Raw genomic sequence first — 46492 nt, 5'->3', positions numbered from 1 at the left:
CGATGCGCGGCGTCATCGAATTCATGAGCGACCTGCTGGGCGTGTCCATCAGCCTGGGCACCGTGCACAATGTTCACCAGCGTGCCGCGCAGCGGGCGATGGCCATCAACAACAGCATCGACCTGTCGGCCATCCGGGTGGGACTGCACGACGAGATCTTTCAGGGGACCCGGCCGGTTCTTACCGGCATCGATGCGGCTTCCACCTACTGCTATCTGCTGGCTGACGAAGACCACCGTGATGGCGATATCTGGGCCATCCATCTGCTGGACCTGCAGAGGCAGGGACTGCATCCCGACTTTACGATTGCCGACGCCGGCACGGGTCTGCGCGCAGGCCAGAAGCTCGCATGGCCCGATACCCCCTGTCACGGCGATGTTTTCCATATCTGCCAGCAGTTCGAAACCCTGGCCAACATCTGGACACGTCTGGCCAGCGGCGTACGCACTGAACGCAAAGCCCTCGAAGCGCGACTGGCCAATCCCCGCCGGCGCTGCCAGGACAGCCTCCTGATTGACCGGCTTGACGAACTTCGCCCGCTCGAGGCGCGGGCACATCAGCGCGCGGACGACCTTCGCACACTTACCCTGTGGCTGGAGCGCGATGTCCTGTCGCTGGCCGGGCCCGATCTGCCGACCCGCCAGGAGCTGTTCGACTTTATCGTCGAGCAACTTCGTCAGCGTGAACCTGAAGATCCCTCACGCATCGGCACGATGCGCGTGGCCCTGCAAAACCAGCGCAACGATCTGCTCGCCTTCGCCGGCGTGCTGGACCAGAAGCTCGACGCCATCGCAAGCGATACTGCCGTCGCCGGGCATCTCGTACGGGCAACGTGCCTGTTGCACCGCAAGCCGGAAACCTCCGTCGCATTCTGGCAGGCATGGAACCGGCTGCATGCGGCCATCGGCCGCCGGTTCCACGAAGTCTGGACTGCGGTTTCGCAGGCGCTGCACGACACTCCGCGTAGCAGTTCCCTGGTGGAGAGCCTGAACTCGCGCCTGCGCAACTGCCTGACGCTGCGGCACCATCTGGACGGCGGTCGCGCCTGGCTGGAGCTGCTGAAATTCTTCGTCAATCATCGCCGCTTCACACGCAGCCGTTGCAGCGGGCGGGTCGGCAAAAGTCCGCGCGAAGCGATGACCGGGGAAGCACATTCGCACTGGCTGACGCTGCTCGGACTCGGCCCGCTTCAACCCCGGGAGATCTGATGCCGGGAGGTCGTTGCAGGCCTCCTGTTTGCATCGCATTCCTTACCAATTCTGCATTTTTATGCAGGACGGTTCAGCTCGTCCGTGTAACGCAAAAAAGCGGGCTTTTGAACCACGCCCGCTCCAGGTGCCTCCCCATGTGTAACGCGCCTTTGAACCTCGCCTCAGAACCTTACTGCGCGGGCCAACTTGGCAATGCCGCGTTGACCTTTGCGAAGTTCAGGCTGCCAAAGCCCGTAACGTTGTCCCAGCCAGCCTTCGCAGTGTAGCCGTGGCCACCGTAGCCGTTGTTGCCCGATGTCACGTCGTGGTGCAGCGCCGGATTGCCCGGGAGATTCTGATAGAACTTTGGCGTTGGCAGGCCGAGGCTGTTGTTGTTGGCCGATTCGAGCCGCGCCCAGCCGCCCACGAAGATCGGTGACGAGAGGCTCGTGCCGCCGCTGAGTTCCCGCTGCCCGTTCACGATGATGTACGCGCCCGTGTATTGCCCAGCATCGAACGCCACGTCGGGCAGCGCACGCTTCGTCACCGGGCTGCCGAGCGCCGCCGCGGTCTGCCAGCTGGGCGCGGCTTCGTACTTGCTCACGCCCCCGCCCGTCGCCCAGATCCGTACTGCGTTGCCGACCTGCTCGCCGTTTCTGTCGAACATGGGTTTGACGCCCTCATTCCACGCGGTTTCGCCCGCCCACATCGTGGCGCCGGTCGTCGAGAGGGTCGTACCGCCCACTGCGACGACATACGGCGAGCTCGCGGGATGCCCCACGCTGTATTTAGACAGATCAATCGTCGGGGTGACCGAGTTGCCCTCTAACGTGCCGATGTACCCCTGTCCTCCTCGGTCAGCCCCCGATTCAATATAGGCGCCCGCATCGCCTGAGCTGACGGAGAAGATCTGCCCTTGCGCGTAAGCCTGCTTGAACAGGGCGTCGTCAGCGGCGAGCGAGCCATCCTTATTGGCCGAATCTTCGTCGATCCCTAGCGACACATTGATGATGGTCGCCTTATTGTCGGTCACCGCCTTGTTGTAAGCGGCGGTCAGCGTTGCATCGCTCAGACCGCTGTCGTGGGGGTCGCCGTTCGCGGCCGAATAGAAGATCAGCTGCCTGACGCCGCCGGATGTGCCGATGATGCACTGGCTGTCGAGACGCCACTCCGTATTGCCGTCGTCGGCCAGGGTGCCCAATCCACCCGGTACGACCGCCGTGTTCACCGTCGGCAGGTCTGCGTTCCGCGTGAAAACGTTCAGGTCGGCGATGGTCTTGGTCATGTCGCCCCAGGCGATGATGCCCACCGTCGTGTTGGTCCCGGCGGGCAGGCTGCTCGCGTCATAGATCTTCGCGAAATCGGTCGGCTGGTGGCCGACCTGCTGCGACGCGTCTGTCGTATTCTCCGGAATGGGGTTCGGTTCGATGACCGCTTCCGGCGCGAAGCGGTGTAGCGGGTGCGGCACGGCCGCATTCTGCAGGCCGAGTACCGAATCGACGGTCGAGCCGAGCGATGGCGGGACCTGGGCTGGCAAATCGTTTGCGTAGACCGGCTTGCCGTGGTAGTTAAAGCGCTTCATGCTCGTGCTGAAGGCACTTTCCGCGTTACCTGCGTTGCCGTCGGCGAAGATCAGCATGTTGTTCTCCGATACCGAGACGTTGCGGAAGCCGTTCGCCTTCAGGTGAGCGACCACGGTCGCGACCTGCGCGTCGGAAGGCGAAAAGCGCGCCTTGAACTGCGCCGGCGTGAGGTACTTGTGATAACTTGCACTGCCCGGCTGGTTGAGGTCGCGAAGGAACCTGTCGAGCTCGTCCAAGTTGCGGTTCTTCAGGGCCACGGCGATGTGCAGCGGCTGACTCAGTTCGAGCGGCGTAAAATTCGTATCGGTCAGCGGCGGATTGCTGAGGCTGTTCAGCGAGTAGCGGCGCTCCGCATCAGGTTTGGCCGATGCCGGCGCATTTGGCACGAGGAAGGCTTCGGTGCGGGTCGGGACCCAGTTGGTCGCCGCATGGGCGAGCAGCGGGATCATCGAGGCCGCTAAGCAAAGCGAACGGACCGTTAGTTCAAAGGCTCGTCGGAATTTGCGATTGCCGAAATGAATTGACTGCATTGGAAGCTCCGAAATTTCAACGAAGGTTGGAGTCCAGCGACACACTCGCCAGACTGCCGGAGAAGCATCTGTACTGCCTCGACATGATCCGTGTCGGTTCCATACTTTCAGCTTCAAGCATTGGCGGCCCGTTTATATAGTGATATTGGGCATCGAGACAGGCAGACCTTTTCCCGTACATGTGGCCCCTCGTCAGACAGTGCGCCTTACAGCCGGTCGAAGGGCTTGACTGTCTGATGATGTAAACGCTATGACCCTAGCTGCGGCTTGGACAGAAGGCGGCTGGGGGACGATGTTGCCGTCATCGCTTAAGGCAATGCTGATCAAGCCTTGTAAACGCGACTGATTGCGATTGAGCATGCGTAAACTTTCCGAATATCCAATGAAGACGGTCATTCCACTTCCTTTCATCGTGCAGCAGGCGTTCTGCACGGGCTTTTCGCCCGTGTTTCGCCCATTACGGGCGCACCTGTGGCGTTAATCGGCCTCGCGACAGGTAAAGGTTCGCCAGCGCGAGCGAAACGAAGGCGCGATTGACGTTCTTCGCCAGGCCGCGATAGCGCACCTTCGTGAAATCCCACAACCGTTTGACCACGGCGAACACATGCTCGACGCGGGCGCGAATCTTCGACTTGTTGCGGTTCTTGCGACGCGCCACTAAGAACCGGACGTGCGAGTCGCCCCGCATCCGGCTCAAGCCATTCACCAGCACCAGCGTTGGTACCGGGCAATCAATCATCAGTCGCGGCTCGACGACGGGCGAAGTAGGACGACCACGCGGAGTCAAACGGATTGGCCTGGCCACGTACCTTCACGTGACGAACAATCGGAACCGTCGCAGCCCGAAACAGCCGGGTTACTCCGAAGGCTGGGGACCGGGCAGTAAACGCCCAGGTACGGTTCCCCTCTACGTGGAAGTATTTGTTTTTCACCCAGCCCGCGCCTTTCGTGGGGTGCCGACGCATCGCCCATTTCCACAAGAGGCGCCAGATGTGAGCATCTACCGACGTAAAATGAGATTTTGAGACCACATGACGGTGATACATGGCCCAACCCCGAATCACCGGGTTGAGCTGTACGATCAGATTCCGCTGTGTGGCGCTCTTGTGCTGCCTCACGATTTCCCTGACCTTTTCCAGAAGTGCCTTCACACTCTTGTCGGCCGGTTTGATGAGCAGCTTACCCGCGTACTTGCGGACGCGATCTCCCGCTGGCAGCCCATCGCGTCGATCGTCACGATCGCACCCTTGAGCAGCAAGGCATCCAGCAATGCCGGGATCGCGGTGATTTCGTTGCTTTTGTCGGCAGTCCTGACCTGGCCCAAAGTCGCCCCCAACGCGCCGCAATAGGCCGATACCAGATGGATCGCGTTACGCCCCATCCCGTGCGAGCGCCGTACCGTCTTGCCGTCAATTGCCACCACCTGGCCCGCGACTGCCGGACAAATGCCGCTTACCCATCGCACAAAGCATGCCTCGAACTGCCGCGCATCAAGCGCCGCGAATACGCGCCCGAACGTGTCATGCGAGGCAATCCCATTTTGCAGCGGCAAGTACCGGTGCAGCCACTCCAGTTGCCCTTGCCCCCACAAAGCGATCCCCACCCAGCTGTCGGCACCCGACAGGATCGCTGCCAGTGCAACCACCAGCATCTCCGTCAGATCATGCCCTAGAGTGCGTACACGCGGGTCCTTCAGGTCCCCAAACGCGTCTTGCAAACTCAACGGCTCGTATTCGTCGTCCACACCACTCTCGGCTCTTGGCAAAACCAAGAGTAAACGCGCCTTCGTGGCAGTTTACAACCCCTATTCGTAACCCACTGTGTGTAAACAATTTTTCATGCAATTGCCCTGGCATGACACCCATGAGTGGTGGACTTGATCAGCATTGCCTTAACTGGGCCGCGACCTCTTTGAGAGCTGCGGCGACGCCTGTCACGTTGCAAGGAGCGTGAAAGCCCAAATTTGGACGGCATTTTCGGGGCATTGCGTTAATGATCACAAGTTTTGCCATGATTGAATTCGACGCGAATGTCCGCGGCTCAGGATAGATCGCAGATTATTAGTAACGGTAGTACTCCATATAAAATCCGGCACTAAGCTGTTGATCCAGCTCGGTCGCGAGCAATTGACCTAAATACCTGCATCCTACGCTTCCAATGCGGAGAGATCGTTCTAATTATGTCGCGAGCTCCTGTCAAAACGCAAGCAAACTGGAATCAATAAAAATGATGCCGTGGTTTATGATGAGGCATTGTCACGTTGGCAAGGGCGGTCAAGCTAAAACGACCAGATGACAAAGACCAAATCGCTCTATCACGGTCACCGGTTCCCTGCGGCGGTCATTCGCCCGTCCTGAACAATCCATAGAGCCTTGAGTGACAGGGCTTACCAGTGGAAATGGTGTTGTTGGAATTGCGGGGACTTGACATATTGCTGCGTGTAGCCTGCAAATTCTGACGAGGTCTGGATGGGTCCAAAGGCACCTGTAAAGCTACTGGTTGCAGGTTTTTCTCAGGTTAAAAACAGGCGGAGAGTGAGCTGGGTAAAGGGATTCGAGCGGTTGTCGTCGAAGCGGCTAGAATCCATCGCTTTGATGATGGAAAATGGCCCAACGCCAAGCCCGACAAGGGATTCCGGTGGAATTGAGCGAAGCGCAATTCAACGAATTTGTCTTGCCTCATTTACCACGGGGTCGTCGTGGCCCGCTGCCGCGACTGCCACTGTACAGGATCTTCAACTACATCCTGAAGGCGCTGTACCTTGGATGCCAGTGGCACATGCTGCCGATCGACAGGAATCAGCAGGGTCGACGCGAAATTCATCCGACCAGCATTTACCGGATCTTTCGTCGCTGGCACGCGAGCGGATGTTTCGACGCGATATTTCTCGCGTCAGTGCGCCGGCTTCAGCAGGACCAGTTGCTCGATCTGTCGATCATTCACGGCGACGGCACAACGACTGCGGCAAAGAAAGGCGGCGACAATCTCGGTTTTAGCGGTCACAAAAGACTCAAGGGCTGCAAGATCGTGGCTTTCTGTGATCGGCGCTGCAACGTCATCGCACCGTTCCTGGTCGCACCCGCCAATCACCAGGGCTGTTAACTTCTGCTGCGCCGTGTTAACGTCGCCCCTTCGAAACAAGGGGCAAAACGTAGATGATGTTCGGTGGCGTATTTTCGGAATTGCGGGACGTTCGGCGGGCGCAGGGCAAGCGCTATGCGCTGGAACCGTTGCTTTGTGCGATCGTAATGTCGATGCTGGCCGGATCGCAATCGCTTCGGACAATTGAAGCGTTTATCGAGGAGCAACTGGCCAACCTGAACCGGCTGTTCGGGACAGGATGGCGCAAGGCGCCGTGCTGGGTGGCGATCCGGGATTTTCTGCTGGGTCTGGACGAGCAGGAGCTTGAGCGCGCGTTTCGGGAGCACGCACACCGGCAGGTATCGCCGCCACCCGGTCGGCAATTCATTGCCATCGATGGCAAGGCATTGCGGGGAAGTGCAGATCGAGTGAAGGACATCGCAGCGGCTCTGGTGCAAATAGCGCGGGGGCGAATCGGTTAAGGTGTCGGGCTGAACTATTGAGAACCGACGATGAGCAAGCTGAAGAGCCTGGACGAACTGTTTGCAGGCCGTCACTTTGACCGCGATGTGATCATTCTGTGTGTTCGCTGGTAACTGAGGAGCGTTCCCATTGTTTGTCGTGCCCTGCGCCATCGAATTCTGCCTGATGATGCATGTGGTCAAGGTTTGCCAGCGCAAGAAGGTAGCCAATCGGGAAATGCCCAGCGGCTTGAGTAGACCACATTAACAGCGCCCCCGCAGTCCGGCGCCGCAATCGGGAGCAGCCAAGCTCACGGCTCACGCAACGCGCTCGGGCTTCGATGAAACCTGCTGCTCAAGGCGTCCCATAGACTTGTAGATTGAGGTCCAACTGTTCAACGCGACGTCAGAAGCCAACAGGCGACGCTGATCATTAGAAAGGTCCTTGAGCTTCGCATTTTTGAGCGTCTCATCGACCACATCAGTCAGCGCCATCATGCGCTTCTTCTCGCGGTTGCGGAGGAAAATGCCCTGTGCAATCAGCGCCATCAACGCGACAGCGATCGTTGCGATCATGGCCAACCGCGCACCGTACCGCTGGAAAAACGTGCGCTCTGCGAGTTGCATTTCGAACAGGTGCGAGGAATCCCATGCTCGCCATCCAAAATTCGGCGCGCTCGCAGAAACCGCAAGGTTCGGGGCGACCTTTCCGACGAAGTAGAGCTGGAACGAGTGACTTCCGTTGCCGTTGGTTGACCGGAGCACCTGTGGCACCTTGAAAGAAAAGGCCACGGTGCGGCCATGAACAACAGGCTTGATGCTCTCAGCGACCGAGAAGTCCTCGATACCGCCATCCATAGCGCGCGCACCGAGGAACTCCGGGAGCGAGCCATCGGCGTTGTTGGCCGCAATGGTGATCTGGGTCTCGGCGGCGTCCCGATCCGTGTAGTTGTAGAGCACAATTTCAGTGTCGGCTACCTGGTCGATTTTCGCGTTCGTCTGCGTGTTCTGAAGGATGAACCGTGCGTTCGGGACGGGGGATAGCGTGCCCCATGAAAGCTGGGGAACCTTCTGGATATCAATCTGGCGTGGGCGGTTTTGTGCCTCGTCCGCGCCGATAGTGGCATACAGCTGCCCAAGATAGGCTGAGACAGCAAGAAACAACGAACCGGCAAGCCATTTGGCAAAAGATGCAATTTTGGTTTGAGCCATATAGTCAGATCAGTTTGTCCGTTTACTTCGCGAAACGCCTCGAAGGGCAAATCACGGTTGGATACCCACGTTTTGGTGATCGGACAAAATGGCTCTAAATAAAGGGGGGATCGCGAATATTTTTTACGCCCGCGTAGCGACTTGCGTTTGCCTAGCGAGAACCGCCCAACGTACTCGTGGCGCCTCTGCCTCGCGCCGACCCAAGTAACCTTCCCTGTTCGGCAGGGCCGCTTTGCGAGCAGAACCGCGGTCTAGAAGGTAAAAAGGGTGGGCCAGTTTGGCGTCCGGTACCCGAGGCGGCCGCGCGTTTTTGGCGGCCTACGCCTAGCCGACCGACACCCCCTGCGGCGTTGGCGACCGTCAGTTCGTAACTTCCATGGGGCAACACCCTCACCGTTAGGCCGCGCCGGAAGCATCAGCGCTGCAATGTTCGGCGGCAGCCGACGGACGTGTGATCCGACGTGATCGTCTGCGCGATGCTGGCCTGCCACGCCACCTTTGTGGCGCCGGCTTTCCGTGCGGGAAAATGCCGATCGCGTACCTTTCGCTGGCGAGATGCGCATCGAAGAGCGCTGGAGACGTCCCTCCGGCTCTGATACGCCGCTCGACAAGCGCTTTCACCGTTTCCTTGTTCTCGGCCGAACATCTTGCACCAAAAATGATCCCCGTCAGCGCACGCCGCTCAAACGGCAGGAGGGTTTTTGCACCGTGCGTGCGCAGGATCCGGCTTTCCTGCTCGTAGGACCACTCGGTACTCTTTGTCAGAAGAGACCTCAGCGCGTCGGTCCTGTCAGGATTGGTCCACTCCATCGATGGATAGGTGTCACCGTATTCGACCGGCAACGCGTACGTGAAGACATCGGGGTCGGCGGGAACATAGAAGACGAGGCAAACACCACGATGGTTGTGCGCGTAGTGCGCCCACATCAGCAAACTACGGGGCGTTTCCGCCATTGAGTAGATCCCGTAGGCGTTTGCATTCAGGTCATACGCTCTCTGCGCCCGTATCTTCGCACGGCCGTGCGTCAGCATATCGCCATGCAGCGCTTCCCGTTGTTTCATGTTGAGGCCGGCAGGCTGCCCTGCCCGCCTACCCTTCGCGCTCGACTTGAGCTGCTCGAGCCTGGCTCTGCGCGCCTGCAAGTCTGCGCTGACGCGGACAACGCATTGGGCATCGAAGGGATCGTTGAACTGCTCGCGCGACGACAGATAAAACGTGGAGCTGAGCAAAAGCGGCTCGAGATGCTGCGCCGAAACGTGACGGTACTTGTAGAGCAGCCGCGGATACCTGCTTTGCTGGTTCAACACACGCCGAACATCCCAGCACGGATCCGGAAACAGTTCACTTTTCTTCATGTTGATAACAGGTAGACGGCAAGCTAAAGGAGGACCCTAGCGCCTCGCCATTCGTTGCTGGTGATCGCTGCAACGATAACCGCGCGGCTGACTTCTCCGGCGCGTTTTAAGAAACAGCCCGGCACAGCAGCTGTTAAATTGCCATAAGGCCAAGTGCCACGGGGTCGGCCGAAGAACCGCCGCCGCGCGCCGCCAACAAAAACGCCACCCGAAGGTGTAATGCCGTTCAGTTAAGGTCCCGTTTCAGGTACCGAACGGTGTAGCGGAAAGGTCTGGACTTGACGGCCCGTGCGCAAGAGCGCCCGGGCCGTTTTTCGTTGGCAAGCTGCTTGAGCCGCTCGCGCAGGCGCACGAGCAGCGCAGGAAGTTTGCCGTACGAGCGGGTCACGGCTGCCCATGACATCTCATACTGAATCGTGTGAAACGCGCGGATGAAGCTCAGGTCCTCGGGGGCGCGTCCGGCCTCAAGCGCGGCCTTCGCCACCTCCAGCCGGATCAGGTTGTAGGCAATCAGGGCGCCCCAGAACTCCTGGTAGACGCCGTCAACGGTCTGGCTGCGCAGGGTCAACTCCATGCCCAGCATCGACTGCTTCAATTCCCGGTAACTGGTCTCGATCTGCCAGCGACGTGCGTAGCAGGACACGATGTCCGTTGCCTTGAACCGCTCTCGATCACACAGGGAGCTGAGCAATACCCGCTGCCGGCCACGCGCATCGACGGCAAGCACGGCACGGGCTTGCCAGAACTCAGGCAGTTCCGGACAGGCCTTTCGCGCCTGGGGCGATACACGCATGCGCACCATCTGGTCGCCGGGTTCGCCGCTGAGCACCTCCCAGCGCGTATTGGACTTGGCTGGAATGATGAAATGCCGGTTCGCGCCACCCGAGACCAGGTTGCACAACAACTGGGCCGACAGAAACCCTTTGTCAAACACCGTAATGGAGTTCTCCGGCACGCGCGGAACAAGCTGGCGCGCCGAGATCATCTCGTTGACGTCGTAAGGGCCGAATTCGGCGTCGCGCACCAGGTGCGTGGGAATGGCAGTCAGCGTGACTGCGCGCAACTGGGGGTAGCTGCCCACCCGGTCATGTGCGGCCACGGACGCCCCGTAGTGCCTGCGGTTGGCGGGACTGTCGGCCGTGCGCAGCGTGGTGCCGTCCATGGCGAACAGCGAGAATCCCTTGAAGAGGTAGTGTGCCTGATCCTGGGTAGTCCAGTTCCTGGCGCATTCGTGAAAGAGCCACGCCAGCGGCGCGGCGCCAGTGCGCTGTCGTGCCTGGGCGATGGCACTCTTGCTGACAAACGACGCATCGGGTGCGGGAAGAGCAAGCTCCAGGGCGTCAACGACCTCACTGACCGACTGATGCCGGTACAGCGCCAGCGCGATCACCAGCCACACCACCTGCTGCGCTGGCAGGCGGCGCCGCCGGATGCTGGCGCTGCCGCTGGCCTGAACTGCCTGTTCAATCCATTCATATGGCAGATGCTGGCCCAGCCGATCCCATTCGAACGGCGGGTGCGCATCGACAAGAAGAGGAAGGTCGTCAACCAGCATGGCGACGAAAGTTAACACCGTCGCGCCCTGTTTACAACAGGCGCTCGCCACAAACAAAAATGCCGTTCAGTTGCTTAACTGAACGGCATTACACCCGAAGGTGGCGTTGTCGGTGCCCGGGCGGAATCAGTCCTGCCGGGATTCGGCGGTGCGCCGTGCGCGCACGCGCAGCGTCGCGCGATAGATCGGCCGGGCAGGCTGCTTCGGCAGCGTGCCATTCGCCATCGCGGCCTCGGTGTGTTCTAGGACCACGGCAAAGCCGCGCTTCTGCATCGCGACCACTTTCGGGCGCAACCTGCTAGATGCGTTCAAAGCCATAGAATCCTCCTTCGTCAGTGGCGGGCCGCGTCACACACCGGAACGACGCCCCGAATTCGCCCCGGCCAAACCGGCGCGACATCCTATTATAGAGCGAGTCGAGCTTGCCGTTCTGCGGCGCATAGAAATACTGGCGCACGGCCGGAAACGCTAGGGCATGCCCTTCGACGGCCACAGCGAGCACCTCCATGAACTGCCAGATCATGCCGGGGTCCGGCAGCGGCCACGCGCCCGGGTCGAACATGGTGTCCCGGTCGGCGCCGGCACGCAGGAACTTGACGATGCGCGAACCCGTCGCCGGAATGAAACCATTGTTCCATGCAGTGGCTGTGTCGCGAACGAAATCGGGGTCGTTTCCCGCGTACGCCATGACGTCGGCGAAGAAAACGAGAAACCGCGTACCGGCAAAGTCGATGCCGACCGCTTCCACGGTTAGGTCAATGGGCAGGGGCTCGGTCACGACGATGGCGTCGTCGGGCGGGTCCGGAAACAGGCGGGCGATCAGCGGCGGGGTCACATAGTCGATCATTCGTCGGTCGGGCTTTTTCGCTCCATTGTATCCACACACGGGCTCTCAGGCCCCGCCGCGCGATTCGCGCCGCCAGGCCCGTTGCCGGGTAGACAGCTCTAATTTTACAGGTTTGCCAACATCGTCAAGTCTGATAGCGGGATTATCAGACATGCGGTTTCATTCGCCGGGCCGGGGTCAATTGCGCCAATTCGGACGGGCCGTCTTCGAGGTGAATTAACCCGACGGAGTTGCCGTAACTTGAGGCTGGAATTCGCGGTTCGGAACTGGGCAGACTGGCCGGCGCCACGCTCCTCGTACGATTAAGTCCGCCAAACACCGGGCTTGAGACGCTTGCGACTTGCTACAAATTACGTATCGTTCGATACATGCATGCCTCAAAGACGAGGCCTCCGATGATTGGCCGGTCTTCCCAGTGAAATTTGCTGACCCTCGATCTCGGATTCCGTGAAACAAAACCTTGCGGAACGTCCGAAAGTCCCATCATATATGGTTCTCAGGTCGGATAGCCTGCTCATTCGAATGTTTCACGATTTTGCACCGAGCGCTCCGATTCCATTAAAGCCGCCCGGGGCTTTGCGCCCGGGTTAGGTTAGGTAGGAGCGCGCCCGACGGTCCGCGAGACTGCTCATCGTGTCTCGCTCGCGCTTTCAACTGCCGCGAAATGAGTGTCTGGCGGCGACGACATTGCCACTTTTTGCCTTGCCTGCCGTCGCGCGTCCGAGCGGACACTGCTCCGCGCCGCAGGCGTTTTCTTTGCATTCGAGTCGGTGACGGTTAGTTGTGAAACTCCGCGCGTTGCAGAGATCATGTCGGCTGGACGACAGATCCCCAGGGACTGCGCTCGACGTGGTCGCCACGCTGCGCGCATTTCGCGTTGCTCATAGACTGATGCGGCCCTTATCCCCAGCGTGACTTTATCGACACGGCGGTTGCGTTGATATTGCTGGCGATTGAGCGCGGCGATGCCCCACTCCATGGACCGGGTTCGGAGAAACCAATAGGGATTTGCCGTGAGACCTTTGCGCCAGTCGCCAGCAGCCGACTCAGCGCCGAGATTCTTCCCTGGCCGCTATCCGTACGGGGTCCCGAGAGCGGAAAGCGTAGTCGAGCGCGGCAATTGTCACATCATCGGATGCGTACGAGAGACCCGTGAAACCGAAAACACCCTACTCCCCCGTTCGTTTTTGCGCTGAGAATCGCGACCACACTCGGCGCAGTCCCTTATCAAAACAGACCTGCTTACCGCGCTCCCGCCGGTGATTTATCGTCACGCGAGAAGGGGTGACCACCTAAAGCGTCACTCGATCGTTCCCTCGCCCGCTGCTGGCACTCTTTCAGCGTGGCAGCAGCGAATAACCAAGGGGGCTTCGACGTCGTAGAGAAGATTCTCGATCAACATCCGGCGCGGATCGAGTCGAGCAACGTCTAGCGGAGAAGCCTCCGGGGGAGAACGTCGGAGATAAACTCCGGCTCTATCCCGGAGAACGGATCGTGCGCAGAGCCAAACTGCGACCTTATCCAGGAGTCAGTGACGCCTACTGCCCCGGGCCCCGTGGGATACGTCCGCCTCAACAAGGGGGACTCGCCCGTCTTGTGGGTGGAGAAGGCGAGGCTGCCCGTACGTTTCGTCATCGGGAAACGTGGTGCTTTTCCCGCGCGCACACTGTCCCGACCCGTTTACCAATCATTGCCTAGATACTGCGTACCTGACTTGCCGGTTTCTACGTAGAAACTCGTTTGTGCCGGCCTCGCGCTAAGACGATCGCAGATGGAACGGGGCGCTCACAGTCGCCGGTTTCTACGTAGAAACTGGCCGGCCCCCAGTTAGCATCAAGCTCTCAGTCGGTACGTCAAAGGCTCAGTTTCTACGTTGAAACTGCGATCTCCTTCGCCGCAGGGTGTAACGCAACTACGGGACGATGCGCCCCGAGAATTAAATTTAAATGCCACTGATGACCGTTGCCGTACAGAGGGCTAGCGTCAGCCAACCTTCACGGACTCCCGGCTTTTAATAGAAATCTGCGTGGACGCCGGGTCGGAGCGGAAAGGCCATTCGCTTCTACGTCTGGTTGCCATCTCGGTAATGGGAAGTTTCTACGTAGAAACTCGTTTGTGCCGGCCTCGTGCTAAACCGATTGGAACGGGGCGCTCACAGTCGCCAGTTTCTACGTAGAAACTGGCCGGCGCCCGGCCAGCATCGAACGCTCGGTCGATACGTCGAAGCCTCAGTTTCTACGTGGAAACTGTGCTTTCCTCCCCTGCGGTGGTGCAACGGAACTAATGGGACGATGCGCTCGGTAATCGACTTTTTAAATGTCACCGTTGATCGTTGCCGTACAGAGGAGCTAGCTTCAGCCACCCGTCACGGACTCGCCGGCTTTTACGGAAAGCTACGTGAACGCCGGGTCGGAGCGAAAAGGCCGTTCGTTTCTATGTCCGGTTGCCATCTCGGTAATTGGAAGTTTCTACGTAGAAACTCTTTCGTTGCGGGCTGTACCACGTCACGCTATTCGCTAAAGCGCGGGGTGTGCCTGTCGCTCCCGAAGATCTACACATTTTGCGGCGTGTGGCTCCGGGGAGAACTCCAACTCAAATCTAATCTCCAAATGACTTCCGTAGCGCTGATCCAAAACCTCCGTTGTTGAACATCTTCTCTCCCGAACTTCCTTCGACACGAGATAACGAAGGCTTCAGGCTCGATTCCCACAAAATTTCATTGAAATCGGCAAATTTCCTTGAAATATTTTGCCGCGCTGCCTAACATTCTGCGAACCTTATATCTGCCGGTTTCTACGTAGAAACCGCAAGTGATGAGTGTCCTGAGCGGAACAACGAATGGAGCCCGCATGGCAGCAAAAATAATTACTGTCTTTAATCAGAAAGGTGGGTCCGGGAAGACGACAACCTCCTGCAACCTCGCCGGCGTTCTCGGCTTAAGGGGACATAAGACGCTGCTCGTAGACTTGGACGAACAAGGCACGGCAACTCTTTCAGTTGGCGCAGCGTCTGATGATCGGCCGTTCCCGGCTGCATTAACGAGCCTGTCTAGAAGTCCACGGCCGGATCGTGAAATCGCAAAATTCGTTGATGACTATGACTTCATAATCATCGACTGCCCGCCGGCGATTCGGTCCAGTGCCCCGTCCGTTGCGCTGCTGATCTCCGATCTTGGTTTAATCCCGGTTGGCGCCTCGGGCGGTAACCTCTGGGCGGTTCAAGAAGCGAAAAAGCTTGGGGTTACCGCTCAGGTGACAAATCCCGACCTAAAGCTTCGCTCGCTCGCCAACATGGATCAAAAGGTGACGATTGTTCAACAAATATTTGAAGCCGCTGAGCAAGATGAAGATATTCCGATGCTAAAGACGCGTCTGGGCTTCCGGACTGCGTACAAGGAGGCGGAGGTCTCCGGGAGCACCGTTTTGCAGATCCGCGGTGCCAAAGCAGCGCACAAGGAGATCAACGCATTCGTCGACGAAGTACTGAAGGTCCTAGGGGAGTAACGATGGCGAAGAAGAACTTCTCAGCGGCACTGAACGCCGGCGTGCAACGCGATAAGGAACTGCGGGACACGAGCATCGCTTCTCGCTTTGAGCGCGTTGAAGCCGCCCTCGACGGTCGCGCGACGCTTCTGGAAACCGCCCCGGACGAGTCCCCGATCCGGGCGGTGGCTCCCAATACCTACGTAGAGACGCTGGAGCGCGACGGCAAGATTACAGCGATCTACGCTATGTGGCCTATCGACAAGATTGACGATAATCCGCTGAACAGCCGGACCATCTATCAAGAGGAAAAGATTTCGGCCCGTGCCGCTTCAATGGCAAAGGACGGGCAGCTTGTGCCCGCGCTTGCAGCGAGACACCCTAGCGATAATACGCGAACGATACTGATCGACGGACACTATCGAAAGCAAGGGGCACTGCGGAATCGCGGCACCACGTTAGACCTCAAGATCCTGGATGGCCTCGCGCCGATCGATTTCTACAGACTCGCGCGGGCCGCGAACAATGAGCGCGAACAAGAGACGGTCCTTGACGTGGCACTCGGATACAAAAAACTGCTCGACGAGGGCTATGCGAAAACGAACGACGAACTCGCACTCTTGGTTGAGGAGGGAAAGTCCAAGGTCAGTAAGACCCTGGCTGTGCTGGAGCTGCCGACGTCGGTGCAAGAGTTCATCGCTCTGTATCCAGAGCAATTCGGTCTCAACATTTCGTACGAACTCTCGCAATTTTTGAAGGCAACTGACGAACCGAAGACGCGCGAGCTTGCTCAGAAAATCGTCGATGAAGGCTTGTCATTCCTGAAGGTGAAGGCGATACGCGAGGGGCTTTCGCAGGGCCGCGCTCCACGAAAGACGTTCACAAGGCAATACAAAATCTCGAGCTCTGAAGGCGCTTCGATTGGAGCAATCAAGGAGTGGGGTAACGGCAATATTCAGGTTAGTTTGGCCTTGGAAAATCCAGAACGCGCCGCGGTCTATATCGAAGCACTCAAAAAGCTTCTCGACGAAGACGGCCACAAGGCACATTGAACTTCGTTGACGATGTACCCGTGGTGGGCGCCGCTATCCCGCGCGCGCTCCCGCATCCGCCTTCGGGAAAGCTGATGGCCCCCCGCCCGCGGACGGCGGGACTCGAAAGGTGACGTTTTCCGGGCCACGGATGCGATGTATCGCATTGGCAGAGTCGACATCACAGCGTTAGCCCGGGAAACGTCACCTTTCTGTTCAGCTATTCATCCCGTTCCTGTTGAAAGACCGCCCGACACAGAGGGGTTTCGCGCCGCGGGTCGGAAAGCGTCACCTTTCGCGCTTTTGACCTCAAGGACGAGTGCAAGCGCTCACTTCAAGGCACACGTCGGTGATTCTGGGTCGGAAAGCGTCACCTTTCAACCTGCCCATCGGCAAAAGCGGGTCGCCAAACGTCACTTTTCGCTGGGGCGGGGTCGTGCGGGTCGGAATACGTCACCGAGAACTGGACTAAGTTTGGGGGCGCGGGTCGGGAAACGTCACTTTTCGGATTTTGCGCAACTGCACTGGCTCGTCACTTTGCTCGTGACTCAGGTTTCCGGGTCGGGAAACGTCATCTTTTAGCCGCGAAAGCAGCCCGGAATGAGTCACCTTTCGGAGACGGTATCGTCAAAAGCAGGCCGGAATAGGTCACCTTTCCGTCTAGGGCCTCGATTGGGTCGGATAATGTCACCTATGTTCGGAAGGCTGACGGAAAAGTTGTTTGGAATCTGCGAGTTAGTGCCGCCAACACTCAGCGATTGCGCCCAGGTCTTGCCAGCTAACAGAGTGCTTGTGGAGCACTCGTCTCATGGGTGACATTTTCCGACCTGGATTGGCGCTCCTAAGATCGTTTGTCGCGGCGCATCAAAAGTGACGTATTCCGACCTTTGATAGGCTCCGAAGCCCGTTCGAAACCTCTTACGCTCCGCGCTTTGGGCCTTTTGTTGTTTCGCAGCGACTTTATCTAGGCTTCTTTTGTAAGATAGTTAGTAAACTCGTTTGTAAAACCTTTTGTAAACGGTCGGCGAATCTTCGCAACTATTTGTTTATTCGAGATTTTTGGCGTCTACTTTTACTTTTGAGGTGACGCATTCCGACCTCGACGTGACGCAATCCGACCCCAAGTTGACTTATTCCGGTCTGGAGTGGACGCATTCCGACCGTTATCCACAATGGTGACTTGATTAGTGCCGATGTCACCTTATAATTGTGACGTCCATGGTGAGGAGTCACTTTTGTGCCGCGAAAGAAAAAACAACCCGAAGAGCAACCGCAGGTAGAGATTGTAGAAGTTGAACCGATCACAATCGAGAGTTCGGACGAGCCCGCAACGGACGGCGACGGTCGGATCAGGGGCACTGTCGCCATGAGTCGGGCGCTGGTGAATGCTCAGCAAGGACTCTCGCTAAACGAGAAGCGCGTGATGATGGCGGCGCTCCGTTGCGTCGACAGCAAAAAATCTCCTTTCTTGCACGGGCGCTCGAACGGCTATGTCTCGGTTCGTGTGAGAGCGGACGAATTCGCTGCGTTGGCAGCGCTGGCTCCTAGAACTGGCGAGAAGCAGGCAACGGCAGCGTACGAGGGTTTGCGGGATGGTTGCGCGAGCCTCCAAAAGAGAACGCTGACCTACATGGATGGTCCACGGAAGGTATCTCTCAATTGGGTCTGGAAAGCCGTGTACCACGAAGGCGAGGGCTGGGCAGAGATTTCATTCTCGCCGGACCTGACGCCACACATCTTCTTGCTGCAGCGACGGTTTGTGTCGTATCAGATCGAGTTTGCGCGAGGCCTTCAATCACTCTATTCGTGGCGCCTCCTCGAGTTGTTAATGCGCGAGCGAGATCGAGGTCGTTTGCTGATCACCTTGGAGGATTTTCGCAACGTGCTTGAGATACCGGACACATATCGATTCGCGGACATCAAGCGCAGAGTGATTGAGATGGCTGTGAATGAACTGAACTCGAAGGCCGATCTCGTGATCAGTTGGAAGCCCGTAAAGCTCGGGCGCGCCGTAAATTCTCTGGACTTTCAGTTCATCCAGCATCCACAGAGTCGTCTTGACCTAGGCGACGCGGCTTGACGTTTCACCGGGTCCTGGTTTTTGGGCCCGGCGATTTCGTTCTCAGCCGGCGTTGAGCTTTCTCGGCATTGGCGGCGATGTCCGCGTCGAGCGCCGCTTTAAACATTACGAACGCCGTTGAAATAAACGTCTCCACTCGTGGAAGATGCGGTAGCAGCTCATCGAGATCAGGAATATCTACGCGTAGTGACTTTTTGTCGCGCGCCAAGTGAACTTGAATCTTGTTCGGCGCGCGCTGCGGGATTCTATCGAACACGGCGAACTCCAAGATGTCATCCACCGCGGCGTAACCTACACGTACAGCCTCGCGCGCTCTTCGGATGAAAACGGCCTCGCCAATCTTGTCGATCGCGTCCAACAAGAGTGGACCAATGCGAAAGCTGATGTGCTCCGCGCCACCGATAGCGTCGACGACTCCTGATGGAATGCGCGCTAACGCGATCGCTTTCGATACGTTCGGTCTGGAAACGCCAAATGATTCCGCTAGATCACGGTGTGAAGACCATAGGCGCCTCTTAAGCATAGCTTGATAAAACAGGCCAAGTTCGTAATGCGAGGCGGAGTTAGCGCGCATGCGCGCATGGACAGCTATGGCCGTCACTCTGTTGGGAATAGGTTTCGGGCTGGTTTTCGGTTCCATGATCGTCAACGTTGTCGGATCTCCAAAGCTTAATTGCCCTGAGTTAGTGTCAAGTGTGGGAGCCCGGAAGTCGTGTTTTTGGGTTGATTGCTTGTATTGGTTGCAATAATTGAATTTTAGAATCTAAAAATGTCATATATTGACATGAAATTTGCAATAATCCCGTTTAGGCGCCTAAACGGAAAAGCCTCGCTTCTCGTCGTAACTTAATGTTTTTAAAGGATTTTGGCTGAGAGCGAAAGTGTGAACCGTTTGAACCGAAGGCTACTACCTCTGCGCAATCGGATTCCGGTCAAAAGCTACCGAAAAACTGCACCATTCCGGGTTTAAGCGTTTAGGCGCCTAAACGAAACGGCTTCCAAAATGCTGCTGCCGCAATCGTATGCAAAATAGCTTGTCTTTTGCTCCGGGGACCGACGCCCTGGACTGATTCAATTGACGCGAGCCCACAGTCTGCGCGCGTCATGCCCCTCTTTCGTAGTCGTTCCCGTAAAGAAATTGCCCTTTCCACCGCACCGGGAGGGTATTCCGAAGAAGATCCGGAAGGGATCATCTTCGATCGTGGCACGCGCCTGCGCGTCAGTCTCAACCACTCGAAGATCCTGAACTTCGTTCTGGCCTTCGTCGCGGCCGGCGCCGTGTGGACGCGCCAGCCGCCTCCGTCCGTCGTGAAGTCTTACGGCATTTCCGCCGACGCCGGCGGCCGCCCGCTCGTCCGGCAACTCGCAGCCTACAAGCCAGACGATCAGGCGCTGCGTTCGTCCGTCACCGAGTCGGTGCAGCGCTGGTTCACGATTGAGCCGGTGCTGTCTCCGACCATCGAAACCTCGCGCCTTGCCCGCAATATCAATTCGGTGAAGTCGCAGATGGTCGACAACGGCAAGAACCAGTTCGCGGCCTGGCTCAAGGACGATGCGCCGTTCCAGGAGATCACGCGTAATCCGAAGCTCGTTCGCGAGGTCAAGGTCAGCAGCGTCTCGGTGCTGGACGATTCGACCGTCGTGGTCGAGTTCACGACCTCTACGACCCAGTTTCCCGCCGACAAACCGGTCGACAAACGCTACGCACTCACGCTGCGCTACCAGATCCTCCCGGCCAGTTCGGACGATGCGGTCGGCACAAACCCCTTCGGGATCTACTTCCCGTTCTTCACGCTCCAGAAAACCGCATGACGATCCCGGCATCCCGCTCACTGCTGCCGCTCGCCGCGCTCGCCTGCGCGCTGGCGATTTCCCATCCCGCGATTGCCGCGCGCAAAGTTACGTCGGCTGCCGGTTCGCTCGACGTCGGCGCTATCCTGGGCGACCCGATGAGTCCGGTGAATCCGTACAACTCCGGCACGGATCCGGTCACGATGCCCAACGACGCGCGCATCGTAGTTTTCAACTACAGCCGCGACCAGATCTTCCGCATCATGGCTGCGCCGCTGAAGCTCACGACCATCGAACTTGCGACCGGCGAGAAGCTGATCACCGACCCAGCGATGGGTGACTCCGTCCAGTGGATCATCGACACGGATGGCGCGAACCACGTCTATATCAAGCCGGTAAAGCCGGGGCTTGTGAATACGCTCCACCTCACGACCAACATGCGCGAGTACGACATGACGCTCGTCTCGTCGCCGGTGGGCGGGCTCTTCTACCAGAGCGTGCGCTTTCACTATGCCGAGTCGCTTATGGCCAAGGTCCGCGCTCGCGACAACGCTGATGGGAGTGCCATGGCAACTGGTGCGGGTGGACCGAACGACACTGGCCCGCTCGGTGTCTCGCCCGACAAGCTCAACTTTGACTACAAGATAGACGGGTCTGCGCCCTTCAAGCCGGAGACGGTGTTCGACGACGGTAAGGCCGTATGGCTGCGCCTGCCCGCGGACGCGCCGTTCGCCGTGCCGATCGTCAAGGATCACGGCGATGACGTGAGCCCGAACTTCATCCGTCGCGGGCAGTACATCGTGGTCCAGCAGATGGCCGACAAGATTGTGCTGCGCGCCGCCAACGACGAGGTGACGATCACGCGCCGTCGCCCGGGCCTCTTCGGGTTCTGAACGCATGTCGACGCAGAACTCCTCCCCGACCTCCGACCAGGACCGCGTCGTCAAGGGCAAGTCGCCCCGCAACGCGCTCGTGGCTGTTGGCGCGATCTTCGCCGTGCTCATCGGCGCAATGGGCTACTACTACCAGTCGAAGGCAAGCGACAAGGCCGAACAGCAGGCGAAAGATGACAAGGCAGCAAAGGCCGCCGCCTCCGTCGATCACGGGCCCAGCGGGAACGACATCGACCGGATCATCAGCGATCAGCAGGCCGCAGCGCGTCGCGACGAAGAGCGCGCGCGCAAGGCCGCGGCTGCCGGGGCGTCTGCGCCTCAGACCGCCAGTTCGAAGCCGGCGTTGTCACTCGACCAGTTTGAAGCTGGCTCGCGTACCGCAGACCTGTCGGCTGGCGCAAAGGAAGACAACGTCTACGCCTCGCCGATCTTCATCCCCGGTGTAAAGGTGAAGGCGCCGGCCGACGCGCAGAACGCGGGCGGCGTGAACGGCATCCTGACGCCCCAACAGATGGCGTTGCAGCAAATCGCCGCGCAGCAAGCCGCGGCTGGCAGTGCAGACGCGCAGGCAAAGGTGCTTGCGGCTGCAATGGGTCAGGGCAACACCAAAACCTCGTCGGCAGACCGCGATCTCGATTTCCTCAAAGACGCAAAGGCGCAGTCCGCGTCGGGTGAGGGTTTCCTGAGTGCCGGCTTCGTGGGCCAGTCGGGTTCGTGCACGCTCTCGCCGCCGCACCACATTCCGGTGCTGGTGATGGAAGGGGAGAACTCGGATCGGCCTGGAACCGCCGCGCTCATGGTCGAACAGGACGTCTACGACAGCGTCACGGGCACCTGCCTGATGATTCCCAAGGGGGCCATGATCACCGCGCCGTACCAGAGCGACATCAAGGTTGGCCAGGAGAGCATTCTCGTCGCTGCTACCGAGATGCGCCTGCCCAACGGCAAGCAGGTTCCGCTCTATGGTTCCGAGGGCGCGGACCAGAACGGCTACGCCGGTTTCTCCGGCGACGTGAACAACCACTTCCTGAAGATCTTCGGTGCGTCGTTTTTGACCGCGATCCTGCTGAACCACTTCACCAGCGACACGAGTTCCACCACGACCGGTCCATTGGGCGTCACGCAAGTGGGTAACACGGCTGGGCAGGTCGCGGCGCAGACGTCGCAGTCCATCCTGAACCGCTACCAGAATATTCCACCGACGATCACGATCAAGCCGGGCCAACGCTTCATGATCAAGGTGAACCGCGATATCCATCTGGAGCCGTATCGTGGTTAAGCGCGCCCTCAGTTCTCTCGCGATATCTGCGCTCCTGTCCGGCACGGCGCACGCGGCCTCGATTGCGCAACTCATCAGCCCGGTTTCGCTCGTGCTGTCCTCGAGCGGCGCTCGCGAAGTTGCGGCACTGGACGGAAAGCCTGTGCTGTATTGCGGCCTGGCCGCGTTCGACTCATGGGCGTCGCCTCTCGTTGGGCAGTCCGTGCGTAGCACGCCGGAGCAGGGAATGACTGTCTCTGTCGACGCGCGCGACGTCTCGCTCGCGGGGCTCATGATTCGCAGCGGCTGGCTGCAGCCGGACGAACTCGACGACGAAGCGCAGGCCGCGATCACGGAAGGCCGCGGAGGATGGGCGTGCGCAAGGGCGGAGACGCCCTTCGTGCTGCTGCATACGAGCGTCGATCCGAAGGTGCTTGCGGGCATCGCCCTGAACGAGTCGGCCTACAACGGCCGCGCATGGCCGTGGACGCTCAACGTTGCAGGCCGGGGCTTCTTCTTTCGCTCGCGCTCCGACGCCTATGGCGCGATCCGCGCGCTCATCGCGGCGGGCCGGTGCGACTTCGATGTCGGAATCATGCAGATCAACTACTGCTACCACCGGTGGCGCTTTGCCTCGCCGTGGGATGCCCTTGCGCCCGCAACGAACATCCATGTTGCGGAAGCGATCCTCAACGAGAACTACAGCCGCACGCATTCCATTGCGAAGGCCATTGCCTACTATCACAGCGCCAACCCGGTGCCGGGCAGTGCTTACCTCGCGCGTTTCGTGCGTCATCTCAACCAGATCAACGCGGGCCTTTGACGTCCTCCCCCGCCTAATGGCAGGGGATTCCCACAACCGGCGATGCACGTCCGCATCGGAGAATGTTTAACGCAGCATTGGTATCACGATCATGCACGACACCACAGCTACTGCAGATCCACTCCCTTATTCGCAGTCCCGCGATACCTTTCGGCCGCGTCGTGCTGCTTTTCGAGCCGCACGCCGAACAGGACTGGGTAGAACCGCTTTCGTTCACTTCCTCGAACGTGGCCCCGTGCGCCATCGCTTTATAACGGAGCTTGTCCCGGAAGGACGACCAGGATGCGTCATAGACACTCTTCGCCATCCTGGTTTTGGCGAGTTTTGCGGCCGACACGTTGCCGACCGCGATGTAATCGAAGCGCCGCACCAGATTGAGCGCGAGCTTGTGCTGGAAATCGGCGCGGGCATTCGCAACCTTGGCATGCAGCTTCGCGATATGCCGCTTATGCTTGCGCGCACGCTGTGCCTTCGCCAGCTTGTCAGACGCGCTTCGACCAAACCGGTCATTGGGCAGTTTTTCGCCGGTAGAAAGCGCAGCAAAGTCCTTCAGACCAAGGTCGATGCCCACACCCGCGCGGATCGGACGCGCGGACACGTCAGCGACCTCAATCACGATGTTCAGGAACCAGTTGCCGCGTGCGTCGCGGGCGAAGTTGGTGCCGTCCTTGATCTTGCCTTCGGGCAGCGGGCGGCTGCTGAACACGCGGAACGTATTGCCGGCGAAGCGGAACGAGTCACCCTCGCGTTTGAGATCGCGGCCCTTCAGAGGCAGCCAGCCAAGAGCGTTCCGTCCGCGGTAGCGCAGGTAAGGACGCCGGTGCTGGCTGCGCGACTTCGCGTACTGCTCGCACGTCGCGTTGACCGTGCCGGAATGGATACCAAGTTCCTTGCTCGAGCCTGTTGTCAGCACATTCAGGTCGAAGCCCGTTGGCCACTTCTTGCTCCACTTGAGCGCGTGCTTCTGCGTGTCGTTGCAGAAGTTCCATACGTAGTTCACCGCCCGGCTCTGCGTGTTGAGCAGGCCGTTGAGCGACTTTACGCGGTAGCGGTAGACAAGGATCATGCCGGTCATTTTAACCATGGGATGCCACTGTCAAGCGGCGGCGCTCCGTTCCTCGCCGCCATGAATGACCGGGTTGATCGGAGCCAAATCAGATGACGCGCAGGCTTCTTACTCTCGCGACCTTGTGCGCCATCGGTGCTGCGCAGATTGCCTCTGCGGCAAATACCGACCCGTTCGATTTCGACTACGAGATCGCGGGCGGCATCGCCGAGCGTCCGGCGCTTGTCTTCAATGATGGAACAAAGACCTATATCCAGCCGCGAGCCGGCCAGACGATCTCGGTGGCGGGCAGCCATCGGGAAGGCCCCTATATGGTGGTGGACGGCACACCGGCCACGATCCAGCTCAGCGTCGCGGGCCACGCTGCCGTCGCGACCTGGAACCGCGCGAACGCGTTCATCGGCGGTCACGGCATGGTGCCGGGCGCAGGCGACGATCAGCCGGCGACGTTCGCAGGTTTCAGCGGGCGCCTCGCGCTCATCGGCGAACGTGGCGCGCTCGAGCCGGTGCGTAGCCTTAACGGGACTATGGCAGTGGCCTCGATCGTGAAGGCGCTGGTGCCACAGGGCTGGAGCGGGTCCGCGCAGAAGGATGTGGACCTGACCGCGGCGAACCGCTTCGAGACGCAGCCTGGCGAGAACTGGATGCACGCGCTTGACCGTTTGATGACGCAGACCGGCCTCTATGCAGACGTGGATTTCGACAGTCGCCATGTGCGTCTGCGCCGCGATGTGGAGAAGTCCGGTGCGCTGGCCTATGCGGGGGCAACGGTGACGCATGCCGACCCGGTTTCGGCAGCGTCGGACGCTGTCGCAGCGGTGCCTGCAGCGGAGTCGCTCCTCGCGAAGTACTTCGGTGCGAACGCGATCCGCGATGGCGACGACACGCACACGCAGATCCGTTTTGCCGCAAAACCGAAGGACCTGAAATTCACGCGCGCGGATGGCAGCTCGCTGCATCCGAAGTGGGATGCGGATACCAGCGTGATGACGATCGACCGTGTGGATCGTTTTGTTGTCGCTGATCCGACGAACCGCGTCGAGGTGGCGCGTAGTGCGGGCACCGTCTATGACTTCCCGGCTGGCAACGGCGCGCACCTCGAAGCCGTCTTCGACGAAGGCGGGCAGACGTACTTCAAGTTTGCGCCGACGGTCATCAACGTCACTGTCGCGGACGTGCATCACCTGGGCTCGGGCGAGCAGAAGGGCCGCTTCTACAGGTTCAACGGCACCTCGGAGCAGTTCATCGTCACGGCCGACGGCAATACGGTGAGCGTGCTTCGTCGCCACGACGTGAAGTACTTCGAGCGTGCGGGGGCGGCTTGATGCGCTACGCCGTCCTGCCTGTTATCGCGCTTCTCGCTCTGCCCGCCGTGACTCGGGCCGACTGCATCGACGACGCTGCGGCGTACCGGCATATCAGCCCGCGCCTCGTGCGTGCTATCGCGCAACAGGAGTCCGGCATGCGCGCGAACGCGATCAACATCAACGCGAACGGCAGCGAGGATATCGGCCTCATGCAGATCAACTCCTCGTGGCTTCCGAAGCTCGCACGCTTCGGCATCCAGCGCGAACACCTTTTTAACGCCTGTGTGAATGCTTACGTGGGCACGTGGATTCTCGCCTCGAACTTTCGACAGTTCGGGCCGACCTGGAAAGCCGTCGGTGCGTACAACGCGACGTCGAGCTCACGCCAGCTTGTCTACGCCAATTCGATCTACCGACGCCTGCAGGGTCACTAAAAAATCATGAGCAAACACTTCCCGAAGGATTCCGGCCTTTGTGCCCGGAAGATCACGCAGGCCCTGCTTGCACTCGCGCTCGCTGGCGCCGTGACGATGGCGGTGGCCGCCATGCAACCCGACCAGTCGAAGGTGCCCGCGCCCGCAGGCGACGGCTGGCAGATGCTGGGAAGCGGCGGCACCGCAGCGCCCGAACAGCAACCCGCCCATGCGCCTGTATCCGGCCAGACGCCCGTCGCGCCGACGGTTCTCGCCTCGGCCGCGCCGATCACGCCCGCCACGCCGCAGGCCTCAGCTGGGGTATCCGTTGACGTGAAGACCGTGGTCGTCCCCGGTGCGGCAAGCGGCGAACCGACGGGCATGGTGTCCTTCACGATCACGCCGCAGGACACGAACCTGCGCAATGCGCTCGACCGCTGGCTGCAGACCGAAGGCTGGCAGCTCGCGTGGAAGATCGACGACGACCTGCCGGTCGAATTCAACGCGTCGTTTTCGGGCGACTTCCGCTCGGTGCTCACGCAGGTCATGCAGGCGACCGACCACATGCGCACGCCCGCACGCGTGTGCGAACACACCAACAACGTCATTCGGGTGATCGCCCGCGCGGCCAACTGCAAGGAGTGATCATGCGTCTCTATCCCATCCGTACCCTGATCGCGGCGGCCTGCGCCGTAGCGCTCGCGGGCTGCGCCGTCACGCAAGGCGACGTCAATGGCGCCTACGACCACGCGAATGCGACAGCGGGTGCCGCGCTCGACGGCGCGGGAAATGGCATTCCGCTTGTTGAGATTGTGCAAACCGCGTTCCTCGGCGATCGCCCGGTGCCCCTCGCGTATGAGGCGACGCTGCCCGCCGTGTTCCGCGAGAAGAAGGTGACGTTTCCGCCGAAGCTCGACATGAAGACACTGGCGACGCTGGTGTCGAACGCTTCCGGCTATCCGGTGCGTGTGAGCCCTGACGTGTTCATCGCGCGCGACAGCCTGATTCCACGTGCATCGAGCGATGGAAAGAACGTGCAGGCGAGCTTCGGCGCGAAGGTGTACGACAACCCGGTGTACGACCAGCCCTGCGAATCGTGCGGGATCGGTCGCTATCTGCACGACGTGACGGAGAACCTCGGCCTTGACTGGTCCTTCGATGGCTCGACCATCAACATCAACCGGTTCGTCACGCGCATGTACCAGATCGCCGCGATTCCCGGCAAGGTGTCGATCGAATCGCGGATGTCCAAGGGCACGGACACGTCGACAGGCAACCAGTCGACCGGCTCAACGGGCGGTGCAAGCACGGATACCGGGTCGTTCTCGGCCATGACTTCGAGCGGGCGCAAGGGCGATTTCGACCAGATCCAGTCGATCGAGAATACGCTCAACCAGTTGAAGTCCCCGATGGGCCGTATCACGGTGAATCCGCAGAGCCGCCTCGTGATCGTGTACGACACGAAGGAAGCGGCGGACCGCATGGGCGACATGCTCAAGCGCGAGAACGCCATCTCCACACGCCAGGTGATGCTGCGCGTGCGCACCATCCAGATTGCGCTGAACCGGGGCACCCAGTCGGGGGTGAACGCCGACATCGTCTACAACAGCATTCAGGGAGGGCTGGCCAAGTGGGCGGTGACCTTTGCATCGCCGACGTCGCTCTCCTCGGGCGGTGGCACGGTTGGCCTCTCGGTCCTGCAGCCGAACGCGCCGTTCTCGGGCACGAACGCGGTCATCAACGCCCTGAACCAGTATGGCCGCACGGTTTCCGACAACACCGTCTCGAAGCTCACGCTCAACGGCCTGCCGGTGTCGGTAGCGAACTTCCAGTCGGACGATTACCTGCGCACGACCTCACCGTCGTCCGGCAGCATTACCGGTACGTCGAGCGGTGTCGTGGGCCTCACGCCTGGCACCCTCACGACCGGCGACTTTCTGCACATCCTGCCAGCGGTCAACGATCACAACCAGATCCTGCTCGCGTACTGGCGTGACAGCTCGAAGCAGAACGGACCGTTCACTACCGCGGGCGCAGGCTCGGGCCAGACGGCGCAGGCCATCCAGCTCGCACACACGATCGGCAGCAAGGATGACGAGACCATTGCGCTGTCGGACGGTCAGACCGTTGTCCTGTATGGCGCTGTCACGGACACCGCCGACAGCACGACCAACGGGGGCCTCGCCGGTATCACGGGTACGTGGAACAAGTCGCGCACGTTCCAGATAGTGATGCTGACGGCCACTGTCGTGCCTTCGATGTGAGCGCGACGATGCATATCACCGAATCGCTGCCCGGAGAGAAGCGCGCGCGTCTGGCGTTCGGCCTCGACTGGAGTGCCTATTCCGAGAAGGGCGCGAAGGAAAGCCGCACACGCTACGCGGGCGACTTCTCCGCGACGCACTACGTCGAAATGAAGGTCGGTGCGGAACTGATCGGCGGCTTCTGCGCGCCGGACATGGGCGAGCTGCGTCGTGTAAAGCTCTTCTCGGGCGCCGCACGCGTCGCGATGCTCGAGCGCGTGCGCGCAAAGCCCGCCGTGCTTGTGCTCATGCAGGACGGCGCACAGGCGCATCTTGTGCACGTCGTACGCGGCGCGGTACGCCACGACGAGGTGGTGACGTTGGCCGCCGCGGCGAAGCGGCGCAGCGAGATCGCGCAGCAGAGTGCGAAGTTTGGACTGCCGCTCACGGTGCTGGCCTCGGGCGATGCGATCACGCCGGGCGATGAGCCCTTCAGCCCCGCGGAGCTGCTGCAGCAGAAGAAAGCTGGCCGCATCGCGCGCGTGCCTGCGGGCATTCCGAACTCCATCGTCGTGCTGCTCGCGCTTGCGATCGCCGGATTCGGGGCCAAGCAGATGTGGGGGGCGCTCAACCCGCCCCCGATCGTGAACACCGCGCCCAGCTGGAGCCAGCTATACGAGAAGGCGATGCATCAGGTCTTTGCGGGCCGCACGCCACTCGCATCGCAACTGGCGCCCGACGCGCTGGCGTTGCTGGACTACATCGACACCAATCGCAAGGGCTGGCAGTTCGAGAAGGCCAAATGCCCGTCAACGGGTTTCTGCTCGCTGACCTATCAGCGTGCGGGCGGCTCGTTCGAGGACTTCGCGCGCACTGCGCCAGCGGCCATGCAGCCCGTCACGTTCGCGCCGGACGGACGGCACCTGTATGCGCGCGGTCCAGCGCTTCCACGGGCAGCCACGCTGGGCGTGACCGGCATGAAGGCCTGGCCCGATGAGCAGCGCCTCATCGAGATGCTGCAGACGCCGCCGCAACGCATGTCCGTCCAGCCGTTCGATATCAAGAGCTTTGGCTACGAGGTGAAGCTCGAACCGAGCCATCCGCTGCTCGCGTCGCCACCACCAGCTGGCGAGCGGCATAGCGCGTTGCTGCGCGAAGGGCGCTGGGAGATCGACGGCTACCGGTGGCAGGCGCCGCTGCTCGCGGCGCTGCCGCCAAACATGACCCTCGAATCACTGAACGTGAAACTCGACACCGCCGCACCCGAGGAACTGGGCAAGGTCGGCATCCATTTCGTTGCGAAGGGCAAATACTATGTCGTCCAATAAATCACTTCGCGTGGCGGTGGTCGCTGCTGTCGTGGCTGCGCACACCGCGTCTGCGGCGACACCGTCTTTCGAGTCGGCTATAGCGCACGCTCCGGCACCCGCCTCCGTCGCAGCGTCGCCGGCATCGCATCCCGCAGTTGCGCCCGCTACCACCGCAACGACGGCAGTGCAGGTATCGCCGCAGACATCCGCGAGCGGAGCCGCAGCATCGACATCCGGTCCGGCCAGCGTGCCCGGAGCAACCGGCGACACGCACCTTACCCTTCGCGATATCGACGACCTCGCACGCAGCAAGCTCACGCGCGCGCTTCGCGGTGACGGTGATGCGCCCGCGAGCAGTGCGGCCGTCACGCTCAAGACGCCCGCGCCGGTGGAGAGCGCTCCGGCGGTTGTCGTGCGACCGTATGTGCCCCGCGCGCGTACCTCTCCCGTCACGTTTGTCGGTGCATTCGCCGACGGCAGTGGGCAGCACGTCCTGTACGACTACAACGGTGCGGTCTATCCGGCGCGCCTTGGCGAGAAGCTCCTCAATGGCTGGATCGCGCGCCGGGTCGACGGCCTTTCGGTCACGGTTGCCGACGGTAAGCGCACATGGAGCGTGCCGATGAGCGGCAACTCACAGGAATCCTCAGCTTCAACGTTCGTGACCGGCGCGGCACTCGGTGACCTGTCGTCACCGTTGCCACCAGGCGTGAACATGGCTCAACCGGTCTCAAGCTTCGGGAGGCACTAATGTCGCTCTTTGGAAATCTGGAAGGCAACGAAAAGCCCCGTAGCGGGATGATGGCGCGCCTTCGCGCCTGGCGCGGCAGCTTCGTGGAGGAGTCGGAATCGGCCGCGCCTGTGGAGCCCGCGTTCGGCGCGACGCGTCCGGTGCGCAGGGGGCCCGGTGCGCCGGCAGGCTCTCTCGGCGCGTATCTGCGCGATGCGGACGTGACCGATGTGGAGGCGTTTGAAAAGGCTGGTGAGGGGGGCGCTCCCGATCTGCATGCCACGGCAGCGGCCACACCCCCGGTTGTGGAGGATGTCGAAGCACGCAGTGCTGAGCCGTCCGTTGTGGAGGCTGTGAACGTCGCCGTTGAAGCGACGGGCGATGCACAGCGCGGTACCGAGGAAGGCGTCCGCGTTGCGGTGCCGGCCGAAGCAGCTCGCGCGCACGCAAGCGACGCGTCACACGTCGAGGAGGGCCAGGAGTCAGGCGAGCCACCTGAGGCGACCGACACTCCCGAACCTGCCGCCGCAGCGGGCCACGCGCTCGCGATTCCGGACATCGAGTACACGCCGGTCGGCATGCCGCGGCTGAATTCGGCCCAGGCGCTCGTCGACTTCAAGCGGATCCTCTGCGACACGACGCCCGAGGCGACGCTGCGCATCACGCCGGAGGCACGCCGCGAGTTCGTGGCAGTGGACATGCAGGCTGGCCTGGCCGTCGTGATCGCAACGCGCGAGTTTCATGAAACCGCTCTGTATGCGACCTATCTGAACGACCTCAAGCGCGTGCATATCACGGTGCGTGAGGAAATGGTGGCGACGGCCGCCGTCATCGCCGACGTTTACGACCGGGCGCGCATCCGGGTATCGAACCACGTTCCCGAAGGCTCGCGCGCGCTTGCGCTCTTCAGGGACGTTAATGACGCCGCACACGGATACGGTTCGAGCGACGTGCACTGGGAATCACGCGATTACCAGTCCGATGCGGAACTCCGGTTTCGCGTTGACGGCGACCTTTATACCTATCGCCGGATGCCGAAGGCGACCGTTCTCCGCGCGCTGTCGGCTGCCTACCAGGATCTCGTCCAGAGCAACACGAACAGTGGCAACGCATTCCAGCCTACCGCGCCGCAGTCGGCCATGATCCCGCTCGCGCTCGCGACTGCCACGCTGAACCTGCGCTGGCAGAGCGCCCCGCAGATGGGTGGTTTCGACGTGGCGATGCGCATCCTGGACGGCAACTTCCGCAACTACACCGTGCGCATGCCCGACACGATGGGGATCGAGACCAGCCAGCTCGCGATCATTGAATCGCTGGGGCACGTCAGCGGTGGTGCCGTGCTTATCTCCGGCGAGACCGGCTCCGCCAAAAGCACATTGCTGCGGGCGCTCTCGTACATGGTCGATGGGCGCGAGCTCAAAAAGCAGTACGCCGTGAGCATGCCTTCGGAGTACCCGTTGCCGTGGCTCTCGGACCAGTCCGTGCCGCGCGGGCTGGACGAAACCGAAGAAGATTTCCGGCGCAAGGTGGCGACAATCATCCGCACGCTCATGCGAATGGACCCGGACGATCTGACCGTCGCGGAAATCCTCGACTCGACCATTGCAGGTCTCGTTGTCGAGCTTGCGCTGACCGGCCACCCGGTGCGCACCACGATCCACGCGGACAGCATCATCGGCGTCTTCATGCGCCTGCTGGGTGATCGCCTGCGGCTGGCAGCGGACGAAGTGGCATCCGACAAGTTCATCAACGCGGTGGGCAACCAGAAGCTGATTCCGATGCTTTGCCCGCACTGCAAGAAGCCTGCGGCCGACGTCATGAGCCCAGCCGAGCTTGAGCTGCTGCGCACGAAGTTTGGCCTTGATACGTCGAAAATGGCATGCCGCAACGACGATGGCTGTGAGCATTGCCGCAAGAAGGGGCTCTTCACGCGTGACGGCAAGGTGGCGGGGGGTACGAAGGGCCAGACACTTGCGATGGAGCTCTACCGGCCCACGCCCGAGTTCCTCGAACACATCGTTGTACGCGACTGGCGTGGGGCCGAGGCGGCGTGGCGCAAGGAACGGGTCTCAGGCTTCGATTCGGCCGACATGACGGGCAAGACGATCTATGAGCACGCGCTCTACAAGGCTTCGCAGGGGTTGATTGATCCTCGTTTCATCGACCGCTCGATGAAACCGTTCCGCGTCTACACGGTGCTGCCGGATCGTGACGGGAGGATGCCATCGTGATTGGCCGTGTCTTCTATGGCATCTGCATGCGCCTGCCGCGTGCGGAGCGACTCAAGATCGCTAGGTGGCGCTTCCAGAAGGCGCGCGAGGGCTTTTATCGCGAATCACGCCTCGACATCGAGCAGGCCACGGGACTGCGGAACCGCGAGACGCTGATCGAGCGCCTCCAGGTGCTCAAAAAGCGTGCGCGCGATCGCCGGCAGATCGTCTGGCTCGCCTACGACGAGATGGAAGAGCGCATGCGCAAGGGCGATGGGCTCGCGCTCGCGATCAAGCCGTTCGTGCCCGTCGACGAGTATTCGCTGCTGGATCTGGCGTTCGCTTCCGACAAGGATGACGCGGCACGCCGCGGTTTCGACCTGTGCGAGATGGCGGCTTCAGCCAAGCGCGTGCTGTCGAGCACGACGGCCATGCAGATGGCCTATCCGATGGTGCTGCTCTGCTACATGTACGGCCTGAGCATGCTCTTTGGCGGGATGGTCTATCCGCAGGTCCTCGAGGTGCGGCCGCTCGAACAGTGGATGCCCGCAGGCAAGGTGCTGTATGCGATCGACACGTACTGCTACGACTACTGGATGCTGAACGTGTGCCTGCTCGCAGCGGGTGTGTTTTCGTACTACTACGGCCTCAAGCGCTGGACGGGAACATTGCGTAACCGCATCGATGCGACGCCGCTGATGTGGCGAAACCGCCGCGACCTGCGCGCCGCATTGCTGATCGTCTCGTTGTCGGGCCTGCTCGACTCGGGGCTCACGCTCGCGGGGGCGCTTGGGCGCCTGCGCCGGCACGCCGACCCGTGGCTGCGCTGGCACATTTCGACGATGGAACGACGCCTGAAGGCCTCGCCCGAGCTACCCATGCGCGCGTTCGCGACAGGCATCTTCTCGGAAGAGCTCGTCGACCGCATCGCCGACGCAGAGCGTCGCGACAACTTCGTGGATGCGATCAAGTCGCTCGGGCGCAGTTCGCTCGATCGCGTCGTTGAGGCGGTACGCCGCAACGCCCGGATTACCCATTACGTGCTGCTCGGCATCGCCGCAGCGGCGTTCATCGGCATCGGTGTCGGCTCATACGTCGTCACCGGCGTCACGAGTATGCAGAACGCACTCGGCGCCGCGACCGGCAACACCTCCAATTAAGGACCTCCATGAAAACCAACGTCTCCCAACGCACGCCCGAACAGAAGGAATTCCATCGTCGTCTCGGCCGCCTGAAGAAGCAGAGCGGCGAACTGTCGCTGATCGAGGCGGGTGCGGTGCTCGGTGCTGCGGCGCTGCTGTCGCTCGCGCTCTTCTACGGTGTGCCGTTCGTGCGCAACATGGTGCAGTCCTCCACCTTCAAGAGTGAGGCAGGCATGTTTCACACCGGCATCCAGAACGCCACCGCGAACGACTCCGACTTCTCGGCGGAGACGCTGGCGACGCTCGCGCAGAATCACGCGTTCGATGCGGCTGGCGCTCGCGTGGCAAGCGACTACTCGACGGTGACCGGGATTTTTGGTGGCCAGGTGACGGCCGAGCCTGGCACGGTCACGTCGTCGAACGACGCGATTGTGACGAGCTATCCGGTGCCGAAGGCGGTCTGCTCGATGTCGATCAGTGCGGTCGCCAATATCTTCACTGAGGTCACGGTGAATGGCACGGTGGTGGCGAGCCCGTCGACGAAGTTCAGCAGTGCGACGGCAGGCAATGCGTGTGCCTCTGGCGGCGACGTGGCCACGGTGGCGATGTACACGACGCGCAGCTAAGGACCGGGCATGGGCAGCATTATCGAGATGGCGGTTTTCCTGGCGGCGTCTGCGATCCTGACGGTGTACTCGATTCGCGAGGACATCCAGAAGCATCTGGCATCGTTGCTCGCTACTGAAGGCCAGAACGAGGCGGTGATCACGGACGCTCTGGGCCGTTGGGCCAACGAGAACTTCTCGACGCTGCTCACCCAGTACACGCAGTCGGGCAACTCGCCGCTCACCGCGCCGACGATCGCCGACCTGCAGACTGCTGGCAACCTCAAGCAGACGTACCGCGCGGGGCCGTTCTGGGGCGGGAGCTACACAATCCAGATGAACATGCTTCCGGCTGGCTGTACGGAAACGGCAGGCAACTGCCACGTGTCCTGGATCTTCTACCCGTCGCTCCCGTACACGCGCAACGGCAAACCGGACGTGTCGGGCGCGGCGCAGATCGCCGTCGCGGCGAACTCACAGGACGTGCAGTTCGGCTACTCGTCGACCCGCAATGCCGCAACGATCTCGGGACTCAACGGCGCGTGGACCGCGAACAACCCACTTACGGGGACGCCCGCAGCCGCGATTCTGGCGACCAACGGCCAGAACTCCGACGGCAACTCGCTATACATCCGGCGTGACGGCAGCCTGACGTGGACCGGCGACCAGAACGTCAACGGCGTGAGCCTGCACAACGTCAATAGCATTGACGCCACAGGGACCATCGCCGCGCCTGCAGTGTCGGCGTCGAACGTCGATGTGTCGAACGCGGTGCGCACGCCCTCGACGCTGTATGTGCAGAACTCTGCCGGCACGGCTCCCGCGCCGATCGACGCGGGTGCGGCCGCGGTGCACGGCAACGCGACGGTCTACGGGGCGCTGGAGGTAGCGAACATCGCGACGCCTCGCGCGAGCTGCACCTCGACCGCAGGCACTACGCGCGTCGCAGCCAATGCAGACGGGTCTGGCCAGTTGCTGTCCTGCCTCTATAACCAGTGGGTCCCGGTCAGCGGCCCCGCTCCGCGCTACCAGTACTACACGGTCGGGTATGGGAGCTACGTTCCGGCGCCGCAATGCTCGGCCGGTGGATCGCCGCAGATCCTCCTTGTGCCCCAAAGCTTCTACGTCAACACGACCGCCCAGATTAACGCCTATTCGAGCGGGACCGGGCCGTGGACTGTGTATTTGACCGACGGCTCGAACGCGAACATTGGTGCGCAAGGTGTCGTCGAGACCTATTGCGCTTACTAGGAAAACACAACGATGAAAAATGGCATGTCGCGCTGGCAGCGCGTTGCAGTTGGACTGATTCTGTTGCTCGGCGCGGCGAGCGCGAAAGCAGAGGCGCCAGCGCACTGCGCCTACGGATATCAGGACTCGAGCTGCCTTGGGCCGCAATACCGCGCGGCGCAGACGCCACCAACATGCTCGACCGGCGCGGGTTGGACGACGCTCACGCCGGCGAAGTGGATGGGCTCGGGATTTACGCAGCCGCAGTGCAATTACCAAGCGCCTCCATCATGTCAGACCGGCTGGCAGGAGATATCTGGTCCGTCATGGAACGGTAGTGCTTGGGTCGGTCTGTCATGCCAGATACCCCCGGCACCGGGTCCAAATACCTGTCAGTACGGCTTTGCGAGCGGTCCCACATGGAACGGTAGTTCGTGGGTTTATTCCTGCAACGCGCAGCCGCAGAATCCAGCCGCGATTTGTACCGCTGCTGCCGCAAACGGGACGGTCATCTCTGGCGGCGTTGGTTACACTAGGCAGGCTGTGGCCGGTTCGCAGTTTACCCAGTACACGAATTTTACCCAAACAGTTTGGGGTCAAAATACCGACCACTACTTTAATTGGCCGTCGTATTCGCTCGATGATCCATTTGGGAACATCGATATAAGCAATGCACAGGCAGTTTTGGGACTACCGCAATCAACCCTAACGGTGGACTCCTGGTATTTCGCCTCCTATACAGGTCCAGGGTTTGGAGGTGCCGCTGGAGGGACCTATAACACTTACGTTGCTGCCTGTGCGTTAAACCCGAGCGGACGTGTTGATGGAGTGCAGATGTCACAATATTATCCAGCAGTTTACGACGCAAACTGAGAAACGCCCCACGCGCGCAAAGCGAGTGGGGCATCTTTCGGGCGGTCGCGCGAGCGACCAAAGGGATTTTCGCCAAAGAAAGATTTTGTTGACGGCGGAACAAAGAAAAAAGCCCCACAAACTCTGTGGGGCATTTTCGTTGGCGGGATGATCGCTTTCGTTATCCGACCATGTTCCCGGTCGTGAACGTGAAAGGCGGCTTGGTGAAGGTGTTGCCGTTCACCGTGCCGGTCACGTTTACCGTGTACGTGGTGTTCGGAGCCAAAGGCGTAGCCGGGTAAGCCACGGCCTCATACGGTTGAATCAGCTTGTTCGGGTCGTTGGCCGAATCGAGCAGTTGCAGGTTGATGACGTTGCCCGAGGGGTCCGTCATCGTGCCCGTTTGCAGCACAATCGTATCGGTAGCGTTGCCCATTACAACGACAGGCGTGCCAAATGCGCCCGATGTATTCGGCGGCGTCGGCGATTCGGCAGTTTCCTTGTACGGAACGCCGGTTGTGCCCTGGCACGGGAACGTCAGAGGCGCGCTTGTGGTGATTTGCTGCATCGACGGATTCAGAAGGCTCAACGATCCCCATGCAGCCGGGAAGCCGCTGATCGCCGTCTCATATTCGCCAACGCCCATCGTCGTAACCGGGGTCAACAGAACCGGCGCGTGGTACACGCCCGCAATCCATGCGTACATCAGATTCTGGCCGTACTCCGTTTCCGTGAGTGTCGATGTGGTGTAGTAGTTCGCGCTCACGCCACCGCCAATCGCGCCGGACGGAAATCCGAAATGAACAGCACGATCAAGGTAGGTGACACCCGTGAAGCCTTGCTGTCCCGACGTTTCCGTATCCGATACGACACTGTTCAGACCGAGATACATCGCGTGCGCCTGCGCAGCTTGATCGAGAACCGTGTTTTCCTGAACTGCCGGGAAACCGCATTGCTGCCGGTAGGCGTTCACCTGGTTAAACATCGCAAGTTGCGCGGTGTTAGCTGCGTATTGCGGCGTCGTTTGCGTGCCTGTGACTGTTTGGCTGCCCGAACTCGACGTACCACCGGACGACGAAGTGCCGCCGCTGTTGCTGCTGCTACCGCTGTTGCTGCCGCTGTTGCCGCCACCGCCACCGCCGCCGCAAGCGGCAAGAGTCAATGCGGCTGCGAAAGAGATCGCGGTGAGCGCGGTGATTTTCATCGATTTCATGTTATTCAGGTCCTTGGTGGTTTGTAGCTGCGCCCCTCGCGCGAGCCTGATACCAGTTTGCCAGGCCGGAACGGAAGTCAAGTTCCCGTGGCGGAAGCGGGGCACACTCTAGGGGTAAACGGAAAGAATCCGAAAGTTCTTTAAGCGAAAACTGAAGAAGCCCGCCGGTGAAGCGGGCTTCTATGCGAATTGCGTCAATTTCCGCGCTTGCGGCGCTTTCGATGGAAGACGCGCAGCCCGATGAATGCGGCGACCAGAAGGGCACCGGTTGACTTCGGCGCGATGCCAGCGAGATGGGGAACCGCCTGCCCGCCGATCCAGACCGCCGTAAAGGCGATAAGTGCGTGTGCGACCACTGGACGGTTAAGCAGTGAAAGCATCCTGCTCGGTCGCCCTTCGATCCATCGAGTATATTCCTCGTTGATCTGTTCGAGGTCGCTTGGTGCACCGTGCACTGTGAGCGCCTTGCGATAGAAGCTCTCGTACTGGTCGAAGCGCAGGTCTCCGTATCCGCGAAGCCAAGCCGACGTGCTGTCGCGAACCATCCACGCGAGGTCATTCATCGCAGCGCTCCCGTTAGTGCATCGAGCCTGCGTGCCACGGCACGCCGCCGACTGCGTCAACGATGCAGTGCCCGTCATCTTCGGCGTAGTACGCGCCGGTTTCGGGGTTCTGCCAGCCGAACTGCGCCTTGCCATCGGCGCTGAAGACTACGAGGCCGGCGGGAAGCTCGTGACTTTGCATTTAGACGGCTCCCTTCGCGAGTCGCACTCGGCCCACAAGGGTGTCGCTGCATGCCGGGCAGGTGAAGCTGTTGCGCATTTCGATCTTCGACTCGTTGTTCGAGACGATGTAGTGCGTGCTGCATTCGCGGCATGGCGCGATTGAAAGCCGTGCATCTGCGGCCATCGCTCGGGTGAGGTTGTAGCCACGATCGGTGGCAAGTAATGCGCGTCCTGAGGGGAACAGATGGTTGTACAGATCCGCGGCGGCGATCAGCGCCTGGGGCGTATTGGCGCCCATATTCAGCGCAGAACGATAGAGCCATATGAACACCGTCGAGTGCAGGCGTTGTTGGGGCCTCTCAACGAACCACTGCAGCGAGTTGGGCAGGTTGCCGCACGGGGAGGGTTTGCCGTGAATTGCCATGTACATCTGGCGAGTCTTGCTTTGGGGCAGGCGAAAGAGGGTCGCAGCCGTGCTGGCACGGCATCCGTGCGCCATGAGGGCGGCCGCGTACATTTCGTGAGTTTCCCGACCCAGGCGCAGGTCGGCCCAGTTCGCGGTGTGGGGCAGCTCGCCTGCGCGAAAGGGCGTCGTGGACATGATGTGGTGGGCGACCTGGTCGTAAAGGAGATCGTTCGCGGTGAACTCGAACCAGAATGCCGGAGAAGTGAAGCGCCACTGGAAAAGTGGCAGGTCGCGGATGCGTTCGAGCGCTGTGCGCAGTTTGTATCCGGGCAGTTCGCCAAGGTATCGAGCGAGGTCCGGGGTCATCCCGAGCAGCGGAGCACTCAGGACGCTTGTGTTTGCCACTGCCTGGATCACGTCGAGGAACTGGCGGTTGTGATGCAGGATCGCCTGCGTCGTAAGCGCGTCACGCACCGGCGGCATCTTGCGGCGCAGTTCGTCAACCGCGCGCGTCGTGGGCGTCGCATCGACGAAGCAGCGCCAGTCCTCAATGGTCGGCAGCGATGGCGAGAGCATGAGAAATGGTGCACCGAGGAGGCTTCGCAGCGAACTCTCGTTGCGACGCAGGTGAACGATCTCCTTGACCTCGACGCGATAGATCGCGTTGAACGCTGGGTTCGAGATCAGGACATCCTTGATGTGATCGACCAGATCGTAGTTGATGCCCCGGATTCGTTCGGCGATCCATCGGGGAAGGTAGAGCCGCTCGATGGCCTTGTAGTCATCCACGGACTTGACGTGATTCGGTTCTGTACTCATTTTTTCCAATTCTTATATTTTTCGGTGTCTCTCGCGCGGCCATTCGGTGTGGCCACAATCGCGGAACTCGTTACAGGTTATGCAGCCTTCACTGCGGCGGTGATCTCGAGATGGAACTTGCCGACGAGGTCGCCGAGAGCCTGAAACAGCGGCTTGAAGCGGCCGGGATTGCCGTCTGCGGTGCAAAGAAGCTGTGCGCTGCTGTAGCGCTGTGCGAAAGTGCTGAAGTCTTTCACGAGCGCATTCATTTCTTCGTCCAGCCGTCGTGCAGCTTCGACGGCAGCCGTGCCTTCTTCGAGTTCCGCTTCGAGCTGCGCGCGCCGCTCCGACTTTTCCTCGAGCTCGGCGTCGAGTTCGCGCTTTTTCTCTCGCAGTTCGTCATAGAGATCCTCTAGGCGCTTGAGGTCTTCCTTCACCTGTGGGTCTTGCATGTCGGGCTTGCGCGCACTCAGAGCGAGATTCTCACGGCGCACGGTGTCAAGCTTTTCCTGCGTGTCATGAAGCTGCTGGTGGAGCGCGCTGGAGCTCTGGCTGCTCAGAGTGAGTTCGTTACGCAAGCGGTCCGTGGCGTCCTGCGCGCTCTTCTGCTGAGAACGCAGCCGCTCGATCTCCTGCTTCAGGCGATTGGTTTCGCTCGATGCAGAGTTGAATTGCTCCATGAGGCCGGCGTACTCGTCGTTTACCGATTCCAGTTCTTCTTTGTCTGCGGCGATACGGTCCCGCTGCTGCCGAAGAATTGCGATCAACTGCTGGACGGTCCGTGTGGACATTTCCGGATCTTGCTTCTTCTTCGCAATGATTTCCTCGACGATGTCGTCGGTGATATCGCTGGCAAGGAGGTACTGCATGTCGGTCAGCCGCAGAAATTCAACGGCGTCGCTGTTCTCGTTGAATCGAGCGTAGGCTTTCAGATGCAGAAGGATCTTGCCTTTCGAGATCCGGTGAAGCTTTTCAAGATAAGCGACTGCTTCCCTGCTCGCCCGTTCTCGGGTTTTCTCGGTGTTTCCATAGGTGGTGGCGTAGTTGGTCTGCACGCGGCGGATCACCTCGCCAAACTTGAACCCGAGATGCATGTGCTCGTGCATGATGCGGCGCACCGATTCGTTGATCTCGGCACTGGTCTGCATCAGGTCCTGGAGCGCCTCTTCCGGAAGCTTGTCGCCAAACGCCTCGCGAGCCGCGAGGGCGATGTCAGCATCCGAGGGCAGGTGGCGGTCGTAGAGGTCTTCGCCGATGCCGGTATCGTCGTTCGGGAGCGTCACGCCGTCTTCCGGGATGGACGGATCGAACAGGGAATCGCTAGATGACTTCTTGTTGCGGTGGTCCTCCGGGATGCTCGGATCGAACGAGGGATCGACAGGTGGCTTCTTGTTGCTCATGGTTATTTTTTCCGTGCGTGTTTATGGAGCGCTATTGGTTCGCGCCGCCATGGACTCTTTGTGCGCGCGCAGGTACAGGCCTAGCGTACGCGTCCATTCCGGCGTAGGTCCGGCGAAAGATGATGAAAAACATGCAGCTTTTGCTTAGTCGCGCGACTATTCATACGGCATTTCCGAAAACAACTTTAGGGTTAACCCGTACACGTTCGTAGTGTTCCTCTAGATCTTTCTCGTCAATTGATGCGTTGAGCATAATTGCTTTCCAGGCAGTACTAACATTGACCGGTTTCTGGCCAGAAAGCCTGAAATTGTGGCGTTTTAGTCGCAGGCAATGCGACAGCTCGTTGCTGTGAATGAGCGTAGGAGGCAGGTCCGGATGAAGCGTGCAATCCGGTGCGGCGAACACACCCAGCCCCTCAATCGTCCACACTTTGGGAAGTTTTGCGTAAAGGAACGCGACCTTCGTCCTGTTCTGGGCAAGGGGCGAGCGGCGCGTTTCGCGCTCGCCGTTGATGGCGACACGCACCAACTCATCACAAGTGGCACCGGGTTCGATCAAGCCAGACCAATTCTTTGTTTCGATCACGAAGAGGCCGAACGGCGTGACTGCAAGATGGTCGATCTCCGCAGTCGGAAAGGCGGTACCCGGCGCGTGGCGAAGAAGCACGGCGCCGTCGTGCAGGTAAAAGTCGTTGCCACACAGGGCCGTGAGAACGCGGCGCAGTTCTGCGCGCACTGCCTCCTCGCCTGCTTCTCCGCGCACGAGCGCGCGTGTGGCGGGTGAGCGATCGCCGAAGCGGGCCGTGCGCTTACGTGGGACGCGCCGGATCAATCGCCAGCCGACGAAACCGATAGCAAGAAGAGCGAAGATGCCAGGCATGAGGACCCCCTGTAGTGATGTTGAGTCCAGTCTGCCAGGGTTTGCGGGAAGTCAAGTTGCGGCCCGGGCGTTGAAGGCGGCGCTCGCGCTCAAGCCCGAAAAGCTGCACAAAAAGTGCACCATTCCGGGTTTAAGCGTTTAGGCGCCTAAACGGACAGGTTGAAAACGGGACGGCCGAACGTAAGCCCACCGGAATTCGCGATCATTCGATCGCGCACTACCCCGATCGATCCATTAGCCTGAACGTATCCCCGCGTCTAGCACGCATCGAAATGCAGCACGGTACCCGTGCCGCCCCCTCCTTTTACTTTCCGTTTCGCGAGTCCGTTCGCGGTGTCCCGTCCATGGGTCACGGCGAACGCGCTACGCGCCGGTTTCCCTGCTCGACACGAGCATCGAAATCCCAGGCCATGCCTGGCTATCCCCTGGTGCGTTAATTTTTCTGGAGAGAAAAATGCTGAATCTTTTGATCAAGGATGTGCTCAAGTCCCCGGGCAAAGTGCTCGCCTTGTGCCTCATCGTATATCTGGCTGCGACGTCGTTCTTCGTCAGCCTCTTCCTCGTTGGTCTTGGCGTACGCTGGCTGCAGAAGAAGGCGAAAGCCCTCGAGGCAACCGAGCGTGAAGCTGCACGCGAAGCCGCCGACAAGGCGCGCGAGCAGGCACAACCTGAGGTACAGAAGGCTGCTGCCGCAGTGGCTCCTGCTTCGACTGCAACGCCTGTTCAAACGGCTCCGGCGCGGCAGTACGCCAAGTCGGCAGTTGTCATCCCCCTGAAGAAGACCGGGACCGACTAAGGACCCTGTCATACCCCTCCGCCGCGGCATTGCCGCGGCGGCCCCTTGCCCAAGCCGGGAATCCATTCCCGGCCAAGGGTATGCGATTGCCCGGCTTCACCGGAGCAATCGATGAAAGCAGAAGTCGCTGCATGGCAGCTCGACATCTTCGGCGAGGCCTCTCCGGTACTCGTCGTCCCCCCTAAACCCGAACCACTCCCGGATCCGCAGTACTGGAGTCCCGCCGTTCGCGAGGCGCTGGTCGACGCGTTGATTTCACTCGCGCTTGACAGCAGACACGGCGAAACGCTGCCCGAATCACTCATGGACTGCGCATCGTTGATCAATGCGCGGTTGCGCAACGTCAGGGTGGACCGCTCCGCGTACTTCACTGCGCTTGGCTGGATCATGAACTACTGGCCAACTGCGATCCCATATGAGTTCGTCTGTCGCGTGGGCGGCGTCGATCCCGAGACGCTGCAGGAAGTGATACTGGAAAGGCCGTTGCTCAAGCGTGATCTCGAGGAGCTGCGTGATGCCTGTTTCGGCACGTTGCTGTAGGAGGCACCGTGGGCACACATCATCTTTTTCGCGTACTCGCGGACTTCCTTCCCGGACGGTCTCCCAGTGTCCAGGCATCGCCTATGCCTAGCGCACCGCCAACACGCTGCGAACCGCAATCTCCGACGAAGCCGCGCGAAGTCGGGCAGGGCGCATCCAACGAGACGTTCGTCACGATCGGAGGCGTGTTGCATCTTTTCGTTGACGAGGGCGACTGTATTGCACAGTTCCGGCCCGCGTTTGAGGAGACGCCGCGCGAGACTCCGTTCGGGACGAAGATTCTTCCCGAGGTCGCACCGCACTGGTCACTCCTTCGGGAGCATCGCGTTCCGCTCAAGGACGCAATCTCGGTGGCAATTCGTGCGAACGGCGTGCCGACTGCGACCCCTCCGGACCAGCCGCAAGTTCCGATATCTCAGGGCGCTGCAGGCGAAGATGAAACGCAGCATGCGCCCGTGCGGCGGCGGGCGGCGCGAGAGCACGTCGAACGCGGCGACGATAGCCGCGCTGCGACGACCGGCAAGGTCCTTGGCTGGGGTGAGGAGAAATTTCCGAACCGCAGACCGACGGGCAAGCCGTTTTACACCTCGTTCGCCATGCATATCGAAACCGCGATGGGCGAGCGCACGCTCCAGGGTGAAGGCCTGAAGGATGCGATCGCGCAAAGTGGCTGCCGCGTTGGTGATTCCGTTTCGGTTCGTCGTCTCGAAAAGATCAAGGTACCGGCGTTCACCGATGGCGGACGCCCGATCATGAAAAATGGCCAGCAGGTTCTTTGGGACAAGTGGCTCTGGTCAATTACACGTAAATAGGAGCGTTACTCCATGGCATCTGTAAACAAGGTCATCCTCGTCGGCAATCTCGGCGCGGATCCTGAAGTCCGTTATTTGCCCAGCGGCGACGCTGTGGCCAACATCCGTCTCGCGACCATCGACCGCTACAAGGACAAGGCGTCGGGCGAGTTCAAGGAAATGACTGAATGGCACCGAGTCTCGTTTTTCGGACGCCTGGCTGAAATCGTGAACGAGTATCTTAAGAAGGGCTCGTCGGTCTACATCGAAGGGCGCATCCGCACACGCAAGTGGCAGGCGCAGGACGGTACCGATCGATATTCGACGGAGATCGTTGCAGACCAGATGCAGATGCTCGGCGGCCGCAGCGGTGGCGAGCATCGTGAGCCTGGCGGTGATGACGAGGGGTTCGAATCGCGTGAAACCGCGCGACCCCAACGCAATGGAGGCAACGCTGGCTCCGGCTCACCGCGTGCAGCTTCCAGCGTCCCGCCCCGGGCAAGGCCTCCCCAGTCCTCGGCTGGTGGCGGTGCAGGTATGCGTGCGCCCGCCGGCGGTGGCTTTGATGAAATGGACGACATTCCGTTTCGAGGCCTCTATCCGAGTGCGGCATGGGCTGCTATCTAATCCCGTAAGGGCTCACCATAGCGATCTGCGACTCCCGCAGATCCTCACCTGACGTTTCGTGGCGCGCCTTCGGGTGCGCTGCGCAACGCCTACCCACTGTCGACGGCGCATATCGCGCGCCTCGCTTCCTCGCCTACCTGAAAACTGTTCAAAAGAGCCGCTCGCTTCGCGTGGGCCGCTCCTTTGAGCAAGCGTTTTCACGCCTGTCTCAGGCACCGACCCAACCCACTTCCAAAAATCGGAGAGTGACTAATGAGTACATCTGGACGCGGGCTGCCACCCGAGAAGTACGAGTGGCTGCAACGCAAACTGAAGGAATTCACACTCTCCCCGGAAGCGTGGATTTCGACCTTGATGAGTTACGGCATTTCCGCCGACTGCCTGACCGGTAACGCAAGTTCCTGTCCGGTGTGCGGCGGCGATGACCGCTTTACCTATGACAACAAGAGCGGCCGCGGCGACTGGATTTGCCGAAAGTGCAATGACGGTTATCCGATGGCAGGTGACGGACTTCAGCTGATCGCCCGTGCAAACCGCATGGCGCTGTATCGACTGATGTGCGAGCTCGATGGTGGCTCACCGCCGACGTCACGCGCGCCGCTCAACTCGACGGCGCCCGCGCCCAGGCGCAAGGCCGATCCGGCGTTTGTCGCAAGACGACTGGATGCCATGTGGAGTAGCGCGCAGCCTCAGGCTGTGGGCGATCTGTCGATGCGCTATCTGCAGGATCGTGTGCCTGGCCTCACGGCCGGACCGTCGCCGGCGCTGCGTCTTGGCTTGCTTGAGTATCGCCACGACAAGAAGGTGCTCGGCGAGTGGCCGGGCATCGTGGCGCGATTCGAATTGCCCGATGGGTGTCTTGGCACGCTGCATCGCACCTTCCTCGATCCGGTCAAGCCTGCGAAGGCGACGATTGTGTCGCGGGACGGCGAGATTCTCGATGCGAAGCTCAACGACATGACGCTCAACCCGCTTGCGGGCGGCGCAGTGCGATTGATGTCCCCCATCGACGGGGAGATCGGTGTGGGCGAAGGGCTGGAAACAGTCTATGGCGCACACATGGAGTTTGGTGTGCCGGTGTGGAATTGCCTGAACCGCATCCTGCTCTCGAAGTTCGTTGTCCCGGAAGGTCTCGGGATCAAGGTCGTGCACATCTTCATGGACTTCGATGACATCGATCCGAGGACGCGCCAGTCGCCGGGCGTGAGTGCCGGCCTGGTCCTCGCGAAACGATTGCGTGCTGAAGGCTATACGGTCGTGCCGCACCGACCGAAGTTACGTGGGACTGACTTCGCGGATCAATGGAAGTCGCGCTGGATCGCAGCACATGGAACTGCCCCCCTGGGGCGTCCAGCATCTCACGCATCACGCGTGGCACTGGCCATTTGATTGACGCCGGCCAGTCCGGCATTTTCTTGAACCAGCCCGGTGGGGATTCGTCCCCGCCGGGGATGGACCGTCGGGCTCTTTTCTTTTGAGGTTGAAATGAGCTTTTTCCAGATGAAGGTGGGCAACATGTTCACGATCGTGGCCACCAACGGTGCAGCAAACGGGCACCAGCCAGTGCTCAAATCGGACGCGACTGGCTACGACGTGTTCGATCGGAGCAGTTGCAAGATGGTCTTTCGCGATCAACCCTTCGACGCTGCGTTCGACTTCTGTACGAGACGGCTCTCGTTCGTATCGGCGAAGCCTGTTCAATGATTCCAACGCTAGAAGCAACGGCGGCTCCCACATCGGGAGCCGCCGTTTTTTTTCGTCCATACGAAACGCCTCATCTACAAAAACATGCGGCGACACGTGAAAAGCAGTGAGATCGCGGTGCGCACGGCGTACAGAAATCCCACTGCCCAGGCGAAGCCGACGCTGCCTGCAGTGAAGAGCAGCCTGCCCGAGTCCTGGAGTCCTGCGGCGTAGAGGGCTACGCCGAGCATTGCCACGACATAGCAGGCGAGGGCGACAGCCGCGCGTCGCGCGAGCCAGTGCCAATGCATGAAAGTTGTCCATGCGCTTTCAATCCTGTCCATTACTGTTC

Annotated in this window: 45 protein-coding genes and 1 pseudogene (1 of these 46 running past the window's edge); 27 read left to right on the top strand and 19 right to left on the bottom strand. The window is 60.6% G+C overall.

All coding sequences use genetic code 11. The features are described from left to right. On the top strand, positions 1-1208 hold a 1208-nt coding region (locus M3I56_RS24695), incomplete at its 5' end, for a hypothetical protein (protein WP_254356189.1). A gap of 172 nt (positions 1209-1380) precedes the next feature. On the opposite strand, the gene M3I56_RS24690 is transcribed toward M3I56_RS24695, so the two are convergent. The 4 genes and pseudogenes from M3I56_RS24690 to M3I56_RS24675 all read right to left on the bottom strand — a co-directional run bounded on the left by M3I56_RS24690 (position 1381) and on the right by M3I56_RS24675 (position 5047). Then, complete coding sequence (locus M3I56_RS24690; RefSeq protein WP_254345428.1) at positions 1381-3303, bottom strand: protease pro-enzyme activation domain-containing protein; 1923 nt, start codon at positions 3301-3303, stop codon at positions 1381-1383. A gap of 457 nt (positions 3304-3760) precedes the next feature. Continuing rightward, positions 3761-3955, bottom strand: a pseudogene (locus M3I56_RS24685) (transposase); the annotation flags it as partial. A gap of 79 nt (positions 3956-4034) precedes the next feature. Continuing rightward, positions 4035-4421 (bottom strand): group II intron maturase-specific domain-containing protein, encoded by a 387-nt coding sequence (locus M3I56_RS24680; protein WP_254345431.1) that lies wholly within the window; start codon positions 4419-4421, stop codon positions 4035-4037. A gap of 29 nt (positions 4422-4450) precedes the next feature. Next, entirely contained in the window at positions 4451-5047 is a 597-nt protein-coding gene (locus M3I56_RS24675; RefSeq protein ID WP_254345406.1) for an ISAs1 family transposase, read from the bottom strand. Between the two features lie 860 nt (positions 5048-5907). On the opposite strand from M3I56_RS24675, the gene M3I56_RS24670 reads away from it, so the two are divergent. Then, positions 5908-6405 carry a transposase gene (locus tag M3I56_RS24670; RefSeq protein ID WP_254345408.1) on the top strand — a complete coding sequence of 166 codons (498 nt, stop codon included), beginning with the start codon at positions 5908-5910 and terminating at the stop codon, positions 6403-6405. A 53-nt stretch (positions 6406-6458) separates the two neighbouring features. Then, positions 6459-6866 carry a transposase family protein gene (locus M3I56_RS24665; RefSeq protein ID WP_254345410.1) on the top strand — a complete coding sequence of 136 codons (408 nt, stop codon included), beginning with the start codon at positions 6459-6461 and terminating at the stop codon, positions 6864-6866. 297 nt (positions 6867-7163) lie between these two features. Here M3I56_RS24665 and M3I56_RS24660 read toward each other — a convergent pair whose 3' ends face one another. From M3I56_RS24660 to M3I56_RS24640, 5 genes are all read right to left on the bottom strand, one after another. Then, on the bottom strand, positions 7164-8057 hold the full coding sequence (locus M3I56_RS24660) for a hypothetical protein (RefSeq protein WP_254316971.1): 894 nt from the start codon (positions 8055-8057) through the stop codon (positions 7164-7166). Positions 8058-8453: 396 nt separating this feature from the next. Beyond that, positions 8454-9413 (bottom strand): DUF2971 domain-containing protein, encoded by a 960-nt coding sequence (locus M3I56_RS24655; RefSeq protein WP_254316970.1) that lies wholly within the window; start codon positions 9411-9413, stop codon positions 8454-8456. Positions 9414-9639: 226 nt separating this feature from the next. Beyond that, positions 9640-10968: an IS4 family transposase gene (locus tag M3I56_RS24650; protein WP_254356190.1), complete on the bottom strand. Its 1329-nt coding sequence runs from the start codon at positions 10966-10968 to the stop codon at positions 9640-9642. A 126-nt stretch (positions 10969-11094) separates the two neighbouring features. Continuing rightward, entirely contained in the window at positions 11095-11241 is a 147-nt protein-coding gene (locus M3I56_RS24645; RefSeq protein ID WP_254344922.1) for a hypothetical protein, read from the bottom strand. 25 nt (positions 11242-11266) lie between these two features. Further along, on the bottom strand, positions 11267-11815 hold the full coding sequence (locus M3I56_RS24640; protein ID WP_254344924.1) for a hypothetical protein: 549 nt from the start codon (positions 11813-11815) through the stop codon (positions 11267-11269). Positions 11816-14664: 2849 nt separating this feature from the next. On the opposite strand from M3I56_RS24640, the gene M3I56_RS24635 reads away from it, so the two are divergent. The 3 genes from M3I56_RS24635 to M3I56_RS24625 all read left to right on the top strand — a co-directional run bounded on the left by M3I56_RS24635 (position 14665) and on the right by M3I56_RS24625 (position 18408). Further along, positions 14665-15318 carry a ParA family protein gene (locus tag M3I56_RS24635; RefSeq protein ID WP_238467015.1) on the top strand — a complete coding sequence of 218 codons (654 nt, stop codon included), beginning with the start codon at positions 14665-14667 and terminating at the stop codon, positions 15316-15318. A 2-nt stretch (positions 15319-15320) separates the two neighbouring features. Further along, positions 15321-16349, top strand: coding sequence for a ParB/RepB/Spo0J family partition protein (locus M3I56_RS24630; RefSeq protein WP_254356188.1), 1029 nt, complete (start codon positions 15321-15323; stop codon positions 16347-16349). 1216 nt (positions 16350-17565) lie between these two features. Further along, positions 17566-18408 (top strand): replication initiation protein, encoded by an 843-nt coding sequence (locus tag M3I56_RS24625; RefSeq protein ID WP_254316966.1) that lies wholly within the window; start codon positions 17566-17568, stop codon positions 18406-18408. Positions 18409-18412: 4 nt separating this feature from the next. On the opposite strand, the gene M3I56_RS24620 is transcribed toward M3I56_RS24625, so the two are convergent. After that, complete coding sequence (locus tag M3I56_RS24620; RefSeq protein ID WP_254344926.1) at positions 18413-19057, bottom strand: hypothetical protein; 645 nt, start codon at positions 19055-19057, stop codon at positions 18413-18415. A 455-nt stretch (positions 19058-19512) separates the two neighbouring features. On the opposite strand from M3I56_RS24620, the gene M3I56_RS24615 reads away from it, so the two are divergent. The 4 genes from M3I56_RS24615 to M3I56_RS24600 are packed head-to-tail and all read left to right on the top strand — an operon-like array spanning position 19513 to position 23173. Beyond that, positions 19513-20220, top strand: coding sequence for a type IV secretion system protein (locus M3I56_RS24615; RefSeq protein ID WP_254316964.1), 708 nt, complete (start codon positions 19513-19515; stop codon positions 20218-20220). A gap of 2 nt (positions 20221-20222) precedes the next feature. After that, positions 20223-21092 carry a TrbG/VirB9 family P-type conjugative transfer protein gene (locus tag M3I56_RS24610; RefSeq protein ID WP_254316999.1) on the top strand — a complete coding sequence of 290 codons (870 nt, stop codon included), beginning with the start codon at positions 20223-20225 and terminating at the stop codon, positions 21090-21092. Between the two features lie 4 nt (positions 21093-21096). Next, on the top strand, positions 21097-22371 hold the full coding sequence (locus tag M3I56_RS24605; RefSeq protein ID WP_254316963.1) for a TrbI/VirB10 family protein: 1275 nt from the start codon (positions 21097-21099) through the stop codon (positions 22369-22371). Then, positions 22364-23173: a transglycosylase SLT domain-containing protein gene (locus M3I56_RS24600; RefSeq protein ID WP_254316962.1), complete on the top strand. Its 810-nt coding sequence runs from the start codon at positions 22364-22366 to the stop codon at positions 23171-23173. Before M3I56_RS24605 ends, M3I56_RS24600 begins: the two co-directional genes overlap by 8 nt. 13 nt (positions 23174-23186) lie before the next feature. On the opposite strand, the gene M3I56_RS24595 is transcribed toward M3I56_RS24600, so the two are convergent. Further along, the gene (locus M3I56_RS24595; RefSeq protein ID WP_254316998.1) at positions 23187-24239 is read right to left on the bottom strand and encodes a transposase; all 1053 of its coding nucleotides are present in this window, start codon (positions 24237-24239) and stop codon (positions 23187-23189) included. Between the two features lie 92 nt (positions 24240-24331). On the opposite strand from M3I56_RS24595, the gene M3I56_RS24590 reads away from it, so the two are divergent. The 11 genes from M3I56_RS24590 to M3I56_RS24540 all read left to right on the top strand — a co-directional run bounded on the left by M3I56_RS24590 (position 24332) and on the right by M3I56_RS24540 (position 36302). Next, the gene (locus M3I56_RS24590; RefSeq protein WP_254344935.1) at positions 24332-25564 is read left to right on the top strand and encodes a TrbG/VirB9 family P-type conjugative transfer protein; all 1233 of its coding nucleotides are present in this window, start codon (positions 24332-24334) and stop codon (positions 25562-25564) included. Continuing rightward, on the top strand, positions 25564-25980 hold the full coding sequence (locus M3I56_RS24585; protein ID WP_254344937.1) for a lytic transglycosylase domain-containing protein: 417 nt from the start codon (positions 25564-25566) through the stop codon (positions 25978-25980). The genes M3I56_RS24590 and M3I56_RS24585 overlap by 1 nt, the downstream gene beginning before the upstream one ends. Positions 25981-25986: 6 nt before the next feature. Next, positions 25987-26604, top strand: coding sequence for a toxin co-regulated pilus biosynthesis Q family protein (locus M3I56_RS24580; protein WP_254356187.1), 618 nt, complete (start codon positions 25987-25989; stop codon positions 26602-26604). Between the two features lie 2 nt (positions 26605-26606). Continuing rightward, complete coding sequence (locus M3I56_RS24575) at positions 26607-28223, top strand: type II secretory pathway protein (protein WP_254344941.1); 1617 nt, start codon at positions 26607-26609, stop codon at positions 28221-28223. 8 nt (positions 28224-28231) lie between these two features. After that, on the top strand, positions 28232-29530 hold the full coding sequence (locus M3I56_RS24570) for a hypothetical protein (RefSeq protein WP_254344943.1): 1299 nt from the start codon (positions 28232-28234) through the stop codon (positions 29528-29530). 229 nt (positions 29531-29759) lie between these two features. After that, positions 29760-30263, top strand: coding sequence for a hypothetical protein (locus M3I56_RS24565; RefSeq protein ID WP_254344945.1), 504 nt, complete (start codon positions 29760-29762; stop codon positions 30261-30263). Between the two features lie 47 nt (positions 30264-30310). Further along, positions 30311-32473, top strand: a complete 2163-nt coding sequence (locus tag M3I56_RS24560; RefSeq protein WP_254356186.1) for an ATPase, T2SS/T4P/T4SS family — start codon at positions 30311-30313, stop codon at positions 32471-32473. Further along, on the top strand, positions 32470-33612 hold the full coding sequence (locus M3I56_RS24555) for a type II secretion system F family protein (RefSeq protein WP_254344952.1): 1143 nt from the start codon (positions 32470-32472) through the stop codon (positions 33610-33612). Before M3I56_RS24560 ends, M3I56_RS24555 begins: the two co-directional genes overlap by 4 nt. Positions 33613-33620: 8 nt before the next feature. After that, positions 33621-34220, top strand: a complete 600-nt coding sequence (locus tag M3I56_RS24550) for a type 4 pilus major pilin (protein WP_254344955.1) — start codon at positions 33621-33623, stop codon at positions 34218-34220. A 9-nt stretch (positions 34221-34229) separates the two neighbouring features. After that, the gene (locus M3I56_RS24545; RefSeq protein WP_254356185.1) at positions 34230-35450 is read left to right on the top strand and encodes a hypothetical protein; all 1221 of its coding nucleotides are present in this window, start codon (positions 34230-34232) and stop codon (positions 35448-35450) included. Between the two features lie 12 nt (positions 35451-35462). After that, entirely contained in the window at positions 35463-36302 is an 840-nt protein-coding gene (locus tag M3I56_RS24540; RefSeq protein WP_254356184.1) for a hypothetical protein, read from the top strand. A 160-nt stretch (positions 36303-36462) separates the two neighbouring features. Here M3I56_RS24540 and M3I56_RS24535 read toward each other — a convergent pair whose 3' ends face one another. The 6 genes from M3I56_RS24535 to M3I56_RS24510 all read right to left on the bottom strand — a co-directional run bounded on the left by M3I56_RS24535 (position 36463) and on the right by M3I56_RS24510 (position 41703). Further along, complete coding sequence (locus tag M3I56_RS24535) at positions 36463-37494, bottom strand: CAP domain-containing protein (RefSeq protein WP_254344368.1); 1032 nt, start codon at positions 37492-37494, stop codon at positions 36463-36465. A gap of 194 nt (positions 37495-37688) precedes the next feature. Beyond that, positions 37689-38057 carry a hypothetical protein gene (locus M3I56_RS24530; RefSeq protein WP_254356183.1) on the bottom strand — a complete coding sequence of 123 codons (369 nt, stop codon included), beginning with the start codon at positions 38055-38057 and terminating at the stop codon, positions 37689-37691. Between the two features lie 13 nt (positions 38058-38070). Next, positions 38071-38238, bottom strand: a complete 168-nt coding sequence (locus M3I56_RS24525; RefSeq protein ID WP_254316948.1) for a hypothetical protein — start codon at positions 38236-38238, stop codon at positions 38071-38073. Beyond that, complete coding sequence (locus M3I56_RS24520) at positions 38239-39444, bottom strand: FlhC family transcriptional regulator (protein ID WP_254356182.1); 1206 nt, start codon at positions 39442-39444, stop codon at positions 38239-38241. Positions 39445-39521: 77 nt separating this feature from the next. After that, positions 39522-40823, bottom strand: coding sequence for a hypothetical protein (locus tag M3I56_RS24515; protein WP_254356181.1), 1302 nt, complete (start codon positions 40821-40823; stop codon positions 39522-39524). Positions 40824-40983: 160 nt separating this feature from the next. Beyond that, the gene (locus M3I56_RS24510; RefSeq protein WP_254356180.1) at positions 40984-41703 is read right to left on the bottom strand and encodes a nuclease-related domain-containing protein; all 720 of its coding nucleotides are present in this window, start codon (positions 41701-41703) and stop codon (positions 40984-40986) included. Positions 41704-42157: 454 nt separating this feature from the next. Between M3I56_RS24510 and M3I56_RS24505 the strand changes: the two genes are divergently transcribed. The 6 genes from M3I56_RS24505 (at position 42158) to M3I56_RS24480 (ending at position 46161) form a co-directional block, all read left to right on the top strand. Next, positions 42158-42499, top strand: a complete 342-nt coding sequence (locus M3I56_RS24505) for a hypothetical protein (protein WP_254316944.1) — start codon at positions 42158-42160, stop codon at positions 42497-42499. Between the two features lie 111 nt (positions 42500-42610). Then, positions 42611-43039 carry a hypothetical protein gene (locus M3I56_RS24500; RefSeq protein ID WP_254356179.1) on the top strand — a complete coding sequence of 143 codons (429 nt, stop codon included), beginning with the start codon at positions 42611-42613 and terminating at the stop codon, positions 43037-43039. Positions 43040-43122: 83 nt separating this feature from the next. Next, complete coding sequence (locus M3I56_RS24495; RefSeq protein WP_254316942.1) at positions 43123-43851, top strand: hypothetical protein; 729 nt, start codon at positions 43123-43125, stop codon at positions 43849-43851. 12 nt (positions 43852-43863) lie between these two features. Further along, positions 43864-44457 carry a single-stranded DNA-binding protein gene (locus M3I56_RS24490; RefSeq protein WP_254356178.1) on the top strand — a complete coding sequence of 198 codons (594 nt, stop codon included), beginning with the start codon at positions 43864-43866 and terminating at the stop codon, positions 44455-44457. A 252-nt stretch (positions 44458-44709) separates the two neighbouring features. After that, positions 44710-45846 carry a primase-helicase zinc-binding domain-containing protein gene (locus M3I56_RS24485; protein WP_254356177.1) on the top strand — a complete coding sequence of 379 codons (1137 nt, stop codon included), beginning with the start codon at positions 44710-44712 and terminating at the stop codon, positions 45844-45846. A gap of 96 nt (positions 45847-45942) precedes the next feature. Next, on the top strand, positions 45943-46161 hold the full coding sequence (locus M3I56_RS24480; protein WP_254316939.1) for a hypothetical protein: 219 nt from the start codon (positions 45943-45945) through the stop codon (positions 46159-46161). Between the two features lie 74 nt (positions 46162-46235). Here the strand turns inward: M3I56_RS24480 and M3I56_RS24475 are convergent, their stop codons facing one another. After that, positions 46236-46451 carry a hypothetical protein gene (locus M3I56_RS24475; RefSeq protein WP_254316938.1) on the bottom strand — a complete coding sequence of 72 codons (216 nt, stop codon included), beginning with the start codon at positions 46449-46451 and terminating at the stop codon, positions 46236-46238. Positions 46452-46483: 32 nt separating this feature from the next. Further along, on the bottom strand, positions 46484-46492 hold the 3' end of the coding sequence (locus tag M3I56_RS24470) for a hypothetical protein (RefSeq protein ID WP_254316937.1). 147 nt of this gene lie beyond the right edge of the window; only the last 9 of its 156 coding nucleotides appear in the window; its start codon lies off the right edge, out of view; its stop codon occupies positions 46484-46486.

The organism is Paraburkholderia sp. CNPSo 3281, assembly GCF_024206515.1.
Taxonomy (GTDB): domain Bacteria; phylum Pseudomonadota; class Gammaproteobacteria; order Burkholderiales; family Burkholderiaceae; genus Paraburkholderia; species Paraburkholderia nodosa.
Note: the sequence above shows the minus strand (reverse complement) of the source record. Positions and strands in the feature narration are given on the sequence as shown.

What these genes read in the sequence shown, in the direction of transcription:
- M3I56_RS24690 (WP_254345428.1), bottom strand. Translation starts at nt 3,303, where the DNA reads ATGCAGTCAATTCATTTCGGCAATCGCAAATTCCGACGAGCCTTTGAA.
- M3I56_RS24670 (WP_254345408.1), top strand. Translation starts at nt 5,908, where the DNA reads ATGGCCCAACGCCAAGCCCGACAAGGGATTCCGGTGGAATTGAGCGAA.
- M3I56_RS24665 (WP_254345410.1), top strand. Translation starts at nt 6,459, where the DNA reads ATGATGTTCGGTGGCGTATTTTCGGAATTGCGGGACGTTCGGCGGGCG.
- M3I56_RS24660 (WP_254316971.1), bottom strand. Translation starts at nt 8,057, where the DNA reads ATGGCTCAAACCAAAATTGCATCTTTTGCCAAATGGCTTGCCGGTTCG.
- M3I56_RS24655 (WP_254316970.1), bottom strand. Translation starts at nt 9,413, where the DNA reads ATGAAGAAAAGTGAACTGTTTCCGGATCCGTGCTGGGATGTTCGGCGT.
- M3I56_RS24650 (WP_254356190.1), bottom strand. Translation starts at nt 10,968, where the DNA reads ATGCTGGTTGACGACCTTCCTCTTCTTGTCGATGCGCACCCGCCGTTC.
- M3I56_RS24645 (WP_254344922.1), bottom strand. Translation starts at nt 11,241, where the DNA reads ATGCAGAAGCGCGGCTTTGCCGTGGTCCTAGAACACACCGAGGCCGCG.
- M3I56_RS24640 (WP_254344924.1), bottom strand. Translation starts at nt 11,815, where the DNA reads ATGATCGACTATGTGACCCCGCCGCTGATCGCCCGCCTGTTTCCGGAC.
- M3I56_RS24635 (WP_238467015.1), top strand. Translation starts at nt 14,665, where the DNA reads ATGGCAGCAAAAATAATTACTGTCTTTAATCAGAAAGGTGGGTCCGGG.
- M3I56_RS24630 (WP_254356188.1), top strand. Translation starts at nt 15,321, where the DNA reads ATGGCGAAGAAGAACTTCTCAGCGGCACTGAACGCCGGCGTGCAACGC.
- M3I56_RS24615 (WP_254316964.1), top strand. Translation starts at nt 19,513, where the DNA reads ATGCCCCTCTTTCGTAGTCGTTCCCGTAAAGAAATTGCCCTTTCCACC.
- M3I56_RS24605 (WP_254316963.1), top strand. Translation starts at nt 21,097, where the DNA reads ATGTCGACGCAGAACTCCTCCCCGACCTCCGACCAGGACCGCGTCGTC.
- M3I56_RS24595 (WP_254316998.1), bottom strand. Translation starts at nt 24,239, where the DNA reads ATGATCCTTGTCTACCGCTACCGCGTAAAGTCGCTCAACGGCCTGCTC.
- M3I56_RS24590 (WP_254344935.1), top strand. Translation starts at nt 24,332, where the DNA reads ATGACGCGCAGGCTTCTTACTCTCGCGACCTTGTGCGCCATCGGTGCT.
- M3I56_RS24585 (WP_254344937.1), top strand. Translation starts at nt 25,564, where the DNA reads ATGCGCTACGCCGTCCTGCCTGTTATCGCGCTTCTCGCTCTGCCCGCC.
- M3I56_RS24580 (WP_254356187.1), top strand. Translation starts at nt 25,987, where the DNA reads ATGAGCAAACACTTCCCGAAGGATTCCGGCCTTTGTGCCCGGAAGATC.
- M3I56_RS24575 (WP_254344941.1), top strand. Translation starts at nt 26,607, where the DNA reads ATGCGTCTCTATCCCATCCGTACCCTGATCGCGGCGGCCTGCGCCGTA.
- M3I56_RS24570 (WP_254344943.1), top strand. Translation starts at nt 28,232, where the DNA reads ATGCATATCACCGAATCGCTGCCCGGAGAGAAGCGCGCGCGTCTGGCG.
- M3I56_RS24560 (WP_254356186.1), top strand. Translation starts at nt 30,311, where the DNA reads ATGATGGCGCGCCTTCGCGCCTGGCGCGGCAGCTTCGTGGAGGAGTCG.
- M3I56_RS24550 (WP_254344955.1), top strand. Translation starts at nt 33,621, where the DNA reads ATGAAAACCAACGTCTCCCAACGCACGCCCGAACAGAAGGAATTCCAT.
- M3I56_RS24545 (WP_254356185.1), top strand. Translation starts at nt 34,230, where the DNA reads ATGGGCAGCATTATCGAGATGGCGGTTTTCCTGGCGGCGTCTGCGATC.
- M3I56_RS24540 (WP_254356184.1), top strand. Translation starts at nt 35,463, where the DNA reads ATGAAAAATGGCATGTCGCGCTGGCAGCGCGTTGCAGTTGGACTGATT.
- M3I56_RS24535 (WP_254344368.1), bottom strand. Translation starts at nt 37,494, where the DNA reads ATGAAATCGATGAAAATCACCGCGCTCACCGCGATCTCTTTCGCAGCC.
- M3I56_RS24530 (WP_254356183.1), bottom strand. Translation starts at nt 38,057, where the DNA reads ATGAATGACCTCGCGTGGATGGTTCGCGACAGCACGTCGGCTTGGCTT.
- M3I56_RS24525 (WP_254316948.1), bottom strand. Translation starts at nt 38,238, where the DNA reads ATGCAAAGTCACGAGCTTCCCGCCGGCCTCGTAGTCTTCAGCGCCGAT.
- M3I56_RS24520 (WP_254356182.1), bottom strand. Translation starts at nt 39,444, where the DNA reads ATGAGTACAGAACCGAATCACGTCAAGTCCGTGGATGACTACAAGGCC.
- M3I56_RS24515 (WP_254356181.1), bottom strand. Translation starts at nt 40,823, where the DNA reads ATGAGCAACAAGAAGCCACCTGTCGATCCCTCGTTCGATCCGAGCATC.
- M3I56_RS24510 (WP_254356180.1), bottom strand. Translation starts at nt 41,703, where the DNA reads ATGCCTGGCATCTTCGCTCTTCTTGCTATCGGTTTCGTCGGCTGGCGA.
- M3I56_RS24505 (WP_254316944.1), top strand. Translation starts at nt 42,158, where the DNA reads ATGCTGAATCTTTTGATCAAGGATGTGCTCAAGTCCCCGGGCAAAGTG.
- M3I56_RS24500 (WP_254356179.1), top strand. Translation starts at nt 42,611, where the DNA reads ATGAAAGCAGAAGTCGCTGCATGGCAGCTCGACATCTTCGGCGAGGCC.
- M3I56_RS24495 (WP_254316942.1), top strand. Translation starts at nt 43,123, where the DNA reads ATGCCTAGCGCACCGCCAACACGCTGCGAACCGCAATCTCCGACGAAG.
- M3I56_RS24490 (WP_254356178.1), top strand. Translation starts at nt 43,864, where the DNA reads ATGGCATCTGTAAACAAGGTCATCCTCGTCGGCAATCTCGGCGCGGAT.
- M3I56_RS24485 (WP_254356177.1), top strand. Translation starts at nt 44,710, where the DNA reads ATGAGTACATCTGGACGCGGGCTGCCACCCGAGAAGTACGAGTGGCTG.
- M3I56_RS24480 (WP_254316939.1), top strand. Translation starts at nt 45,943, where the DNA reads ATGAGCTTTTTCCAGATGAAGGTGGGCAACATGTTCACGATCGTGGCC.
- M3I56_RS24475 (WP_254316938.1), bottom strand. Translation starts at nt 46,451, where the DNA reads ATGCATTGGCACTGGCTCGCGCGACGCGCGGCTGTCGCCCTCGCCTGC.